At 64.2% G+C, this 57,671-nt stretch carries 51 protein-coding genes and 1 riboswitch (2 of these 52 cut by a window edge); of the genes, 26 read left to right on the forward strand and 25 right to left on the reverse strand.

The window, feature by feature from the left end:
• A protein-coding gene (locus MTX34_RS17465) for an ABC transporter ATP-binding protein (RefSeq protein WP_243596122.1) crosses the window boundary here: on the reverse strand, positions 1–1,402 show its 5' portion. Its footprint begins 299 nt before the window's first position; the window shows 1,402 of its 1,701 coding nt (coding positions 1–1,402); the start codon lies at positions 1,400–1,402; the stop codon falls past the left edge of the window.
• Positions 1,403–1,422: 20 nt separating this feature from the next.
• Positions 1,423–2,367: a methionyl-tRNA formyltransferase gene (locus tag MTX34_RS17470; RefSeq protein WP_243596123.1), complete on the reverse strand. Its 945-nt coding sequence runs from the start codon at positions 2,365–2,367 to the stop codon at positions 1,423–1,425.
• A 181-nt stretch (positions 2,368–2,548) separates the two neighbouring features.
• Between MTX34_RS17470 and MTX34_RS17475 the strand changes: the two genes are divergently transcribed.
• Entirely contained in the window at positions 2,549–3,013 is a 465-nt protein-coding gene (locus tag MTX34_RS17475; RefSeq protein ID WP_243596124.1) for an SRPBCC family protein, read from the forward strand.
• Positions 3,014–3,034: 21 nt separating this feature from the next.
• On the opposite strand, the gene MTX34_RS17480 is transcribed toward MTX34_RS17475, so the two are convergent.
• The 9 genes from MTX34_RS17480 to MTX34_RS17520 form a co-directional block, all read right to left on the reverse strand.
• The gene (locus MTX34_RS17480; protein ID WP_243596125.1) at positions 3,035–3,463 is read right to left on the reverse strand and encodes a hypothetical protein; all 429 of its coding nucleotides are present in this window, start codon (positions 3,461–3,463) and stop codon (positions 3,035–3,037) included.
• A 143-nt stretch (positions 3,464–3,606) separates the two neighbouring features.
• Complete coding sequence (locus MTX34_RS17485) at positions 3,607–5,454, reverse strand: DEAD/DEAH box helicase (RefSeq protein WP_243610238.1); 1,848 nt, start codon at positions 5,452–5,454, stop codon at positions 3,607–3,609.
• 155 nt (positions 5,455–5,609) lie between these two features.
• Positions 5,610–6,428: an Fpg/Nei family DNA glycosylase gene (locus tag MTX34_RS17490; protein ID WP_243596127.1), complete on the reverse strand. Its 819-nt coding sequence runs from the start codon at positions 6,426–6,428 to the stop codon at positions 5,610–5,612.
• A 245-nt stretch (positions 6,429–6,673) separates the two neighbouring features.
• Positions 6,674–6,901 carry a hypothetical protein gene (locus MTX34_RS17495; RefSeq protein WP_243596128.1) on the reverse strand — a complete coding sequence of 76 codons (228 nt, stop codon included), beginning with the start codon at positions 6,899–6,901 and terminating at the stop codon, positions 6,674–6,676.
• A 476-nt stretch (positions 6,902–7,377) separates the two neighbouring features.
• A complete protein-coding gene (locus tag MTX34_RS17500) occupies positions 7,378–9,441 on the reverse strand; it encodes an AMP-binding protein (protein ID WP_243596129.1) in 2,064 nt (687 codons plus the stop codon).
• 175 nt (positions 9,442–9,616) lie between these two features.
• The gene (locus tag MTX34_RS17505; protein WP_243596130.1) at positions 9,617–11,221 is read right to left on the reverse strand and encodes a DASS family sodium-coupled anion symporter; all 1,605 of its coding nucleotides are present in this window, start codon (positions 11,219–11,221) and stop codon (positions 9,617–9,619) included.
• 74 nt (positions 11,222–11,295) lie between these two features.
• On the reverse strand, positions 11,296–12,762 hold the full coding sequence (locus tag MTX34_RS17510) for a sodium:alanine symporter family protein (protein ID WP_243596131.1): 1,467 nt from the start codon (positions 12,760–12,762) through the stop codon (positions 11,296–11,298).
• A 110-nt stretch (positions 12,763–12,872) separates the two neighbouring features.
• Complete coding sequence (locus MTX34_RS17515; RefSeq protein ID WP_243596132.1) at positions 12,873–14,207, reverse strand: NAD(P)/FAD-dependent oxidoreductase; 1,335 nt, start codon at positions 14,205–14,207, stop codon at positions 12,873–12,875.
• A 30-nt stretch (positions 14,208–14,237) separates the two neighbouring features.
• The gene (locus tag MTX34_RS17520) at positions 14,238–15,566 is read right to left on the reverse strand and encodes a serine/threonine-protein kinase (RefSeq protein WP_243596133.1); all 1,329 of its coding nucleotides are present in this window, start codon (positions 15,564–15,566) and stop codon (positions 14,238–14,240) included.
• A 149-nt stretch (positions 15,567–15,715) separates the two neighbouring features.
• On the opposite strand from MTX34_RS17520, the gene MTX34_RS17525 reads away from it, so the two are divergent.
• Positions 15,716–16,969 carry an EAL domain-containing protein gene (locus MTX34_RS17525; RefSeq protein ID WP_243596134.1) on the forward strand — a complete coding sequence of 418 codons (1,254 nt, stop codon included), beginning with the start codon at positions 15,716–15,718 and terminating at the stop codon, positions 16,967–16,969.
• Between the two features lie 89 nt (positions 16,970–17,058).
• Positions 17,059–18,603 (forward strand): sodium:alanine symporter family protein, encoded by a 1,545-nt coding sequence (locus MTX34_RS17530; RefSeq protein WP_243596135.1) that lies wholly within the window; start codon positions 17,059–17,061, stop codon positions 18,601–18,603.
• A gap of 18 nt (positions 18,604–18,621) precedes the next feature.
• On the opposite strand, the gene MTX34_RS17535 is transcribed toward MTX34_RS17530, so the two are convergent.
• Entirely contained in the window at positions 18,622–20,139 is a 1,518-nt protein-coding gene (locus MTX34_RS17535; protein WP_243596136.1) for a PucR family transcriptional regulator, read from the reverse strand.
• Between the two features lie 119 nt (positions 20,140–20,258).
• Here MTX34_RS17535 and MTX34_RS17540 point away from each other — a divergent pair, with 119 nt between their 5' ends.
• The 4 genes from MTX34_RS17540 to MTX34_RS17555 all read left to right on the forward strand — a co-directional run bounded on the left by MTX34_RS17540 (position 20,259) and on the right by MTX34_RS17555 (position 25,261).
• Complete coding sequence (locus MTX34_RS17540) at positions 20,259–21,716, forward strand: cytosine permease (RefSeq protein WP_243610239.1); 1,458 nt, start codon at positions 20,259–20,261, stop codon at positions 21,714–21,716.
• Positions 21,717–21,756: 40 nt separating this feature from the next.
• Positions 21,757–23,277 (forward strand): amidohydrolase family protein, encoded by a 1,521-nt coding sequence (locus MTX34_RS17545; protein ID WP_243610240.1) that lies wholly within the window; start codon positions 21,757–21,759, stop codon positions 23,275–23,277.
• Positions 23,278–23,343: 66 nt separating this feature from the next.
• A complete protein-coding gene (locus MTX34_RS17550; RefSeq protein ID WP_243610241.1) occupies positions 23,344–23,976 on the forward strand; it encodes a GyrI-like domain-containing protein in 633 nt (210 codons plus the stop codon).
• A gap of 13 nt (positions 23,977–23,989) precedes the next feature.
• Entirely contained in the window at positions 23,990–25,261 is a 1,272-nt protein-coding gene (locus tag MTX34_RS17555; RefSeq protein ID WP_243610242.1) for an MFS transporter, read from the forward strand.
• A gap of 15 nt (positions 25,262–25,276) precedes the next feature.
• Here MTX34_RS17555 and MTX34_RS17560 read toward each other — a convergent pair whose 3' ends face one another.
• From MTX34_RS17560 to MTX34_RS17580, 5 genes are all read right to left on the reverse strand, one after another.
• Positions 25,277–25,696, reverse strand: coding sequence for a VOC family protein (locus tag MTX34_RS17560; RefSeq protein WP_243596141.1), 420 nt, complete (start codon positions 25,694–25,696; stop codon positions 25,277–25,279).
• 105 nt (positions 25,697–25,801) lie between these two features.
• Positions 25,802–26,098 (reverse strand): transcriptional regulator, encoded by a 297-nt coding sequence (locus tag MTX34_RS17565; protein WP_121869790.1) that lies wholly within the window; start codon positions 26,096–26,098, stop codon positions 25,802–25,804.
• Positions 26,095–26,514 carry a hypothetical protein gene (locus tag MTX34_RS17570; RefSeq protein ID WP_243610243.1) on the reverse strand — a complete coding sequence of 140 codons (420 nt, stop codon included), beginning with the start codon at positions 26,512–26,514 and terminating at the stop codon, positions 26,095–26,097. Before MTX34_RS17570 ends, MTX34_RS17565 begins: the two co-directional genes overlap by 4 nt.
• Before the next feature lie 50 nt (positions 26,515–26,564).
• Positions 26,565–26,855, reverse strand: a complete 291-nt coding sequence (locus MTX34_RS17575; protein ID WP_243596143.1) for a hypothetical protein — start codon at positions 26,853–26,855, stop codon at positions 26,565–26,567.
• 19 nt (positions 26,856–26,874) lie between these two features.
• A complete protein-coding gene (locus tag MTX34_RS17580; protein WP_243610244.1) occupies positions 26,875–28,026 on the reverse strand; it encodes an FAD-binding oxidoreductase in 1,152 nt (383 codons plus the stop codon).
• Positions 28,027–28,107: 81 nt separating this feature from the next.
• Here MTX34_RS17580 and MTX34_RS17585 point away from each other — a divergent pair, with 81 nt between their 5' ends.
• Positions 28,108–28,671, forward strand: coding sequence for a dihydrofolate reductase family protein (locus MTX34_RS17585; RefSeq protein ID WP_243610245.1), 564 nt, complete (start codon positions 28,108–28,110; stop codon positions 28,669–28,671).
• Between the two features lie 16 nt (positions 28,672–28,687).
• Here MTX34_RS17585 and MTX34_RS17590 read toward each other — a convergent pair whose 3' ends face one another.
• Entirely contained in the window at positions 28,688–28,984 is a 297-nt protein-coding gene (locus tag MTX34_RS17590; protein ID WP_243596146.1) for a DUF503 domain-containing protein, read from the reverse strand.
• Positions 28,985–29,088: 104 nt separating this feature from the next.
• On the opposite strand from MTX34_RS17590, the gene MTX34_RS17595 reads away from it, so the two are divergent.
• From MTX34_RS17595 to MTX34_RS17610, 4 genes are read left to right on the forward strand one after another with little or no spacing between them, the layout of a single operon-like run.
• Complete coding sequence (locus MTX34_RS17595) at positions 29,089–29,763, forward strand: GntR family transcriptional regulator (protein ID WP_243610246.1); 675 nt, start codon at positions 29,089–29,091, stop codon at positions 29,761–29,763.
• 57 nt (positions 29,764–29,820) lie between these two features.
• Positions 29,821–31,653 carry an allophanate hydrolase gene (atzF, locus tag MTX34_RS17600; RefSeq protein WP_243610247.1) on the forward strand — a complete coding sequence of 611 codons (1,833 nt, stop codon included), beginning with the start codon at positions 29,821–29,823 and terminating at the stop codon, positions 31,651–31,653.
• Between the two features lie 20 nt (positions 31,654–31,673).
• The gene (locus tag MTX34_RS17605) at positions 31,674–32,363 is read left to right on the forward strand and encodes a cysteine hydrolase family protein (protein WP_374639936.1); all 690 of its coding nucleotides are present in this window, start codon (positions 31,674–31,676) and stop codon (positions 32,361–32,363) included.
• A gap of 8 nt (positions 32,364–32,371) precedes the next feature.
• A complete protein-coding gene (locus MTX34_RS17610; RefSeq protein ID WP_243610249.1) occupies positions 32,372–33,952 on the forward strand; it encodes a regulator in 1,581 nt (526 codons plus the stop codon).
• A 42-nt stretch (positions 33,953–33,994) separates the two neighbouring features.
• On the opposite strand, the gene car is transcribed toward MTX34_RS17610, so the two are convergent.
• Entirely contained in the window at positions 33,995–37,522 is a 3,528-nt protein-coding gene (gene car / locus MTX34_RS17615) for a carboxylic acid reductase (protein ID WP_243596151.1), read from the reverse strand.
• 317 nt (positions 37,523–37,839) lie between these two features.
• Between car and MTX34_RS17620 the strand changes: the two genes are divergently transcribed.
• Both MTX34_RS17620 and MTX34_RS17625 read left to right on the forward strand, forming a co-directional pair.
• A complete protein-coding gene (locus MTX34_RS17620; protein WP_243596152.1) occupies positions 37,840–39,636 on the forward strand; it encodes an acyl-CoA dehydrogenase in 1,797 nt (598 codons plus the stop codon).
• Between the two features lie 25 nt (positions 39,637–39,661).
• Entirely contained in the window at positions 39,662–40,423 is a 762-nt protein-coding gene (locus MTX34_RS17625; RefSeq protein ID WP_243596153.1) for an SDR family NAD(P)-dependent oxidoreductase, read from the forward strand.
• Positions 40,424–40,426: 3 nt separating this feature from the next.
• Here MTX34_RS17625 and MTX34_RS17630 read toward each other — a convergent pair whose 3' ends face one another.
• The 3 genes from MTX34_RS17630 to MTX34_RS17640 form a co-directional block, all read right to left on the reverse strand.
• The gene (locus MTX34_RS17630; protein ID WP_243596212.1) at positions 40,427–41,683 is read right to left on the reverse strand and encodes a JmjC domain-containing protein; all 1,257 of its coding nucleotides are present in this window, start codon (positions 41,681–41,683) and stop codon (positions 40,427–40,429) included.
• 5 nt (positions 41,684–41,688) lie between these two features.
• A complete protein-coding gene (locus MTX34_RS17635; protein ID WP_243596154.1) occupies positions 41,689–41,946 on the reverse strand; it encodes a BatC protein in 258 nt (85 codons plus the stop codon).
• A gap of 103 nt (positions 41,947–42,049) precedes the next feature.
• Entirely contained in the window at positions 42,050–42,208 is a 159-nt protein-coding gene (locus MTX34_RS17640) for a hypothetical protein (protein WP_243596155.1), read from the reverse strand.
• Positions 42,209–42,252: 44 nt separating this feature from the next.
• On the opposite strand from MTX34_RS17640, the gene idi reads away from it, so the two are divergent.
• The 12 genes from idi to gcvP all read left to right on the forward strand — a co-directional run bounded on the left by idi (position 42,253) and on the right by gcvP (position 52,825).
• Entirely contained in the window at positions 42,253–42,861 is a 609-nt protein-coding gene (idi, locus tag MTX34_RS17645) for an isopentenyl-diphosphate Delta-isomerase (RefSeq protein WP_243596156.1), read from the forward strand.
• 33 nt (positions 42,862–42,894) lie between these two features.
• The gene (locus MTX34_RS17650) at positions 42,895–43,524 is read left to right on the forward strand and encodes a CoA pyrophosphatase (protein WP_374230322.1); all 630 of its coding nucleotides are present in this window, start codon (positions 42,895–42,897) and stop codon (positions 43,522–43,524) included.
• 70 nt (positions 43,525–43,594) lie between these two features.
• Positions 43,595–44,197 carry a CDP-alcohol phosphatidyltransferase family protein gene (locus MTX34_RS17655; RefSeq protein WP_243596158.1) on the forward strand — a complete coding sequence of 201 codons (603 nt, stop codon included), beginning with the start codon at positions 43,595–43,597 and terminating at the stop codon, positions 44,195–44,197.
• A 2-nt stretch (positions 44,198–44,199) separates the two neighbouring features.
• Positions 44,200–45,072: a DUF881 domain-containing protein gene (locus MTX34_RS17660; protein ID WP_243596159.1), complete on the forward strand. Its 873-nt coding sequence runs from the start codon at positions 44,200–44,202 to the stop codon at positions 45,070–45,072.
• Positions 45,069–45,497: a small basic family protein gene (locus MTX34_RS17665; RefSeq protein WP_243596160.1), complete on the forward strand. Its 429-nt coding sequence runs from the start codon at positions 45,069–45,071 to the stop codon at positions 45,495–45,497. The genes MTX34_RS17660 and MTX34_RS17665 overlap by 4 nt, the downstream gene beginning before the upstream one ends.
• Before the next feature lie 6 nt (positions 45,498–45,503).
• Complete coding sequence (locus MTX34_RS17670; RefSeq protein WP_243596161.1) at positions 45,504–46,250, forward strand: DUF881 domain-containing protein; 747 nt, start codon at positions 45,504–45,506, stop codon at positions 46,248–46,250.
• A 41-nt stretch (positions 46,251–46,291) separates the two neighbouring features.
• Positions 46,292–46,696, forward strand: coding sequence for a glycine cleavage system protein GcvH (gene gcvH / locus MTX34_RS17675; protein WP_243596162.1), 405 nt, complete (start codon positions 46,292–46,294; stop codon positions 46,694–46,696).
• Positions 46,697–46,909: 213 nt separating this feature from the next.
• The gene (locus MTX34_RS17680; RefSeq protein ID WP_057479400.1) at positions 46,910–47,407 is read left to right on the forward strand and encodes an FHA domain-containing protein; all 498 of its coding nucleotides are present in this window, start codon (positions 46,910–46,912) and stop codon (positions 47,405–47,407) included.
• Positions 47,404–48,141 carry a MerR family transcriptional regulator gene (locus MTX34_RS17685; protein WP_243610250.1) on the forward strand — a complete coding sequence of 246 codons (738 nt, stop codon included), beginning with the start codon at positions 47,404–47,406 and terminating at the stop codon, positions 48,139–48,141. The genes MTX34_RS17680 and MTX34_RS17685 overlap by 4 nt, the downstream gene beginning before the upstream one ends.
• A 100-nt stretch (positions 48,142–48,241) precedes the next feature.
• Positions 48,242–48,715: a bifunctional nuclease family protein gene (locus MTX34_RS17690; protein WP_243596164.1), complete on the forward strand. Its 474-nt coding sequence runs from the start codon at positions 48,242–48,244 to the stop codon at positions 48,713–48,715.
• Positions 48,716–49,130: 415 nt separating this feature from the next.
• Entirely contained in the window at positions 49,131–49,670 is a 540-nt protein-coding gene (locus tag MTX34_RS17695; RefSeq protein WP_157226114.1) for a MerR family transcriptional regulator, read from the forward strand.
• A gap of 11 nt (positions 49,671–49,681) precedes the next feature.
• A riboswitch (glycine riboswitch) is annotated at positions 49,682–49,779 on the forward strand.
• Between the two features lie 193 nt (positions 49,780–49,972).
• The gene (gene gcvP, locus MTX34_RS17700) at positions 49,973–52,825 is read left to right on the forward strand and encodes an aminomethyl-transferring glycine dehydrogenase (RefSeq protein ID WP_243596165.1); all 2,853 of its coding nucleotides are present in this window, start codon (positions 49,973–49,975) and stop codon (positions 52,823–52,825) included.
• Between the two features lie 61 nt (positions 52,826–52,886).
• On the opposite strand, the gene MTX34_RS17705 is transcribed toward gcvP, so the two are convergent.
• From MTX34_RS17705 to MTX34_RS17715, 3 genes are all read right to left on the reverse strand, one after another.
• Positions 52,887–54,026, reverse strand: coding sequence for a metallophosphoesterase (locus MTX34_RS17705; RefSeq protein WP_243596166.1), 1,140 nt, complete (start codon positions 54,024–54,026; stop codon positions 52,887–52,889).
• Positions 54,027–54,029: 3 nt separating this feature from the next.
• Complete coding sequence (locus MTX34_RS17710) at positions 54,030–55,694, reverse strand: substrate-binding and VWA domain-containing protein (protein ID WP_243596167.1); 1,665 nt, start codon at positions 55,692–55,694, stop codon at positions 54,030–54,032.
• A 66-nt stretch (positions 55,695–55,760) separates the two neighbouring features.
• Positions 55,761–57,671, reverse strand: the 3' portion of a protein-coding gene (locus tag MTX34_RS17715; RefSeq protein ID WP_243596168.1) for a malate synthase G. Its footprint extends 264 nt past the window's final position; the window shows 1,911 of its 2,175 coding nt (coding positions 265–2,175); the start codon falls outside the window, past its right edge; the stop codon is at positions 55,761–55,763.

Consider the following 57,671-nt stretch of genomic DNA (forward strand, 5'->3'; position numbering starts at 1 on the left):
GTTGCCCCCCGGACAGATTCGCGCCACGCTCGGTCAATCGCTGTTCGAGTCCGTCTGCATGGGTTGCGACTATCTGGTCTGCACCCGAGGCTCGGAGTGCTTCAGCGAGGCTGTGGTCCGTATGCCCACGTCCAGCGGTGATGTTGTTCTTCACGGTGTCTGCGAACAAGTCCGAGACGTGCGGCTCGACCACGATCGACCTCCGAACCTCGGAGAGCTCGATGTCCTGGGTGGGGGTGCCGGCGAGCAGAACGTCGCCGGCGATGTCCGCGGGCGATACTTGGCCGGACAGGACCGCCACGATCGACTCCGCATCCTCGGGCCCGTAGGCCAGAATTGCCACGATCTCCCCCGAAGCGATATGGAGGTCGAGCCCCTGCAGGGACCGGTGCGCAACACCGCGAAAGGCGAGATCGAGCCGCTGTCCAGTGACGCGCTCGGTGCCGTGGTTCAGAATTCGCTCTGCTCCGAGTACCAGGGCAACGCGATCGGCGGACGCCCGTGCGCGGGCGATGATCGCGGGGGTCGAGGACAGCACACCCAGCGGCTCGATGAGGAACTGCGCCAGACCAACGACGGCAATCAATTCGCCCACGGAAATTCGTCCGGTGAGAGCGAAGTAGCCGGCAAGCCCGGCGACGGTCGCCGCAACCACCGCGCTGACACCGGTGGTGATCCCCAGTTGTGTCGCCAGCGATCGCGCCGTGAGCAGTGCTGCCCGAAGGGCTTTCGTGCTCGCACGCCGGTAGCGCGTCGCCGCTTCGGTTTCCGCACCGATACCTTCGATCGATCGATGCCCACTGACCAGGTCGGTGGCGAGTGCGGTCGCCTCGGCGACCGTCCGCTGTTGTTCGGCCGCGCGCCGCGTCACGCGCGGTGCCACGAGCTGAAGAACGGCGACGAAGACCGGGGTGCCGACGAAGATGGCCAGCCCCAGCGGGACGTCGATGACCATCAGCGCAACGGCGGTGGCGATGACCGCTGTCGCTGCGGCGGCAATGCGCGGGAACAGATCCAGGAACCACGCCGACTGTTCGGCATCGGTACTGGAGATGGTCAGTAACTCACCACCCCGCAGAGTGGTGTCCAGGCCCCTCGGGTCGAGAATTCGACCGGTGACCTCCATTCGGATGCGATGTGCCTCATGCTGTAGGGCAACGTTCAGGAACCGCATTCCGAACTGGTAAGCCGTTGTCAGACAAACAAACAACGCTGCGAGTCCGAGGATGGACACGACGAACCATGGGACGTCGCCCGAGGTGATCGCCGAGTCGATGATCCACCCCAGGGTGATCGGAACTGCAGTCTCGGCCAGTTGGTGGATGCAGATCAGTACGGTTCCGATGCTCACTCGGCGCACGTTGCGCGTCAGTGTTCGACGGACGATGCGCACGCCGGTCATGGTGTCCTCCATGTCGGCTCTCATGCCGTGGGCGTGAGATAGCCACCGCCGGTCACGAAATGGTCCAGCGCATCGAGATCGTCCCCGCCGTCCGTGCGCACTCGGTCGATGACGAGTCCGTGGTTGGTACCGCGATGGGCGTCGGGACCACAGACGATCACCATCCCGGTGCCTTCCTTGATGAATATCCGGCCTGGCGTTCCGCCGTAGATGCCGTCCGAGACATGAGCGGCGATGATCCGAATCCGTTGGCCTTTGTGGAAGGTGTACGCGTTGGGGTATGGATCGGACATTGCCCGCACCAGCCTGTCCAGGTCCTCGGCGGACCAGGTCCAGTCGATGCAGCTGTCCGATTCGTGACGTTTGTGGAAGAAGGTTCTTTTCGACAGATCCTGCGGCGTCCACGTGGCCGTTCCGGTCTCGATGCGCTCGAGCGCATCCAGCAGCACCTCGGGAATCAGTTCGATCGTCGCCTCGACGAGGTCGGTGGAAGTGTCGGTCGGTCCGATCGGAACGGACCGCTGGGTGATGACGTCGCCGGTGTCGAGTTCTCCGTCCATTCGGTGTGCAGTCAGTCCGGTCTCGGCGGCGCCGCTGATCAATGCCCAGATGACAGGAGAGAACCCGGTGAACGCGGGCAGCAGCGAATCGTGCAGGTTCACCGTTCCGTGCCTGGGCATCGCGAAGATCTCCGGAGGCAGCCAGGTCCGCCAGTTGTTGGCGACGATGATGTCCGGTGCCCACTGTCGAAGTCGGTCCACCAATGCCTCGTCGGGCCGCTTCGCCACATGCACCTCGATGCCGTGATCCCGTGCGAGATCCTCGACGGAGTCAGACCAAATGCTCTCGTACGCTTGCCCACTGACTGGATGTGTCACCACCGCGACCACGTCGTGGTGTGACTTCACCAGCGTCTCCAAAGTCTTGTGACCCCAGGTCTGAAAACCGAACAGCACTACCCGCATTGGCTCATCTCCGTGTCTTTGCTCCGGCGAGTGACATCCTCACCTTGTTCCGGCCACCGAGGTCTTCCGTGCACAGCGAACCCCCGGCCAATGGTTAGGCTAACCTACCATCAACCGGCTCGGGTCGATCGTGTCGGCGGTGCCGTGATTGAAGGTGTCGAAGTCTGGGCACAGACAAGACATGACCGACAACGCAAAGCTCACAGTCGAACGGACCATCGAAGCTCCTGTCGACGCCGTATTCGATGTTCTCTCCAATCCCGAGCGGCACCAGGCGCTCGATGGGTCGGGCTTCGTACGCAGCGTGGATCACGCCGACCGGATTCAAAAGGTCGGCGAAAAATTCACGATGAACATGCAGGGCGATCACATGGGCGGCGAATACCAGACCGACAACCACGTCACCGGCTACATCAAGGACAAGCTGCTCGCCTGGAAGACCGCACCCGCCGGCAACGAGCCTCCCGGCTGGGAGTGGCTGTGGGAGTTGGAGTCTCAGGGCCCCAACGAGACGCTGGTTCGCCATACCTACGACTGGTCCAAGGTCACGGACAAGAAGCTGCTCGAGCAGATCAAGTTCCCCCTGGTCACCGAAGACCAACTGAACGACACACTCGCTCGACTGGCAGTCGAAGCGACGTCCTGATTTCGGGCCGCACTTCTATGGTCAGCCGAAGAACGCTGTGCAATCGAGACTTTCGATCGGCATCCAGCGTCGAGGAACGTCTTTCGATGTAGTCGCGGCCGACAGATCGACTCCACGGACGGCCAACGCCGACGTCGGCATCTGATCGACGATCAGACTGATGGCGTAGGTAGCGGCCGTCACGTGGAGGCAAGGGTCGATTCGGCCGGAGCACGTGCACGATGCTTCGGTGCTGTCTGGGACCGGCGGCAGCTTGTTCGCGACGAGTTCGGCGTGGACCTCGTCGGGCAGGTCACCGCTGGTTGCACTGCCGGGCGTGTGGCGGGCGAGGATGCGCAGCACGGACTTCCGTTCGATTGCCGTATATCGGGGGAGTGCAAGCACGGCAATCTCGCTCCTCTTGCCTGCGGACACGACGCAGCGAAACTCGCCGATGTTGTTGTGGTCCATGGACACTGCATCATTGCGCACCAGGCTGCGTGCTCGCGGGAGCATCGGATTCGGCCGGGTGACAGTAATGGGCTCGACTCGGCGGACCCATTCTCTACCCCACGGCGTCGATCCGAAGCCCGCAAGTTGCGGTGTGGTTACCATCAGCGCGACACCGCCCTCAGCGACAACGTCTCGCGCAGAGTCGCATCGTCGAGCGCGGCGAGAGCCACCTCGTTGTTGCTCTCGGTCAAACCAGCGATCGCCTCTTTCCTGGTATGGAGTGAAGCGATGTGCTCCTCCAGTGTTCCCTCCGTCGTGAGTGCCATGACCGTCACTCGCGACTTCTGCCCGATGCGATGAACCCGGTCGGTGGCCTGCGCTTCGACGGCGGGGTTCCACCATCGGTCGTAGTGAATCACCGTGCTGGCACGGGTGAGATTGAGGCCGTACCCCGCCGCCCTCAGACTGAGAACCATCACGGGGGATCGATCGCTGTTCTGAAATTCGTCGACCATCCGGTCGCGCTCGTCGACGTCGAGACCGCCGTGAAAGAACGGAATCGGGACCCCGGTGAGGCTTTCGAGATGCTCCGCCAGGATCTCCCCGGTCCGGCGGTACTGAGTGAACACGAGTGCAGCCTCCGAGGAATCGGCGAGTTCCTCGACGATGTCGGTGAGCCTGTCGAGTTTGCCGGAGCGATCGGCCAACCGAGACAGGTCACCGTTGACGAGCCCAGGGTGGTTGCAGATCAATTTGAGCGAGGTCAGCAGCGCCAGCACTGCCGACCCTCGGCCCCGGCTGGTGCCGAAGCCGGTATCGAATGCTTCCTCGACGGCCGAGTTGTACAGCGTCACTTGCTCGTTCGATATCGGGCACAGGACGTCCATGTGGTGTTTCGGTGGTAGGTCTGTCGCGACCTCGGCTTTCGTCCGGCGAAGGACGACCGGTGCGAGCGCGCTCGACAGCTGTGCGAGTGCGGCCGCCGAGCCTCCCTGCTCGACGGGTGCCGAGAATCGTCGGGTGAATCGAGCCCGGGTTCCGAGCAATCCGGGATTGGTGAGATCGAGCAGAGCCCATAGTTCGTCCATGCGGTTCTCGACGGGCGTGCCGGTCAGGGCGATGCGAGTGGTGGACTTCAGCCGACGCGCCGCTCTCGCTATTTTCGTCCGGGAGTTCTTCATGACGTGCGCCTCATCGAAGAACACTGTGTTCCAGGCTATTTCACTCAAACGGTCTGTGTCCGTGCGCAGGGTGGGGTACCCGGTGACGGTCACCGCGCCTGCGTGGGAGCACTGCTCGAGTGCTCGGGACGGTCCGCGGTACACGTTGACGATCAGTTCGCCGTCGGAGAAGTTCTCGATCTCTCGTCGCCAGTTGCTGATCAACGATGTCGGGCACACAATGAGATAGCTGCCCTCGCCTCGCCGTGCTCCGACGATCATGTGTGCAATGGCCTGGAGTGTCTTCCCCAGCCCCATGTCGTCGGCGAGAATTCCGCCGCCTCCGACCTCCTGAACGGTCGGCATCCAGGCCGCACCGTGCACCTGGTAGGGCCTCGGAGTGAAGGCCGACGCATGTTCGAGCAGACGGTTCTGCATGTGCAGACTGGCGCGGAGTGCGTCAACGGCACCATATGCCGTCACCACGCTCGACCCGCCGGGGTTGGGAACCGCGTGCGCCGCAGGCGGAAGTGCATCGACGAGCGCTCGCGGAACCCCACTCACGTCCGGGTTGTGCTCGAGGTGATCAAGGATTTCCAACCATCCGTGTGCCGACAGATCTTCCGCAGAGCCGGCTGCGGTTCGGAGCTCGCGACTATTCGCTCCCACGAGGTGCGCACCCACAGTGCGCACGGCGATGGTTCCGTCCGCGCCGGGAACCGCGAGCTCGATGGGAGTGGACTCTCCTGCAGGCGTCGCCCCCGGTGTGCTGTGCCAGACGGCGAAACAATGACGGTGCGGTAGATAGGTGACGTGCGGAGCTGGGTCTGTGTCGGCGGTCGAAAGCATGCACCCTCCGGCGAAGTTCGCTGCCTCGGCCAGGTCCGAGGCTGCCAACACCGTACGCCGTCCGGTTGCTTCTCGCCGCATCCGATCGCGTTTGACAATTCCGAAAATTGCTGTCCTGCAGTGCTATCGAGCGCCATCCCGCATGATGGATCGGATCAGGATTGCTCTCGAGAACACCACCACGTCGTCCGGCCACCCACCGTTCCGCGCGTCATCGGCGCACCACATCGAGGGCAGGCCGCATCCGTTTTCCGGAACGGAATGATCTCCCCGGTGTGTACACCACCCTTCTTGATCGCCGATCTGATCGCGCGGCGCAGAACAACGCGCAGTTCGTCGAGCTCGTCCGTGGTGAGCGTCTTGGCCCGCCTGGACGGGGATTGTTCGCTCTGCCAGAGCACCTCGTCGGCCAGTAGATTGCCCACGCCCGCAATCGCCGCTTGGTCGAGCAGACGTGCCTTGAGAGGCGCACCGCTGGAACCGATTCGGTGACGGAAGTCGTCGCGCGTGATCTCCGCCGCGTCCGGACCGAGAGCGTCGATGTCGGGTTCGAGTCGAACCCGGCCGAGGCGGCGCTTGTCGAACAGTCGAAGCTGCCCACCGTCGTCGAACGTCATGGAGAACCGTGTCCACTCCGGCTTGTCGGTCGGACGCTCACCGACATGAGGGTCGCCACCCCCGTACTGCGACGTCCGCTCCCCGTCGGGAGCGGTGACAATGACGCGTCCACCCATGCCGAGGTGAATGCCGAGGGTCGGACCGCTGGAGCCGTCGGCCGTGACGGTTTCGCACCACATCGCTTTGCCGCGCCGACGCGCCTCGGTGAGCTTCCCGCCCGTCAGTGCACGGGCGATATCACCCGGCATGTGCGGTCGGCACTCGAACGTGTCGGTGTCGTCGATGCTGACAATGACGCGACCGAGAGCTTTTTCGACGACCTGTCGGGCGTTTTCGACTTCGGGTAGTTCCGGCATGGCTCCGGAGTACCCAATTCGTCGGCACTATGCGCGGGTACCATTATCGGTCATTCGACTCGTTCGTCGTCTCTCTCAGGCACCGCCAGAGGCCCAAGTTCCGCGTCGAGCACCTTCTGCACGACGCGCATCGCCGCCAGTGCGGCAGGCGCACCGCAGTACCCCGCCGTGTGGATGACGGTTTCGGCGGTGTCGACAGATCGTGGCAGGGGTTTCGAGCGGAACGCAGGCGGAGGCGAACTCGGCTACGGATCGATCTGTTCGGTGTCCGAGCGCGGAGCATCGTGATCAGGTGGAGTGATCCCACGCTCGCGTGGTGAGCCCATGAAGGCCGATCCTCCGACAGCACTGTCGATTCCGTGAAAGCGACCGCGCCGCATCCGCGAGCGAAGTATGCGAGCAATGACGACGAAGAGTCCCAGAACGACGGCGAAGCCGGCGACTACGGCAATCAGCGCCAACGATGTGTGCATGACGGCCTCCGATCCTGATCTTCGGTAACCCTACGGGTCGCTGACAATTATCAGGCATGGGACCGGCTCGGGTGATGGAACCAGGACAGAGGTATCTGTCGATCTGCTCAGCGCAGAGAAACCGGCCCACCGTCACGGTCGTCGCGTGAAGGCTGTGTGTCGTCGGAGACTTGTTCTGTGCGAGTTGCTTCGAGGAACAATTGAAGAAAGGAAGAATGCGCGCCTCTTTCCTGGGCGGGCCGTCTCTCTCGGGGGTCTTCCGATGCCTTCGACATAGCGATTCGCGTTCCTCCCGTGTCGGCGAACAACAGTCTCAGATTCTGAATAGTTAAGCAACTGAGACTGTGAGTACAACGCGCGGCACAAAGTGGGCGACCCACGAGATGTGGCGTCGCCGAGGCATCTCGGGTTCGAGCAACGGCATCGATGGCGACGTGGGTCCGATCGCTGTTCGCAGTCGATTCGCGGCCCGTTGGCTACATTCCCGCGGCGGTGGGCGGTTCGATCAGCATCCTCTTGATCACCTTGCCGGTCGCGGTTCGGGGCAGTTCGTCCAGGAAGGTGATGTCGCGGGGAACGCAGAAGCGGCTCAACCGATTTCGAATGTAGGCACGCACCATGTCCGCATCGAGGCCGGCCGATCCGCGACCGACGACGAATGCGGCCAATCGCTGCCCGTATTCAGGGTCGGACACACCGACGACCGCGACCTCGCCGACCTGAGGAAGATTGGCGATGGCATCCTCGACGGGGCCGGGAAAGACGTTCTCGCCTCCGGAGATGATCATTTCGTCGTCCCTGCCGCAGACGAACAGCCGTCCGTTGCAATCGATGTAGCCGAGGTCGCCGGTATCCATCAGGGCAGCTCCGCGGGCGGACGCCGTGGGGGGCGGTTCGGCGTTGGTATAGCCGTCGAACAGCATGTCGTTGCCGACGAATATTCGGCCGAGGATTCCCACCGGAACGGCAGTGCCGTTCGCGTCGAGTACCGCGACCGTCGTACCAAGAGGAGGGCGTCCGGCGGTGGCGGGGGCTGCGCGCAGGTCGTCGGGGGTAGCGATCGTGGCCCACGAGACCTCGGTGGAACCGTAGAAGTTGTACAGCACGTCACCGAAGACCTCCATGAAGCGGCTGACGGTCGATCCGGTCAACGCGGACCCGCTGCACGCGACGACCCGCAGGCTCGAGGTGTCGTAGCGTGATCGAACCTCGTCGGGCAGGTCGAGAAGTCGCTGCAGCATGATCGGAACCGCGATCAACGAAGTGCAGCGGTGTGTTTCGATGGCGCGTAGGCATTCTTCGGGGTCGAATCGATCCTGGAGAACCACCGTCGCGCGGAGTGGTGTGCTGATCTGCAGCGCCGCCAATCCCCAGCTGTGGAACATCGGTGCCGCGATCAACATCCGCTCGTTCATCCGAAGTGGCATTCGAGACAGCATTGCCGCGACGGTTCCGAAGCCCTTCGGAGTGGGACGAACCGCCCCCTTCGGTGCCCCGCTGGTCCCCGAGGTCAACACGACCACCGAGCCGGGCCGATCCGGCCTGGTGAACGTGGCGGACGGCGCTGCGACGTAATGTTCGAGGGTGCGCCGACGCGGAACGGCGGTGTGAGACGACAGGCTGACGCGGGTGACGTCGTCCGGTAGGTAGCGCACCATCGGGTCGAACTCGTCGTCGACGAACAGTGCTCGGAGTTGGTGGCGGGCGGCGATGGTTTCGATCTGGCGCGCCGCGAGACCGGTATTGAGAAGGACCACCTCCACTCCGAGCATTCCGCATGCGACGGTGCACTCGATCATCGCGGAGTGATTGCGGGCCAGGATCCCCACGGTGCTTCCCGGACTGATTCCGGATGCGTCGAAACCTGCTGCGATGCGATGCGCTCGGTGGTGGATCTCGGCAAATGTGCGGGTTCCCCGGTCGTCGATCACGGCGATCTCGTTCGGTGACTTCGCAGCCGCGGCAGCGAAACCACCTCCCAGGGTGAAGCCCCACTTCGCCAGCGAGTTCAGCTGCCGATACGCGCGGTCGGGACGTGCGGCCCGGATGACGCCGGTCCCCACCATCGTCTTCATGATTGCCAGCGGTAGCGACCGGGAGTCTCCGGTGTTCGACACGAATGACGTCGGGGTACCGGACAGAGAATTGTCCAGTCTGGCCAGACCGCCCATCACCCACTCGATCACAGCGCGATTGTGTTCGGGTTGGGGTGAGTAGGACCCGGCCAGGCCCGCTCTGAACACCGTGACGTCGATCTTCGTCTCGCCGGCCGAGCGGGCAGTGAGGGTGAACCTGATGAATCCACCGGACTCGACATGCTCGATGGTGATGATCGGCCGGTTTCGTCTGTTCACCACCAGGTCGAGGGCGTGCTCGACACCGCCGACTCCGCATCGGTAGCCGTCCGTGGCCTCACGGAGAATGCAGTAGTCGAGCCCGGGGAAGTAGCGCGGGTACAACTCGACCGCGCTCAAGACCCCGCATACCTGCTCGATGTCGTGTGCGAAGACCGTGCTGCAGTCGATGACGTCCGAGACCATGCCCCAACCCCCGTGCCTTGCCGAGCCGACGGCAACGCCGACTCAGCACCGACCAGGGGATGGCGGCGCGCACCTGAAACGGGACATCCGCCTGGATGAAGTCGCCATCGTAAACCCAAATCACGGTTGTCGGGGCAAAATCAGCCGAACTCTTCCGGTCGGATGCGTGAAAGTTTCAGAGTTGAATGCCCAGCGACCACGCGAACACCGTGTAGGCGGCGAGAGTGATCAATGCGATGGCGATCAGATTGAGCCAGAAACCGCCCCGCATCATCTGACCGATCGTGATGTAGCCACTGGCGTAGGACACCGCATTCGGCGGAGTCGCCACAGGCAACATGAACGCACAGGTTGCTGCCAGTGCGACGGGGACGGTCAGGACCAGAATATCGATGTTCATGCCCATCGCGACGCCACCTGCGACCGGTAGGAAAGTCGCGGCCGTCGCGGTATTGCTGGTGATCTCGGTCAGGAAGATGATTGCGGCCGTGGCGATGACCACCAACATGACCAGCGGAATCGTGTCCAGACCGCCCGCAACGCTACCGATCCACTCCGTAAGGCCGCTGGACTCGAACTGGGCAGAAAGCGCGAGCCCGCCGCCGAACAGGAGCAACACGCCCCAGGGCAGCTTCACGGCGGTCTCCCAATCGATGAGGCGCACGCCCTTGTTGCTTCCGCTTGGGAGCAGGAACAGAAGCAGCGCCGCAGTCATGGCTATTCCGGTATCGGAAATCGGGGCATCTTCGAAGATCAGCGGAACACCCACCCAGGACGCGGCCGCAAGACAGAAGATGACCGCGACCCGGATTTCACCCTGGGACATTCTGCCGAGGCCGTCGAGTTCGCCTCTGATCAGCTGTTTGCCACCGGGTATGTCGTCGATCTCCGGCTTGAACATCACGTGGGTCAACAGGAACCAGGCGATCACGAGAAGGATCACGGCGAGCGGAACTCCGGCGATCATCCATTGCAGGAACCCGATGGTGATTCCCTGACCCTCGAGGTAGCCGACCAGCAAGGTGTTGGGCGGGGTGCCGATGATGGTTCCGAGGGAGCCGATCGACGCCGCGTAGGCAATACCGAGCATCAGTGCGGTGCCGAAATTGCTTTTGATGACGGCCTGAGTGATGGTCTCGGCGTCCGGGGTCGTTTCATCGTCGGAGCCGGGAACAGCTCCGGCCTTCTTGCCGATGTCGAGTACCAGTACGAGGACCGAGACACCGATCGGAATCATCATCACAGCGGTGGCCGTATTCGAAACCCACATCGACAGAAAGCCTGTTGCGATCATGAACCCGGCGATCACCATCGTGGGCTTCGTGCCCATGGCGTTGACCGTCAGCAGCGCGATGCGGCGATGCAGATTCCACCGTTGCATGGCCAGCGCCAACAGGAACCCGCCCATGAACAGAAAGATGATGTTGTTGCCGTACGAGGCACCGACATCGTTGACGGCGACGCCGGAATCGAACACCGGAAAGACCACGAGGGGTATCAGGGCGGTTGCAGGGATCGGAACGGCCTCGGTCATCCACCAGATGCCCATCAATACCGCAGTGCCCGCGGTCAACCGCGCCGGGTGAGCCACGTCCTCGGGAAGCACCAGATAGACGAGAACCGCCAGCGCGATACCGGCACCGAGCCCGACCCACTGGCGGGTGCGGCGACCGGGTTGCACCTCGGCTTCTCGTTCGCCGGCCGATCTCCGATCGACTTCGTCGAACTCGTGGCCTTCGGATGTGGGCCCGGCCTTCGCGTCGTCGCCGATCTGCGTCATGGGACCTCCTCGGTGTGGACGTCTCATCACCCTAACCAATGAATTGTCCAGAAAGTCCGAATCGGCGCGCGGCGCTACCGGGCGATGTCGGGCTTGTTCACCGCCGCATCGTTGTCCAGGACCGGATCCCACACGTCGCCGGGAAGATCGCCCGGCAGGTGACTGTTGCCGCGTCCGACGAACTTGTCGTCCCGACCTTCACGCCGCATGGCTTCGAAGTCCGCCAAGGCACCGAAGGCCCATTTGCCCAGCAGCGCAATGGCTACCAGATTCACGGTGGCCATCGCGGCCATGGCGACGTCCGCCAGCGCCCACACCGTCGTCAGCGCGGACAGTGAGCCGAAGCCGATGGCCGCAAGCACAATGGTGCGCAACAGATTGAGGAGCTTGCCCTCGACGCCGAGAAAGTTGAGGTTCACTTCCGCGTACGAGTAGTTCCCCAGGATCGACGAGAATGCGAATGTGAAGATCAGCAGCGTCATCGGAATCGTCGTCCACGTTCCCAGTTGAGCGGAGATCGAATCCTGGGTCAGGACCGCGCCGGCCACGCCACTCGGGTTGCCGATGTCGTAGACGCCCGAGACCAGAATGATGAATGCCGTTGCGCTACAGATGACGATGGTGTCGAAGAAAACTCCGAGCGACTGGATCAATCCCTGCTTCACCGGATGCGACACCGTCGCGGTCGCTGCGGCGTTGGGTGCACTTCCCATACCTGCCTCGTTGGAGAACAGTCCGCGCTTGACTCCGTTGAGCATGGCCGCCAAGATTCCGCCGGTAGTGCCACCGATCGCTTCGTTCAGGCCGAATGCGCTGGAGACGATCTGACCGAACACCGTCGGAATCTCACCGAGGTTCATCGCAACGATCACGAGCGCGAGAAGTACGTAGACCACGGCCATGACAGGCAGCACGTACTCGGCCACCCGCGCGATTCGCCGGACACCACCGAAGAGGATCGGAGCGGACAGCACCACCAGGAACACTGCGATCCACCCCGCGTCGATGTTCATCGTGGACGAGAACGACTCGGTGATGGTGTTCGCCTGCACCATGTTGAATGCGAAGCCGAACGCGAAGATGAGCAGGCACGCGAAGACGATTCCCCAGCGACGCGAACCCAGGCCCAGTTGGATGTAGTAGGCGGGGCCTCCTCGGAAGCTGCCATCGGGATTACGCACCTTGTACATCTGCGCCAGAGTCGCCTCGATGAACGCCGTCGCCATACCGACCACCGCGACGAGCCACATCCAGAAGATTGCGCCGGGTCCACCGAGGGTGATCGCGATGGCAACACCGGCAATGTTTCCCGTACCCACCCGGGAAGCGAGACCGACGCAGAATGCCTGGAAAGCGGAGATGCCGCCTTCCGCGTCCGAACGAGATCCGCCGATTGCCTTGAACATCGACGGCAGCAGTCGAACCTGAACGAACTTGGTGCGGACGGTGAAATACAGTCCGACACCGATCAACAAGTAGATGAGAAATACGCTGTACAGACGATCTGCCAAGAAGTCGATTACTGAACTGACGGTATCCACGGTGCCATCCTGTAGTGCTCGGTGTGTGGGTGCGTCGACAGCACATTACTCGCAGATGGACGTAAGTTTTCACCGAACAGAGCCGCACGGTGTCGAGTTCGACGGTCGACTCAGTGCTCCGCAGGAGCCCAGATGTCGCCGAACGGAATCGAACGCGCCAGAATGCGTTCTGCCGCACGATGTCCCGACCTCAATGCGGCGGTAACGGTTGCAGGATCGTCGCTCCAGGTCGCCTCACCGGCGAGGTGAAGCACATCTCCTATCGGCGTCGCCATATCGTCGTGATCGCGTGAACGCGAACCCACCGTCATGTACGAGTACGAGCCGTGCGAGAACGGATCGTCCTGCCAGCGCGTGACATACACGCGGTCCGGCGTGACGACACGCTCGCCGTACAGGCCGCGCAGCGCCTCGAGAACCGAGTCCGCGATGCGCGCGTCCGACCAGTGCCGAGTCTGCTGTGCGCACGGTCCCGCCGCGAAAGTGAGCAAAGTGGGGTGCCCGTGCGGAAGAGTGACGTCGTACCAGGAGTGCCACCAGTGTCCGGCCTCGCCCTGCTGCCGTACGGCATAGACGTTTTCGTCCCAGAACGCGGTCGGGAATTGTAGAAACACTTTCTCGAAGGAATTCATGGCGAGACGACTCAACGCACCCGAAACAGGCTCGGGTAGAGGAGGTTCCACAACGAACGACGACGACTGAAGTACTCCGATCGGCACTGTCACCACGGCGCGTTCGGCCGAGAACATCCCGGCCCCGGTCTCGACGAGAACCCCGTCTCGGCCCCAACGGACGTGCGTCACCACGTGTTCGAGACGGACGTCGAGTCCTTCGGCCAGCCGAACAGCGAGTTCGTCGTAGCCGTCGGGAAACACGACTTCGTCGCCCTCGATGGCGTCGTCGTCCAAACCGTGCGCGTCGAGGAGATCTCGGTCCACCCCCAATTGTTCTTCGGCTCGATGCCCGAGGAACTCGCGCACGCGATCGACTCGTTCGTCGTTCCAATCAAGTTGTCTCAGAGTCGTTTCCACCGCGTCGCCGAACGACGTCCCCGGGGACGACTGTGCAATCGTCGTGGCGAACCGTTCGTCGAAGTGACGAACGTCGTCGGCGAACCGTGCGACGGCCTCCTCGCTCAACCTGGTCCCGGTGGGGGAGTAGTACGCGATAGGTCTGCCGTCCGGTTGGTAGCTGCCGACGGTGAATTCGGATGTTCGTATCCCGAAAGCGTGAACGGCATCGGCGAGCGGATTGTTGTCCGTCCCGTGAATCCAGGACGCACCCACGTCGAGAATGTCGTCGTCCGTACGTACCGTCCACACTCGACCACCGACGCGGTCTCGTGCCTCGAGGACGATTACACGCTGACCGGCGCGATGCAGAAGTGACGCAGCGACCAAGCCGGAAATCCCTGCGCCGACCACGAGAGTATCGACGTGTGTCACCGTCACTCCTGTCTACCGAAGGCCATGGGCTCAGTTCCCTCGTCCGGAATTGCCGTTCCCGTTCCCGGAGTTTCCGTTACCGCCGTTACCGCCGTTGCCGGAGTTTCCGTTACCGCCGTTGCCGTTGCTCGGCGGTAGCGGGGCAGGCACCGCAGGCTCGATCGGAACCGGATCGGCCGTGGGCACGGGTGCAGGCGCGGGTGGGTTCGAGAAGACCGGAATCGAGGTCGCAGGTGCAGATGCAGGAGTCGTGGGTTCGACGGTGGTCGACTGCACGAGTGTCGGTGTCGGTGCCGGTGTCACCGGCGACATGGGCTCCGGCTCCTCTACGGTGCCCACCGCGACCCAGATGATCGCCGCTCCCAGCGTGACGAACAGCGCCGCCGCCGCGGGAATCATCCACCGACGGCGCGGAGACTCAGGAGCGGTCGACGCTGTGACATCCGAGGGCCCAACCACGTCGGTGAGTTCGACGGGCATGACGGTTGTCCGGGGAGGGGGTGTCGTGCTTCGCGCGAGTGCGCGCAATCGGTGTGCGACGGCCGCTGCATCCGGTCGATCCTCGGGGCTCCGGGATGTCATCTCCGTCAACAGCGTGTGCCACTCGGGCCCGAGTCCCCCGGGTACGGCCGGATCGCGGTGCAGGCGCGCCACCGCTGCCGAGACGGCGCTCCCCTCGAACGCCATTGTGCCGGTGAGGCATTCGATCAGAACAAGACCGAGCGTATAGATATCGGTTGGTGGGCCCGCGCATGTACCCGTCGCCTGCTCCGGGCTGAGATAGTGCGCAGTGCCGACAGTGGTGCCGTGCTCGGTGAGCCGTTCGGCGTCGACGATGCGGGCGATGCCGAAGTCCGCGAGTTTTGTGCACGGTCCGCCCCCGGCGTCCGGAGTCCGAGCAACGAGAATGTTGGCCGGTTTGATGTCGCGGTGCACCACACCTCTGGCGTGGATGTAGGCGAGCGCCTCCGCGATCTCGCATCCGATCTGCGCAACGTGGGACACCTGCATTCGTCGGCCCTCGCGATGAGCGCCGAGAGTCGAACCGTCGATCAGTTCCATCACCAGGTACGGCACCATAACCCCGGTCGCATCGAGTGCGGTGCCCGCGTCGTACAGCGTCACCAGGCCCGGGTGTGAGAGCGATGCCAGAGTCCGAATTTCGGCATCGATGCGCTGGGCAGTATCCGGCGGCTCACCGCTGCGGAAGATCTTCACTGCTACGGATCTGCCGAGGACCTGGTCCTCGGCGTGGACGACGTCGGCCATTCCACCCCGCCCCAACACGGTGCCGAGTCGGTAGCGGCCCGCGAAGAGGTGATCGTGAGGAGTGCGAGGACGAGAGTCCGGTCCCACCATGATTCACCGCCGTTCGTCGACTCTTTCGAGCACCTTATAGCGAACGAATCGACGGGCGGACTGCAGTCCGGTGCCGCAATCACGGTCGGGTCGGGCATGATGTCCCCCGGGTGGGGACATATCGAGCAATATCGAGAGAGGGTCCACCCATGCGTCCACGTTCGTCGAACGCGGAGCTGTCGCCGATGTCGATCGCCATCACATCGGCTTACCAGCCGATCGTCACTCTGGACGGGCGCGCCGTGGTCGGATTCGAAGCGCTGGTGCGCACGTGTGGGGACGGTCCACCGATCGCTCCGACGGAGCTGTTGAGTGCCGCACGTGAGCAGGGATCCACCGCGGATTTCGATTGGCGGTGCAGACTCAGCGCCCTGGGAGGTGCCGTCGCGGCAGGCTATCCCGACGGGCTGGCGCTGTTCGTCAATGCCGAACCCAGCGCCCTCGATGCGGCACCTCCTCCGGACTGTCTACCGACCCTTGCCGCCGCGTCGCATCTGTCGATCATCGTAGAAATAACCGAGCGCGACCTGATGGGCGATCCGGCCGGGCTGCTCAGGGCGGCCGAGCACGCCCGAAACCTGGGGTGGCGTGTTGCCGTCGACGACGTGGGGGCAGATTCGTCCAGCCTGGCACTGATCCCGTTGCTGCGTCCCGACGTCATCAAGCTCGATATGGCACTCGTGCAGGGCCGTTCGAGCAACGAGACCGCCGCCATCGTCGCGGCCGTGGCCGCCGAGGCCGAGCGCACCGGGGCTCTGGTGCTGGCCGAAGGAATCGAAACCGAACTCCACGAGAGCTATGCCCGCGCGATGGGTGCGGTTCTGGGACAGGGCTATCTGTACGGCGCACCGGAAGCTCTGCCGGAATTCGGTGCAGTGTCCGAGCCTGGCCGATCGCTCGACCTGGACGCGACGGTCACCGTGCGCGCTCCCGTGGCAGTGACACCGTACGGCCTCACCCATTCGCTCGGTGCTCGCAGGCATGCCGATTCGACTCTGCTCGACGCGATCGAGAACAGTCTGCTGCACAGTGCGTACGGAACCGGTTCGTCGACAGTGGTGTTGGCGACGGTGAGTGCGTCGACCGGACTGACGGCCGCGCGTGCTGCGATCTTCGACGACCTTTCCGCGCGCACGGCCCTCACGGCGGTCTTCGGCTCGCATCCCGCACCGTCACCGCACGACTTTCGGACGGTGGTCGTGGGCACGGACGAACCGTTGGCGCTGGAACGTTCGATCGTGATCCTTGCTCCGATGTCGAGCGTGGCGCTCATCGCGGTCGAGCGAGGCGTGGCGGCGGATGGCACCGCCCTGTACGACTATTGCCTCACCTACGACCGCCATGTCGTACTCGATGCTGCAACAGTCCTTTTGAGACGAATACCGGCCAGATCTTCGATGTGACCCTCCGGCTCGGTCAAGATCACGTAAATTATCGCGCGAAATTCAGTAAATCGCGTCGCCTGCGGTCCGCGTGCTGTTGACTCGAAGTCATGAGCTCTCACTCCCTCGCAACCGATTTTCTGGCCGCGGACGGAGGCACACTCAAGTCGATCGAAACGGCGATCAACAACGCATTCGATCCGATCTCTGCCGCGGTGTCGAACTTCGTCTTCTTCACCGTGGACATCGGTGGTGCTGCCGTGCCCTTGATCGTTCTGTGGCTGATCCTCGGCGCCGTCATCTTCACTGTCACCTTCAAGTTCATTCAGTTTCGCGGAATCAAGAGGTCCTTGATCCTGGTGAGCGGCAAGGAAGACGAGGCCGACGCTCCCGGAGAAGTAAGCCACTTCAGAGCCCTCACTGCCGCGGTGTCCGGGACCGTCGGTCTCGGTAACATCGCGGGCGTCGCGGTTGCAGTGACGCTGGGCGGACCCGGTGCCACCCTGTGGATGATTCTTGCTGGCCTGCTGGGCATGGCATCGAAGTTCGTCGAGTGCACCCTGGGTGTGAAATACCGGGACATCAACGAGGACGGCACCGTCTCCGGTGGACCGATGAAGTACCTCACGAAGGGACTCGCGGAGCGGGGTCTTGCGAAGGTCGGCAAGGTCATGGCCGTCTTCTACGCCATCATCATCACCTTCTTCGCCATCAGTGGCGGCAACATGTTCCAAGCCAATCAGACGTACGCACAGGTCCGATCCGTCACCGGCGGCGAGGACGGGTTCCTCGGGTCCGACGGTGCCAAGGCCGTGTTCGGTATCGCCATCGCGCTCATCATCGGGCTGGTCATCATCGGCGGTATGAAGTCGATCTCGGCGGTCACCGCCAAGCTGGTCCCGACCATGGCGCTGGTCTACATCGTCGCGTGTGGCGTCGTCATCGCCGTCAACTTCCGCTCGGTTCCCACCGCGTTCACTGCGATCTTCGACGGTGCATTCTCGCCGGAGGGTGTGGCCGGCGGTGTACTCGGTGTGATGATCATCGGGTTCCAGCGCGCCGCGTTCTCCAACGAAGCAGGACTGGGTTCCGCGGCCATCGCGCACTCGGCCGTCAAGACCCGCCACCCGGTCACCGAGGGCTTCGTGGCCATGCTCGAGCCCTTCATCGACACGGTCGTCATCTGTACTGCGACCGCACTGACCATCGTGATCGCCAACACCGTCACCTGGCAGGATCAGCGCGCGATCGTCGCGGAGACGGGCGAGCTGCCCGCCGGCGGTGTCACCCTCACGTCCGACGCCTTCGAGACGGTGCTGCCGTGGTTCCCGTACGTCCTGACGATCGCGGTCGCGTTGTTCGCACTCTCGACCGCAATCACCTGGGCCTACTACGGACTGCAGGCATGGACCTCGTTGTTCGGGCGCAGCCGCCTCTCGCGGACCTTCTTCAACGTCATGTTCTGCGTGTTCACGGTCATCGGAACGGTGCTGTCGCTCGGCTCGGTGTTGGACTTCGCCGACGCGACGCTGTTCCTGCTGGCTTTGGTCAACATCACTGGCCTGTACCTGCTGTTGCCGGTGGTCAAGCGTGAACTCTCCGAGTACATGGCGATGCGTCGAGGCGAGCCGAACAAGGTCGATGCCGAGGCGTGACATGGATCGGTCGACAGGTCAGCCGCCGGGGCCGGTACAGCCTTGGCGGCGGGCCTGTTCGATGAACACCGCAGTCGCGATCCCCGGGAATCGAGGGGAGCCTGCCGGCAGTGGACCGAGAACGTCGAACAGCCTATCGAGCCGTTGATAGAGTGTCTGCCTCTGTATCCGAAGGCTTTTCGCGGTCTCGGTCTTGCTACCCCAATGGGTGATGTACGCCAGCAGCGTCGCGTACAACTCTCCGTGCCGCTCCCGATCGTGTGCGAGCAATGGTCCGATCTGATCGTGCACAAACTTCTCGATTGCGGATTTCCCCGACATCGACTCCACCAGTAGGGCAAGTGCGAAATTGCGCGCATCGCGGATGCGGTCGTGGGGGCCGAGGTCCAGCGCGAGTACTCCTGTGGCGGTGTTGAAACATCGGCGCAGACCGCGCCGATCGGAGGCTCCCGGACCGACGGCGGCTCGCCGAATACGCAACTGCGGCGCCTGCAACATCGACAGCAGAACCGGCCGTCGGGCGTCGAGCACATCCTGGCTGGCGAAACCGAGAACCGCGACGTGTCGGTCGCCGATCTTCTCGCACCAGTTGTTCGGCGACACCGATCCCACTGTGCGCTGCCACGTGCCGGCGGCCGGGTCGTGGTCGAATTCCACCGACACCGTCAGGTAGGCGTCGTGTTCGGGCATACCCATGCGCTCGGCGACGCCGTCGAGGTGGCCGATGACATCGGAGGCGGGGTAATCCATCGCTGACAACAGTGAGAAGAAGCGGGTGCGCAGTCGGTCTTCCACCCTCGCCGGGCGCGCGCTGAGCAACGCGATCGACAGGATTTCCGGAGCTCTCTCCAGTCCGGCGTTGATCGAATAGATGTCGGCGTCGGGTCCTGGAGCCACGGTCAACACCGCGACGTCGCGACCGCCACTGGTGACGGGCACCTCGAACGAGGTGAAATCGGATGGCTCGCTGACGAGTCCGGATTGCCCGATCAGATCTCCCGACGCCGAATGCAGCGTCACCGACGACCGAGTCTCGACACCGAGCACATCGAGAACGGCGTCCACCGCCCCGTCCGTTTCGATCGAGGCCGACAACAACCGCGACATACGGTTTGCCAACTGCAGCCGACGCAGAGCGGAGTCGGCAAGTTGACTGTTGATGCTCTCGCATACTTGTACGAACGGCACACGGCGTCGGAGATGCACCACTGGAAAGCCGATCCGTTCGGCATGCTCGACCAGAAGTGGAGGAATGACGTCGAGGATTCCCCCCGTCTCCACCGCGATTCCGACGACTCCTGCGGCATCCATCGACTCGAGGTACGTCACCAGATCGGCGTCGGAACACGCGCCGAAGTGCACACCCTCCATCAGAATCAGCTCCCCGCCACGCAAGAGCGGTGCGATGTCGAGTTGCTCGCTGGCATGAACCCACCGCAGAGACCGCGTCGAAGAACGCCTTCCCGCGACGAGTTCGGGTCGCGCCGCGGAAAAATAGACGTCATGGAAGGCGTCGATCACATTCACAGGTGACATTCTGTCCACCCGCTGTTACGAGTGGCTTACATTGCGTAAGGGTTCGGGAAACACACGGGCACGAGGCTTCTCACCAGGCCGACCGAACCGCCGGTCGACCGCATCCCGAGGAGCTCACGGTGACCACACATTCCCACGACGTCGAGGATTCGCTGCAACCGATTCCCGAGAGCCAGAGAACCACCGTGCTGTCCGGTCAGTTCTGGATATGGGCTGGTGCGAACATCGCACCGATCAACTGGGTGCTGGGCGCGCTCGGCATCAGCATGGGCCTCGGCCTGGCCGACACGCTGACAGTGCTCGTCCTCGGAAACGTCATCGGAATGGCGATCTTCGGATTCTTCGTTCTGCTCGGGCAACGAACGGGAACGACCGGAATGCTGTTGGGTCGGTCGGTCTTCGGCCGTCGAGGCAACTATGTCCCGTCCGCAGTCCAGGCCGTGGTGGTCGTCGGCTGGTGCGCGGTGAACACATGGATCGTCCTCGACCTGGTGATGGCTCTGTTCGGCGAACTCGGATGGGTCGACCCGGATGCCGCGAACGTCGGATGGAAGGTAGCGGTGGCCACAGCCATCATGGCGGTCCAGGTCGGTATCTCCATGGCCGGATACCGGGCGATCGCGGCTTTCGAGCGCTGGACGGTTCCGCCCACCGTCGTGGTGCTGGTTCTGATGTCGATCGTGGCCTGGTTCCACCTCGACATCGACTGGAGTTACTCCGGTCCGGACGGCGTCGCGTTGGCTGGCACCGAGCGCATCGTCGCCATGTCGGCCGTGATGACGGCCATCGGAATCGGCTGGGGCCTGACGTGGCTGACCTACGCCGCCGACTACTCCCGCTTCGTCAGTACGCGTGTTCCGCGACGCAAGCTGTACCTGGTCAGTGCATTGGGACAGTTGATCCCCGTCGTGTGGCTCGGTGTGCTCGGAGCGACGTTGGCCACCACCAACGGCTCCGTCGATCCGGGCAAGCTCATCGTCGAGAACTTCGGTGCGCTCGCCATCCCGGTGCTGCTGTTGGTTCTGCACGGCCCCATCGCCACGAACGTCCTCAACGTTTACAGCTTCGGTGTGACGGCGCAGGCCCTCGACATCAAGTTGAGTCGGCGGACGCTGAACCTCGTGGTCGGCGTTCTCGCACTGGCCGCGAGCGTGTTCTTCGTCTTCCAGGAAGATGCGGCGCAGACCCTCGACGCCTGGCTCGTCGGGGTGGTGGGGTGGGTGGCGACATGGGGCGCGATCATGCTGGTGCACTACTACGTCTTCGAGCGCGCCAGCACCCGCTACGGCCATCTGTTCGACGAGGTGGGCTCGACGAGGATGCAGGACGTCAACTGGCGTGCACTAGCGGCGTTCGCCGTGGGAATCTTCGGCACCTGGATGTTTCTCAACGGCATGGTCCCGGCATTGCAGGGGTTCGGTTCGCAGGCGCTCGGCGGTCTCGACATCTCGTGGCTCGTCGGCGGTAGTGCTGCAGCGTTGACCTACTACCTTCTCGCACGAAAGTCGCATCGACAGTGGATGATTCGTCAGCAACAGTCCGAGGAGCAGGCTCCGACACCACAGCCGGTCGACTAGCTACTCGCCGTCATCGCACCGCACAGTCAAGGAAGGAAACATGGGAATCTTCATCAGGAACGCGCACGTCATCACCATGGACTCGTCCACCGGTTCCGAACCGATCGTTCGCAGCATCCGGATCGAGAACGACGTCGTCACTGCAGTCGCCGGTGATCTCGTGCCCGCCGACGGCGATACGATCATCGACGGCCGCGACAGGCTGGTGACACCGGGTTTCGTCAACGCACATACACATTCCTGGGAGACGTTCTACAAGGGCAGATACGACAACTTGCCCCTCGAGATGTGGATGGCCATGGCCTATCCGATCCTCGGCGACAGTCGCGTCGAGCCCGATCTGGTTCGTCTGCGCAGCACGTTGTTCGCAATCGAGTCGCTCGAAGCGGGCGTGACGACGATCGTCGACGACGTTCTCGAAAACCCGACTCAGGATTGGGCGCAACTGTCGGCGGTGTTCGACGCCTACGAAGAGATCGGCATCCGAGCGAACATTTCCGGACACGTCATCAGCAAACCGTTCGTCGATACCGTGCCGTTCATCGCCGGCTACCTGTCGCCCGAGGTCACGTCCGAGATTCGGTCGCATCCGGTTCCCACCACGCAGGAGTACCTCGCATTCAGCAGGAGAGCATTCGAGCAGTATCACGGTCGAGGCAACGGTCGTCTGCGATACATGGTCGCGCCGTCCGCACCGCAGCGGTGCGGTGCGGACCTTCTGGTCGGTGCCACGCAGTTGGCGACCGAATTCGACGCCGAATGCCACATCCATGTCCTCGAGACCAAGACCCAGTTGGTCACGGGAACGGAGATGTACGGCGGCTCGCTGGTGGAATACATGGATCGGATCGGCGCACTGTCGCCCAATACCACCCTGGCGCATGGCATTTGGCTGACCGAAGACGATTTGTCGATGATTGCCTCGGCGGGTACGTCGATTTCGCACAATCCGATCTCGAACCTCAAGCTCGGATCGGGAATCGCCCCGTGGCACGCCCTGCGTACCGCGGGCGTGAACCTCGGATTGGGAACCGACGGATGCTCGAGCAGTGATTCTCCCCGGATGCTCGACGTCGTGAAAGCTGCTGCGCTGCTGCACAAGGTGACGAATCCGGACTTCACCACCTGGCCCACGGTGGACGAGGTATTGCACGCAGGCACCGTCGGCGGGGCCCGCAGTGCGCTCCTTCAGGACACCGTGGGCACCGTGGAGGTGGGGATGCAGGCCGACCTGGTGATCTTCGACCTCGACACCATGGCTTTCACGCCTCGGCAGAAGCTCGACCGGCAACTGGTGTACTCCGAGAACGGCTCCTCGATCGATACCGTGATCGTGGCGGGCCGGATCGTCGTCGAGGGCGGACGCGTCACCACAGTCGACCGTTCGGCGGTGCTGGCCGAACTCGCCGAGCGGCTCGACGAGATCGTGGCACGCCAGAATGCACTCGATTCGTTGAACAGGCCCCTGCTGGATGTGCTGGCGACCATGTACGACAGGGCGATTGCGACCCGCGGCACCGTCAACCGATTCAGCGACGACGAACGCGCGTGGCTCGTCTGAACGGCGGTGCCGGAAAGCGCTGAACGTTCGGTACGCTGATCCCACGGTCGAATCGGAGCGGGTGTCATGAAGGTCGATTTCAAGAAGACGCTCGACGCATATTCGTCACGGCACAACACCTTTCGTACCCTCGTCGTTCCGCCGCTGACCTACCTGATGATCGACGGACACGGCGATCCGAACACTGCGCCGGAGTATGCCGAAGCAATCGGGGCGCTCTACCCCGTGGCCTATGCTCTCAAGTTCGCGAGCAAGAACAATCTCGAACGGGACTACGTCGTCCCGCCGCTCGAGGCTCTGTGGTGGGCCGAGAACATGACGTCGTTCACCACCGAGAGGGACAAGAGCGAGTGGAACTGGACCGCCATGATCATGGTGCCCGACTGGATCGACCGTCCGATGTTCGAGGCGGCGATGGCGACCGCCGCCTCGAAGAGCAACTCGGATGCGTCCAGCAGGGTTCGGTTGGAGACTCTCGACGAGGGTCTGTGCGTGCAGACGCTGCACATCGGGTCCTACGACGACGAGGCATCGGTACTCGACGAGCTCCATCATCGATTCATTCCCAGTTCTGGATTGACGATGACGGGTAGACATCACGAGATCTACCTGAGCGATCCTCGCCGCGTCGAGCCTGCGAAGCTGCGCACCATCCTTCGCCAGCCGGTACGGCATTCGGCGGAGTCGGCGTCGCTCTGACACCATGACCGTCATGACCAACGCGGTGCGCCCGGCCTCGTTCACCGCCGGGACTCTCACTCTCCTCGGGGCGCTCTACTTCGCGCAGGGAGTGCCGTTCGGATTCTTCACCCAGGCCTTGCCGGTGGTGCTCCGGGAATCTGGGTTCTCCTTGGTGAAGATCAGTGCGACCGGTGTGCTGTTCCTACCATGGGCGCTCAAGTTTCTGTGGGCACCGTACGTCGATCGCTACGGGTCCAGGCGGCGGTGGCTGCTGTCGTTGCAGGTTTCGGCCGCGGCGGTGGCCCTGGCGTTGTCCTTCCTCGATCTGTCCTCGACGCTGCGCTGGCTGTTCGTCGGCATCTTCGTCATGAATGCTCTCTCGGCAACGCAGGACATCGCGACCGACGGCATAGCGGTGCGCACGCTCACCGCGGCGCAGCGGGGGCTGGGCAACGGCTTACAGGTCGGTGCGTACCGGATCGGAATGGTGTGCGGTGGTGGACTGCTGTTGTGGCTGTTCACCTTTGCCGGATGGCGCGTGCTGTTCGTCGCGATGGCCCTGCTGATCGTGCTGACGACGGTCCCCGTGTGGTGGATGCGCAGACAACTCGATGCAGCCGACGAAGACTCCGACCCGCATGCCGAGCGCCCGACGCCGGGGAAGCTTGCCGGTGCTTGGTGGTCACGGCTTCGTAGACCCGGCATGGTCGCATTCATTCTGCTGATCATCGGGTTCAAGTTCGGAAACTCGATGGGATCGGCGCTCGTGGGTCCGTTTCTGTCGGACAGTGGACTGTCACTACCGCAGATTGCTCTGGTCGAAGGCGGTCTGTCGTCGGTGGCCGCGCTCGGTGGAGCCGCTCTGGGGGCATGGTTGTCGTTCCGACACGGACGTCGCCGGGCCCTGCTGGTGGGCGGCGTGAGCCAAACGCTGAGCCTTGCCCTTTATGTCGTTGCGTCCCTGGGCATCGGCGGCTTTCCGCTTCTGGTCACCGCCAACATCACCGAGCACGTGCTCGGTGGAGCGGCCACCGTGGCGGTGTTCGCCCTGATGATGGACGCCTCCGAGAAGCGCTTCGCAGGAAGCGATTACACGCTGATGGCGTGTGCGATCGTCTTTGCACAGGGCGCGGCCGGGATTGCCGCCGGTGTGGTCGGCGACCTGCTCGGCTACACGGCGATGTTCGGTTCCGCGCTCGTCCTGTCCGGTATCGGCTGTGCACTGTTGCTGGTGGCAATGGATCGGGGCTGGGGGCCCGAAGGCCTTCGGCAGGTGGTCCCGCCGAAGATCATCGTGAAGTAGAGGCCGGAGCGGTGCTCAGCTCCCGCTGGAGGATCCGGCGATGTTGACCATCCACTGCGTGCCGAACTTGTCGGTCAACATACCGAAGGTGTCGCCCCACGGAGCCTTCTCGAGACCCATCGTGAACTGCGCGTCGACGGCCAACGCGTTCCAGTAGCCCGTCAGCTCGTCCTCCTCGTCGCCGCTGAGCGAGACGCTCATGGTGTTGCCGGGGGTGTGTTCCATCGACGACGGAGTGTCTGCTCCCATCAGAGTGAACCCATTCGGGGTGGTCAGCTGGCCGTGCATGATCTTGTCCTGATCGGCGGGATCCTCGCTGGCTTGTGCCTCACCGAGTGTGGTGACGGTGAGCTCGCCACCGAAGACCGAGCGATAGAACTCCATTGCCTCGCGGGCGTTGTCTCGGAACGACAGATAGGGATTGAGAATGGACATGAGCACGGTCTCCTTCTTCGCTGGACGAGCTACTTCGTTGAACTGCATCGACGACAACCGTCGAAACAATAGACACGCCCCACGACGGAAAGTCACCGCAGACGACTAGATGGAGGCGTCGGTGTCGGCCAGAATCGCGCGCAGTGCCGCCACGTGACGTCGATACGCCGTTCTGCCGTCCTTGGTCAACGACAACCACAATCGACGCGAGTCCGTGCGCGATCGCTGCTGCTCGACGTATCCCGCATCGACCAGAGCGGCGACCTGTTTGCTCAGCGCCGATGCGCTCAACCCGCTGTGCTCCTTGACGATCGCGAGTTCCACCGTCGTCGCCGCGGCCAGAAGGGCGCAGATTCGCAGTCGGTGGGCGGGGTGAATGATCGGATCGAGATCGCTCGTCATCGACGTGTGCTGCGGTAGTGCAGGATCGAGCCGATCGAGTAGATCGACGCGGCCGCGGCCGCGACCAGAACCACCGGCCATGCCGGTCCGCTGGGATTTCCGACAGCCTGCGCCAGTGCGACGCAGAGCGCCGAGAGCGCCACGCAGGTGAGGAAGCCTCGGTTGGTGGGTAGGGCCCACGGCGTCCCCATCCGATATCCGGTGATGACGTTGACCGCGATGATCACCGCGGCGAGTCCGAGCAGCGAGGCAGGGCTGTCGAGCAGCGCGGTCAGTGCGGATGCTGCGAGCAGTACGGCATTGACCGGATACAGCCACACCGGCCAGGGAGTGTCTCGTACCGCGCGTTGAACTCGGTCGATGTCGTCGAGAGCTGTTCGTGCTTCGGCAGGCGTGGGTTCTCCAATGCTTTCCATAGTGGAAACTGTATTGGATGGTTTCCACTATGGCAACAATCTGCCGAGGATCAAGTCTCGGCCGGCCTCGACACTTCCGCTTCCCATCGCGCCCGTCGCTCGTCGTCGGACTGCTCCCACCACGGTGTTCCCCGCTCGCCGAGAGCGACTTTGGCGGCCTGTACCCCCGCGCGAGATTCCGGTGCCCCCGACGTGCGTTTGACCTCCCTGCGCCACGCCATGAGGATCGACCTCAACTCGGCATTGCGATCCTCCGGTATGTCAGGATCCGTTGCGCGCCAGCGTCGACCCTTGATGACGAGGTAGCGACCGTCCTCGGTGCGTTCGGGTTCTTCGGCCATCGGTCCACCCTGCCATGAGTCAACTGCTCAGATACTGCGGCACGGCAATTGCGTCGAGTCCGAGCGCCACGGCGGCGCGAGCGGTGACCGGGCCGACCAGATTTCCCGTTCCGTTGTAGCCGCCGAACGCGACCACGCCGTCGTCGACGAACGTGCACAGCGGGCGTCCGTCGGCGGTGAACCCGACGGATGCGGCCCATCGTGCATCTACCGAGACGGGCTCTCCGGCAAACGATGTCGCGACAGATTCGATGTAGTTCTGCACCTGCGCGGTCGGTTCACCGGACGGTGTCCACTCGTCCTCGGCAAAGAGGTCACGACCGCCCCCGACATACAGCCGTCCCGACGCGTCCTGCTGCGCGTAGTCGTAGCCCCATCGTCCGTACACGGGGCACGGCAGTCGTCCCGGCGTGATGGGCGAGGTGGCGAGCATCTGCAGACGTGCGGTCCTGACCCGGCCGTCGAGCTGGGGGAGTACCTGTTCGAGTCGGCCGTCGACGGCAACGAGAACCAGGCCGCACCGAACCACTCCGTTCGGCGTCGTGACCGCTCCAGGCTCGATGGCGGTTGCAGGCGTGTGCTCGTACAGTCGGGCGCGGCCCGAGAACAGGGACGCCAACCCGAGCGCGCGACGCGCGGGATTCATCACCGCGTCGTCCGGCAGAAAGATGCCGTGCCCCAGATCGCCCGAGTACTGCTCGACGGCAATGTCGTTCTCGCGCAAACACTGTGCCAGCGCGTCGCAGTCCTCCGAATCGGCGAGTTCGATCGGCGCACCGGGGACTCCCGCGAGTCTGATGGATCCGGTGCGGCGGACGACGTCCGATCCGAGAAGCCCTTCCAGCGAGTCGATCTCGGCCAGAGTCGCTCGATACAGATCCAACGCGCAGGGACCCCATGCTGCGAGCGCAGTGTGCAGAAAGGTCGCAGGACCACCGAGCAGGAAGCCACCGTTCCTTCCCGCGGCGCCGGCAGCGATTCGTCCTGCGTCGATTCCGACGACATCGACACCACGGTCGAGGAGGTCGGTGACAGCGGCCAGACCCGAGCCACCCAACCCGACGACACACACGTCGGCGTTAACGTCATGCTCGATAGCGGGCACGCCCGGCCAGTTGGACACGACCGGGTCGTCGTCCCATGCCGGGCGGGACATCGCGCTGGCCTTCATCCCTCGATCGTATCGACGGATTCGGCGCGCGGATGGTTTACGATTCCGGCACCCGCATCCCAGCACCGGTAAGGACCGTCCATGCGCACTGTGATCGTGACCGCGTTCGTTTCGCTCGACGGCGTGATGGAAGGACCGGGCGGCGAGGTGGGCTATCGCAACTCCGGTTGGACGTTTCAGGGCATCGAATTCGACCCGGCAGCCTACGAGATCAAGGGGCGCGAGCAAGAAGAAGCCACTGCGCTGCTGTTGGGCCGCACCTCGTACGAGGCATTTGCGCCGATCTGGCCGACGATGGACGATTTCGCCGGGTACAACACGATGCCGAGGTACGTGGTGTCGTCGACGCTCCAGCAGGACGACTCACGTTGGCCGGCAACCATTCTGCGCGGTGTCGACGACGTCGCCGAGCTCAGGAACTCCGATGGTGGGCCGATCTCGATACACGGCAGCGCCACCCTGGGACGAAGTCTCGCCGACGCCGGCCTCGTCGATCGATACCACCTGCTCGTATTTCCACTCCTGCTCGGGGCGGGAAAGCGACTGTTCAGTGCGGCCGACAAGGACACCACGCATCTCGAACTGGTCGAACACGAGGTCTACGGCAACGGAATTCAGAAGCAGGTGTTCGACGTACGTCGATGACCCGGTGGGGCGGGTCTCAGACGTCGTCGCTTCGGATGGTGCGCCGCCGAACGGAGACGAGTTGCAGCTCGGGACGTGAGGCCGCCACACGCTCGATTCGATCGAGGACATCGGTGACGTGGTCGCGATCGCCTGCTACGACGGACGCGCCGATGCCTGCTCGTCTGTGCAACTCGCGGTGGTCGGTCTCCGCGACCGACACCGCGAACTTGCGTTGCATTTCGGAGATCACCGGTCGGATCACGGAGCGCTTCTCTTTGAGTGAGTGAACATCTCCGAGAAGGAAGTCGAATTCTATCCATCCAATCCACATATGCCGTCCATTCTACCGCCGGAGGGATCCCCGAGCGCTCCGAATTCGACTGGGCGATGCATCGGGTGCGCACCAATCGCCGAACATGTTCGTACACTGGCGTCATGGCAGCACCGGCGGAACACGGTTCCTTGCCGCAGAGTCTTGTCGAAATGGCGACGCGCCAGGTCCGATCCGAGGTGCTCAGCGGCGCGCTCGAACCCGGATCCCGCGTTGTCGAGGAGACCCTGTGCGCGCGCCTCGGGATCAGCCGAGCACCGGTACGTGAGGCGTTGCGACTGCTGGCCGAGCAGGGTCTGGTCGAGCATCTCCCACGTCGCGGGTTCCGAGTGACGGTGTGGTCGGCAGAGGACATTCTCGAACTCTTCGAGTTGCGTCAGGTTCTCGAACGGCATGCGCTCGAGCGTGCGCTCCCGCTCGCGTCGTCGCGCGGCGGTGCGTTCGCGCCGGTACGAAAGGCGCTCGACGAGATGCGTGACGCCGATGCGCGGGGCGACACCCTGGAGAAGGACGATGCCCACCGGCGTTTCCACGAGGCCATCGTGGCGTTGGCCGGCAGTCGCCAACTCGATCTGGCGTATGCACCGATCCTGCTGAAGTTGCAGCTACCGATGGCCCGCAATCTCCGAGAAGAAGCCCGAGTCGCCAACCCGGTCGACGGGATCCGGCGTCACGAGTGGTTGCTCGACGCCATCGAATCGAACGACGTGTCGGTGGCGCTCGCTGCGTTGAAGCAGCATGGCGAATTGACCTACCTGCATCTCGAGAGTATTTCCTAACAGACTCGAAACACAGCAACAACCTGCAGTAACAGGAAACTGTCGACAATCGACGGTATGAATTCAGACCTGGGACCGGCACTCGGCTCGACCGTTGCCGAGATGCTCGCGGCGTACCGATCCCGCACGTCGACTCCCACGGCAACGGTGGAGGCGTTCTCGACCGCTGTGGCAGCACGCGGTGACGACGGAACGTGGATCACCGTCGTGGGCCGTGCGGACTTGCTCGCGGCCGCCGCGGCGCTCGAAGCACGAACGGACGCAGTGTCGCTGCCCCTGTACGGAATTCCGTTCGGCGTCAAGGACAGCATCGACGTGGCCGGATACCCGACCACCCTCGCCTGTCCCGACTACGCCTACACACCGGATTCGACGGCCCCGGCAGTGCAGGCGTTGGTCGACGCCGGAGCCATTTTCGTCGGCAAGACCAGCCTCGACCAGTTTGCGACCGGGCTGAACGGAACTCGTACGCCGCACCCCATTCCGCGGAGCGTCTACGGCAACGACATGATCTCGGGTGGCTCGAGTTCCGGTTCGGCCCTGGCCGTGGCCCTCGGGCAGGTGCCGTTCTGTGTGGCCACCGACACCGCAGGATCGGGTCGAGTGCCTGCTGCGCTCAACGGCATCGTCGGCTACAAGCCGTCGCGCGGCCTGATCAGCACCGTCGGACTCGTCCCCGCCTGCAAGTCGCTGGACTGCATCACCCTGATGGCATCCACCGTCGAGGACCTCGACCTCGTGTTCGACGTCATGTGCGCCGAGGATCCAGCGGACGGTTGGGCACGTCCGCGCGGAGAGAAGTACGACGGGTGTGAGATCACCGTCGGACTGCCGGACCTGCAGCAGCTGGACTTCTTCGGCGACGCGGCCATGTTCGCCGCCCATTCGGTCGCGCGCCGGTCGCTCCCCGAGCACGGATTGCGCACCTTCACAGTCGATCTCGCACCGTTCCTCGATGCCGGTTCGCTACTGTATCAAGGGCCGTGGGTCGCCGAGCGATTGGTCGAGTTCGACCAATTCCTCAGCGAGAAGCCCGATTCGATCGTTCCCGTGGTCCGCGAGATATTTCTGGGAGGGCGGAAGTACAGCGCCGCCGATGCCTTCCGTGCGCTGCAGACACTGCAAGATCTTCGCGCTCGCGTCGCCCAGCTCTGGACGTCGATGGACGTGATGATCGTGCCGACCATCGGCACCACCTTCACCGTGCCGGAGGTTCTCGCAGACCCCATTGCGTGCAACACGAAACTCGGTCACTACACCCACTTCGGGAACCTTCTCGACCTGACGGCCGTGGCAGTTCCCGTAGGGCTCACCGAGGACGCTCGACCGGTCAGTCTCATGGTGATCGGGCCTGCGTTGGCCGACGATACTGTTCTCGCGGTCGCGGCCCGGTTGCTCGGAGAAGCGCGCGCCGTCTCACCGCCTGCCGCAGTCGAAGGGTCGGCAGTCGAGACAATCGACATCGTCGTTGCCGGGCACCACCTGTCGGGGGAGCGGGCCAACCCGCAGTTGCTCGAACTCGGCGGGTCCCTGGTCGAGGCCACCTCCACCGCGCCCACGTACACACTGCTTCGGATCGGATCCGCCGATCCGACACCCGGTCTGCTTCGAGTTCCATTCGGCGGCAGCGCAATCGACGTGGAGAGGTGGCGTCTGCCCGCCACTTCTCTTGCGGTACTCGCGGGCAGAATGCCGGCGGTACTCGCTCTGGGACGAGTCCTGCTGGCCGACGGTTCCGACGTTCTCGGCTACGTCTGCGACGCCACTGTGCAGACCGGTGCGGAGGGGCACACCGTCGACGACATCAGCGAGTTCGGTGGCTGGCGGGCATATTCCCGGACGATCAGTTCTGCTCACGACACTTCCATTGCAGCACAGGAGATCTCATGACTTCAGTACCCACGCCGGTGATGTCGATACCGTCGGCGTCACCATCGGAGTTCACCGTCGATGCCGCAACGACGGCACTGCTGGTCATCGACATGCAGAGGGACTTTCTGCTCCCCGGGGGATTCGGTGAGAGCCTCGGCAACGATGTCGGCTTGCTCCGGACCGTGATCGAACCCCTCGCAGCTCTCATCGCTGTCGCACGAGAAGCCGGCATACCCGTGATCCATACCAGGGAGGGGCATCGACCGGATCTGTCGGACTGCCCGCCGGCGAAGTTGCGCCGCGGCACGCCATCCCAGCGCATCGGTGATCCAGGGGCGTTCGGCCGCATCCTCGTTCGCGGTGAGTACGGTCACGACATCGTCGACGAGCTGGCACCGCTCGAGGGCGAGGCCGTCATCGACAAGCCCGGCAAAGGGGCGTTCTACGCCACCGAACTCTCCGAGGTTCTCACGAGCGCCGGAATCACGACGCTGCTCGTCACCGGTGTGACGACCGAGGTGTGCGTGCACACGACGGTGCGGGAAGCCAACGATCGGGGCTACGAGTGCCTCGTGGTGACGGACTGCGTCGGTTCGTACTTCCCGGAGTTCCAACGAGTGGGCCTCGAGATGATCTCGGCGCAGGGTGGAATCTTCGGTTGGACCGCGGCGTCGGAGGACGTCATGACTGCATTGGCTGCATTCGTCCCCACGTCGACGAGTCGATAGGACCGAACATGAGCATGGATGTCAAGGACTCACCCGCTGCAGGCTCCTCGTCCTCGTTCACTCTTTCGTGGTGGACGAAGGGCGACACCAACGCATTCTTCGGACTCGGCTTCAACATTTTGGTCAATGTGCTCACTCTGACGACGTTGAGCATCGCGGTGGTCGGAATTCCAGGAAGTGACGTCCTCGGGACGCTGCTGCCTGCCCTCGGGATCGCCCTGATCCTGGGGAACCTGTACTACATGGTTCTCGCTCGTCGACTTGCCAAGCGCGAGAATCGAACCGACGTGACGGCGCTACCGTACGGTCCGAGCGTTCCGCACATGTTCATCGTCGTGTTCGTGGTCATGCTCCCGGTCTACCTGTCTACGGGCGACGCGCTTCAGGCGTGGGCGGCGGGGCTCGCGTGGGCCTTCATGATCGGCATCATCGTCATGATCGGAGCGTTCGTCGGGCCCTACATTCGCAGGATCACCCCGCGCGCGGCGATGCTCGGCACGTTGGCCGGCATCTCGATCACGTTCATCGCGATGCGCCCGGCCGCACAGATGTGGGAGGCCGCCTGGATCGGGTTGCCCGTTCTCGCAATCATTCTCATCGGCTTCTTCACGGATGTGAAGTTGCCCGGCAACATCCCGGTCGGGCTCGCCGCGCTCCTGGTGGGCACGGCGATCGGCTGGATCGGCGGATACATGTCCGTGCCGGACGTGACCGAGGCGGCGAGCAACATCGCCCTCGGCCTCCCCGATCTACGCCTCGACCTGCTCCTCGACGGTCTCGGCAATCTGGCACCGCTGCTCGCGACCGCAATTCCTCTTGGCGTCTACAACTTCACCGAGGCGATGAGCAACGTCGAGAGTGCATCTGCTGCCGGAGACAACTACAACCTGCGCAGTGTGCTGCTCGCCGACGGCTTCGGTGCAGTCGTCGGCTCGGCCTTCGGATCGCCGTTCCCGCCCGCGGTCTACATCGGCCATCCCGGCTGGAAGGACGCGGGTGGCCGAACCGGATACAGCGTCGCGTCGGGCGTCGCGATCGGGCTCATGTGCTTTCTCGGATTGTTCGGATTGCTGGCAACGTTGCTGCCGATTCCCGCGATCGTGCCGATTCTGCTGTATATCGGGCTGCTGATCGGTGCCCAGGCATTCCAGTCGGTGCCGAAGCTGCACGCCATCGCGGTGGTGGTGGCACTGCTACCCAACCTTGCGGAGTGGGCGGTGGGCCTGATCGACAACGCACTCAGCGCGGCAGGCACATCGGCCACGGAAGTGGGAAGCGAGGCACTGGGTCAGGCGGGTGTCGTGTACGACGGTCTGAAGACGTTCGGCTCGGGAGCCGTACTCGCCGGACTGATGCTGGGCACCATCGTCACGTTCGTTCTCGACAAACGGTTTCTTGCCGCCGCCGCGGCGGGTGGGGTGGCCGCAGCACTGTCGTGGGTCGGTCTGATCCATTCGCACCAGGTGGGGTGGGCAGCCAATCCCCAGGTCGCCCTGGGCTACTTGTTCTTCGGGCTGGTGTGTCTGGCGTACTCCCGGCTGAACCCCGCCCCTAAGCCGACGGGCGAGCCACAACCGGTCGGAGAGTAGGGCTTCCCGATGCGGGCCGCGCGGCCCGCATCGGGAACTTCTCTAGCGTGTGCCGACGAGGTCGAGCGCCACGAGATCCGACAGGTACTTCTCGATCAGTTCGCGTCCGAGGTGCGGAATATCCCCGACGGCCGAGGCGAACTCGTCGGCAGGCAGGATCGCCCCGGACGACGGGTGTTGCGGTTGTGCGTACGAGTGGATCAGGGGGAGCAGCGAGTGCGAACGCTGCTTCTCCGGGAGCTCCTCCACCGCAGCACTGAATCTCGCGAACCAGTCGTCGTAGTTCTCGACGATCTCGATGTGGCGACCGGCCTCTTGAAGCCAATCAACGAACGTGTCCAACGAGATGTTGTCGTCGTGCGGGTTGAGGATGTCGAAGGTTCGGTAGCCCGGCAGATCATCGCCCGCGATCGACGTGATGGCCGACGCACTGAAATCGGCCGGCAGTCCGTCGTAGTGAGCCAGTGGTCGCCCCTTCTCGTCGGTCGGTGCCCCGGTGTCGGTGGCGTAGAACGTGTGCGGAGCCAGACCGGTTGCGACGACCGACAAGATCAGACGCGTGAACACGTCCGGCACGTTGAGCTGGCCAGTCCACGTGCTGTGCGCCAGGATCATGTCCGAGCGAAAGACCGAGACGGGTAGGCCGAACTGGTCGAACGCGTTGTGCAACAGCACTTCACCGGCCCACTTGGAGTTGCCGTAGCCGTTGGCGTACGAATCGTCCACGGCCCGCGACGGACTGTCGACGCGGATGTCGCCGTTCTCCCGGAAATTCTCGACGCCCGCTGCGACGGCCACCGTCGACAGGTAGGTCACCGGCTTGACATGGTCGGTCAGCGCCAGCCGAATCACCTCGGCCGTTCCGACGACGTTGGGTCCGAAGAGGTGCTCGTACGGAAGTGCGTGGTTGACCAGCGCTGCGGGGTGGACGATGCGATCCACCCGTTCGGCCAGCGCCTCGAATACCTCGTGGTCCACGCCGAAGTGGGGTGTCCCCAGATCGCCTGCCACGACCTCGAGCGCAGTGTCGGCCAAGGTTCGAAAACGCTCCGACAGTTCTGCGTCTCCACTGTCGAAGGCTGCGTCGAGTCGAGCCCGCGCGTCGGAATCGGAGCGTCCGCGCACCAGGCAGACCACCTTTCCGCCGACCTCGGCCATGCGCTCCAGCCATTCCAAGCAGAGGAAGCGACCGAGATAACCGTTGGCACCGGTCAGCAAGACCGTGCTGGTCTGTTCTCGTGGGCCAGGAACATGGTGTGCGGCGTCCAGGAGAGCGTCGTCGAGAAATGCCGACAGACGCAGATCGGAGGCGCGTGCAACGACGGCGCCGCGTCCGTGCACCGAGGCGAATGTGGCCGTGTCGGAATCGTTGTCGCGAGCCGAGGAAATGTACTCGGCCAGCGCTGCCAGGTCCATGGCGGGCCCGGTGATCACTCCGACCGGAACATCGACATCGTAGATCTCACGCAGGAGCGTCGAGAACGTCAACGCCGACAACGAATCTCCGCCCAAGTCGCTGAAGTGTGCGTCGGGACGCACATCGGATCCGGCGCATCCCAGCAGGGCCTGTGCGGCATCACCGACGGTGGTCAGCACCGGGGCGTCGGCACCGCTGCGTCGAAGCTCGCGCAGGCGTTCGTTCTGACCCGACTCGAGTTCCGCGTAGCGACGCTCGAGTTCGTCACCGTAACGCTCTACGAGTTTGGGCCGCAGTTGCTTGCCTGCACCGGACAGCAATCCGTTGTCCTGTGTGAACGGTACGTCTTCCAGCACGACCTCGCGCGGAATCTCGTACGAATTCAGCGCTTCCGCGCGGGCGATGTGCTGAAACGATTCGATGATCGAACCCGCAGTCGTATCCGGTTGGGCCGGTACGACAACTGCCAGGAGATACGCCCGTTGGCCGTTGCCGTACAGAAAGATCTGATCGACCAGCTCGCTGGTACCGAACAAGGCTTCGAGGCGCGCCAGTGCCACGAATTCGCCCTGAGCCAGTTTCAGAACGTTCTTGCGGCGGTCGACGTAGACGAGTCGGTCCGGCTCGATCTCGGCGACGACGTCACCGGTGCGATAGAAGCCCTCGGAGTCGAAGACGTCGGCCGTGACGTCCGGGCGCTTGTAGTAGCCGGGAATGATCGACGCCGTCTTGAGGAGGAGCTCACCGCGCGGATGCGGGGTGTCGGTGGAGAAATAGCCGAGTTCGGGCACATCGTCGAGCTTGTATTCGATCACCGGCGGGCGTTGAACGACGCCGTCGTGCAACACCATTCCGGCTTCGGTGGAGCCGTAGTTGTCGCGGACCTCGATATCGAGCAGCTCCGTGACGAAGTCCTTGACCTCATCGGCGATCGGTGCGGTGCCGACCATTGCTGCAAGGACACGGCCGCCGAATTGTTCGATCCTGTTGCGCTCGAGGACCTCTCGACGCGTCCTGTCGGCATCGCCACCGGCAGAGCGTTCGACCTCCCGGTCGATCTCGGCGAGGACGTTGTGCCGAATCATCTCGCATACCCGGGGGATCAACAGTGCCATCGTGGGCCGAGCGATCGCGAAATCCTCGAACAGGGTGGACAGGTCGCTCGCCCCTGCGAAGTGGACTGTTCCGCCGGCCGCCAGCGTGGAAAAGACGAGGCCACGGCCAGCGAGGTGACTCATCGGAAGATAGTCGAGAGTGATGACCGGGAAGGCCGGCCGGTCCGTGGACTCGGAGGACGCTCCGGTGTGGTGCCAGGCCCCGGTCCAGGCTCCGCACACGATCCGTTCTGTGTGCATCGCCCCCTTGGGGGTTCCGGTGCTGCCGGAGGTGTAGATCAGCGTCGCGAGTCGGTCGGGATCCTCGGCATCGGGTATCGGAACCTCCGGTAGTTGCGCGCCGTCGCGAACCAGCTCGGTGAGCGGCCTGACGACGATTCCCGCCTGTTCGGCATCGCTGCGTGCGGACTTCATGATCCGTGTGTGCGCGTCGATCGCGTCGTCGTAGTCGAGAACGACGATGCGCCGAATGGACCGACAATGCTTGGCGACCTGGACCGCGACGGACAGGTTGTCGACATCGGCTGCGAGGACGACGGGTTCGACCTCGTCGGCGATGGCCGAGAGCTGGCCCGCGGTGGCACCGGCCTGCAAGGGAACGGCAATCGCGCCGAGGCGGATCGTGGCCAATTCCGCGATGACATAGTCGGCACTCGCGAATCCCAGGGTTGCGAAGAAGTCTCCTGGAGCGATACCGAGTGCGTCGTGGCTCAGCGCCGAGGCCAGTGCACCGGCGTCGTGCCACGCTCGGCCATAGGTGACGGTGTCGAAACGCGGGAGCAGGCGAACGGCGTTCTTGTCGTCGATTCGGGCGATCTCGCGAGCCCGGCGGCCGAGGGCCGGTCGATCGGAGTAACGCGTCATGATCTCGGCAACCACGCGGGCCAGGTTGGGCGACAACTCCTGGGCGGCGTCGGCCACCGCACTGTCCGGTTCGGCAGCTCGAAACTCCTGGTCGGACTCGTGCAGCTCCTGGAAACGACCGCGTTGCCTGCTCCGACGATCCTGTCGGCTGTCGACGGCCAGTGTGTGCGTCATGCTCGACTCCCTCCGACGAAGCGCACCCAGCGTTCGGGGCACCTCGCGATTGTCCGCTCAATATCGTTATCAAAGGTAAGTATATGCCGCCGAGTACTGCTGCAATCGTGACGCTCCTCATAGTCCGATAAGTCGTAAAAGTCTGGCTGCCTGCGCTTTTGGAGCCCTGATTGCGAATGTGGACCGGTGGCCGCGGCTCACGTGGGTACTCGATGAGAGCGGAAGGCCCCGACTTGTATGGTGAATCCACAGTCATGTGCGTCACAGTGCTCGTCACCATCGTGCGCACGTGTCACCCCTCGCGATCGGAGAAGTGAATGTCGGACGTCCTCTCGCGGCGCGACCTGGATTTTCTGCTGTACGAATGGTTGGACGTGGCGGCACTGACTGCTCGACCTCGCTTCGCGGACCACTCGAAGGAGACCTTCGACGCGGTCCTCGACCTCAGTGCCGACATCGCCCGCAAGCATTTCGCGCCGCACAACAAGAAGGCGGACGCGCAGGAACCGACGATGAACGCGGACGGTTCGGTCGAGCTGATACCGGAAATCAAGGAAGCGCTCGATGTCTATGCGTCGGCGGGACTGATCGCCGGGCAGTTCGACGAGGCGATCGGCGGCATGCAACTGCCCGCGACCGTCTCCAGAGCGGCGATGGCGTTCTTCCAGGCCGCCAACGCCGGGACCTCGTCGTACCCGTTCCTCACGATGGCGAACGCCAACCTGATCGCGACGTACGGCACGCCGGATCAGGTGCGAGATTACGTCCGGCCCATGCTGGAGGGCCGCTGGTTCGGAACCATGTGTCTGTCGGAACCGCAGGCCGGATCGTCACTGGCGGACATCACGACCAAGGCGGTGCCGCAGGACGACGGTAGCTTCCGTATCACCGGTACCAAGATGTGGATTTCGGGTGGAGATCACGAACTCACCGAGAACATCGTCCACCTGGTGCTCGCCAAGACGCCGGGCGGACCGGCGGGGGTGAAGGGGATCTCTCTGTTCATCGTCCCCAAATTCCTTCCGAACGGCGACGGCGGCACAGGCGAGCGCAACGACATCGTGTTGACCGGCCTCAATCACAAGATGGGCAACCGCGGCACCACCAACACCCTGCTGGCGTTCGGCGACGGAACCCACTCGCCCGGTGGGCAGCCCGGCGCAGTCGGCTTCCTCGTCGCCGAGGAGAACCGCGGTTTGTCGTACATGTTCCACATGATGAACGAGGCCCGGATCGGTGTCGGATTCCTCGCTATCGCCCTCGGCTACGTCGGCTACCTGAAGTCGGTGGAGTATGCGAAGACCCGTACTCAGGGCCGACCGCTCGGTGCCAAGGATCCGGCCGCACCTCCGGTCGCGCTGATCGAGCACGCCGACGTCCGTCGAATGTTGTTGGCGCAGAAGTCCTACGTCGAAGGGGCGCTGGCGCTCGGGCTCTACTGTTCGCGTCTGGTCGATCATCAGGACTCGGCGTCCGACGAAGCCGAAGCAGCGCAATCGACTCTGCTGCTCGACGTACTGACGCCCATCGCCAAGAGCTGGCCGTCGCAGTGGTGCCTCGAAGCCAACAGTCTGGCCATTCAGGTGCACGGCGGCTACGGATACACCCGCGACTACGACGTCGAGCAGCACTATCGCGACAATCGCCTCAACCCGATTCACGAAGGTACTCACGGTATTCAAGGTTTGGATCTGCTCGGGCGCAAGGTGATCATGCAGGGCGGTGCGGGATTGGCTCTGCTGGCCGAACACATCGGGGAGACGGTCGAGCGGGCGCACGCAGCGGGCGGTGATGCTGCACGGTACGCGGCCGAACTGCACGCACGCGTCGGCAGAATCGTCGAGGTGACCGCGGCAGTGTGGGGGACCGGCGATGCCGCCGTGGCGCTGGCCAACTCCACGGCCTACCTCGAGGCGATGGGTCACACGGTCATCGCCTGGATGTGGCTGGAGCAGTTGCTGGCCGTCGGCACGAAAGCCGGAGACTTCTACGACGGAAAGCGTTCTGCAGCACAATACTTCTACGTCTACGAATTGCCGAAGGTGGACGTTCAGCTCGATCTGTTGGCGAGACTGGACCGCACCACCCTCGATATGTCACCCGCTTGGTTCTGAGTCGAGTACAAGGAGATTCATCAACATGTCGATCTTGGACAAATTTCGCCTGGACGGTCGCGTCGTCATCGTCACCGGTGCATCCTCCGGACTGGGCGTGGCATTCGCGAAAGCGGCCGCCGAGGCGGGAGCGGACGTGGTGCTCGCCGCACGCCGAGTGGACAAGTTGGCGCAGACCGCCGAGTTGATCGACAGCGTCGGAGGTCGTTCGATCACGGTCGCCACGGACGTGGTCGACCCGGATCAGTGCACCGCAATGGTCGAGGCCGCGGTGACGGAGTTCGGAAAGGTCGACATTCTGATCAACAATGCCGGAGTCGGCACAGCCTTCCCGGCGACCCGAGAAACACCCGAACAGTTTCGCTCGGTGATCGATATCAACTTGAACGGGTCGTACTGGGCAGCGCAGGCCTGTGGGCGGGTGATGGCACCCGGCAGTTCGATCGTGAACATCTCGAGCATTCTCGGGCTGACCACCGCAGGCCTCCCGCAGGCGGCCTACAGCGCGAGCAAGGCAGCGATCATCGGCCTCACCCGCGATCTCGCACAGCAGTGGGGCGCGCGAAAAGGCATCAGGGTCAACGCTATTGCGCCAGGGTTCTTCCAGAGCGAGATGACGGACTCGTACCAGCCGGGATACCTCGACTCGATGGCTCCGCGAATGATCCTCGGACGCAAGGGCGATCCCGAAGAACTGGCCGCCACCGCGATCTGGCTCGCCTCGGACGCCGGGGGATACGTGACGGGTCAGACCATCGCGGTCGACGGCGGGATCACGATCACCTGACGGTCATCCTTCGACGGCAGGCACGGCAATTCCCTCGCGGATCAGTCTGCGCGCAACCACCACTGCGTCGTCGGTGTCGAGTCCGGGCAGCGCATCCAGGCGGCACGAAGCGCCCTTCGTCAGGGTCTCGATCGCGTCGGCGCACTGAGACGGCAGCGTGACCGTCTTGTTCCGAAGCACCATCGAGACGCCGTTCTTCGTGTGCATGATCCGCGCGAAGATGCCGGGCCGCAATCGAATCGAATCCTCACCCCGCAGCGCGCCCATCGCGGCGACGCTCGCCAGTGGGCGCACCGGTTCCGGTCGGACGAGGTCGTCGTGACGATCTGCGAGGCGTTCGGCTAGTCGACGTACCGCGTCGGGGTCTCGGTCGATCTCGTCGAGCGCGGCGCGCATGGCGTCCACGACTCGGTGTACGTGCGGAACCAGGGACTCCGGGTCGGAGTGGTCGAGGCCGGCAGGGAGGGGAGCACGCAGACTCTCGACGTCGCCGAGCGACTTCAGTACGTGGTGGGCCAGGTCGTAGTCGTTGTACGACGCGACGCCGATGGTGAGGTGCACCGTGGTGTCGCCGAGCGCTTGCGCCGAGTGGATCCACCCGCGCGGCAGGTAGAGCACATCGCCGGGCTCGAGAACGATGTCCAGTTCGGGAGTGTTCGATGCGTGGTCTTCGACGGCCGACCGCCGATCCGACCACGGTTGATTGTTGAGCGGATGCACGTGCACCGGCGAGTGAATGCTCCACCGCTTGGTCCCCGCGATCTGCACGACGAACACATCGTGCACGTCGTAGTGCGGTGAAAAGCCCTGCGACGCAGCCGGTGTGACATACGAATTCACCTGCACGGGATGGCCCAGCTCGCGAACGAGATCACCGACGAAGTGAATCAGCGGGGGCCACAGTCGATGCAGGCCCTGAAGTACCAGCGTATTTCCGGCCGCGAAGGCTGCCAGCACCGCTGCGGAGTCGACCTGGTCCGTCACCTCGGCACCGAACCCGCCGGACGACGTGAACTGCGACTTGTCCAGCAACCGACCGTCTTTGGCCATCCGCACGAACGGAGTGCGGACTCCGCGTTCGGAGATCAGCTCGTCGACCGCGTCGAGCGTCATCAGATCGTCGAACGAGTCCGAGAGATCAGCTGATCGGGTCAGCTTGGGAGCAACGCCCCAGAACCGATCTGCGAAAGTCCCGAGATCGATACCGGTGAGACGACGGAGCGCGGACCGGTTACCCGATCCGCGCTCGCCGCTCGACACAGTGCTCAAGCGGTGCCGTCCGCACCGCCGTCGTGCCCGTTGGGGTTGGAACCGCCGTCGGCCGGGCCTTCGCCTGCGCCGGCCGGGCCGTCTGCTCCGCCGTCATGTCCGTCGGGGTTCGATCCGCCGTCGGCCGGGCCTTCGCCTGCGCCGGCTGAGCCGTCTGCTCCGCCGTCGTGACCGCCGGGGTTCGATCCGCCGTCAGCGGGTCCTTCGCCTGCGGCTCCGCCCGTGGTGGTGATGTCGTCGTCGTTGATGCTCATCGAGGTCCTTCCGATTGTGGAGGTTCGTGTGTCCTTGCGGCGCGAGAACACCGGAGGTATTGACGCAAACTCAGCTTCTCAAACAGCGGTGGCGTCGTGAATCTCAGGCAGAATCGTCAGCGATCTCGGGTGCGTTCTCCCGCGTTGCCATCCCGCCACCGCCTCCACCGTCGACCGGTCCTGGGCGGCCACCCTTCGGTGTGTCCGACGCCTTCTCGGAGTCTTTCGGGTTCTCGTTCTCGGTGTTCTCGTCGCGTCCCATGGTTCGACAGTAGACCGCCGAGCAGGCCGTGGGACGATGGAACAATGGATCGATCCCCAGCGCAGCACGTGGTGCTGCTCGACGACGAAGGCCGCGCTGTCGGTTCACAGGACAAGACGACCGTGCACACGCTGAACACACCACTGCACTTGGCTTTTTCCAGCTACGTGGTCAGATCGGACGGCGCGGTACTTCTCACGCGCAGAGCGTCGAGCAAGAAGACGTGGCCAGGGGTGCTGACCAATACGTGCTGCGGGCACCCCGCCCCCGGTGAGCGGCTCGACGATGCCGTGGTGCGCAGGATCGGTGAAGAACTGGGACTGCGGGTCGATTCGGCGGAGTTGGTTCTGCCGCACTTTCGGTACCGAGCCGTCATGGACAACGGAATCGTGGAGAACGAGATCTGCCCCGTGTATCGTGTGCTGGTGGACGAGCAGGCGACACTCGACCCGGATCCACTCGAGGTGGACGAGACTCGGTGGGTGACGTGGCGTGAATTCTCCGAAGGGGTACTCGGCGGCAGTATCGACGTATCACCCTGGTGTCGAACGCAAGTGGAGCAATTGACCGCGCTTGCCGAAGAGCCACTGGCCTGGCCGGTGTCGCCGGAAAGTCTCCTTCCTCCCGCCGCCCGTCCTACCGATACCCGCTGATCTCGCCTGGCCTCTAGGGTTCGTGTTGTGAGTATCGTCGCTTTCGGTCAGCCGAACCAGGACCTTCTCGATCGGGATTCCGTCGCGCGCGAACTCGCACGCTTCTCCTCTCGCACTGTCGAATCCGCCGGACTGCGCGCCGCTGCGGTGGCCGTTGCGATCGGCGGAGCGCCAGGGGACCGGCGCATGCTCCTGACGAGGAGGCCGGACCGATTGCGAGCACATCCGGGCCAGTACGCCCTACCGGGCGGCGGTGTGGATTCCGGTGAATCCGCACTGCAGGCATGTCTGCGGGAATTGGCAGAGGAGTTGGGGATTCGCGCCGAGGAAACAGACGTGCTCGGCAGGTTGGACGACTACGTCACCAGGTCCGGGTATGTCATCACCCCGTTCGTGGTGTGGGTCGGTGATTACTCGTCCACGTTGCTGCCCAGCGAGGACGAGGTTGCCGAGGTGTTCGAGGTGACCGTCGACGAGCTCGACGTGGACGCCCAATTCGTGTCGATTCCCGAATCGACGCGGCCGGTGATTCGGTGGCCGTACCGGACCGGGGCAATTCACGCTCCGACCGGCGCGATCGTCCATCAATTTCGCGAAGTGGCACTGCACGGTCGACACACCCGAGTCGCGGACTTCGAGCAGCCCGTGTTCGCGTGGCGCTAACGTGACCGAACGACCCGAGTCCGGAGAACGGCCGACCGCGACGAGCAGGACGAGAAGAAGGTGATCGCCGATGACCGACAATCGTGAGCTCGAGGTGACGGACCGCATCGCGACCGTCCCCAATCTGCTCAGCGCCATCCGGCTACTGGGCGTTCCCCTGTTCCTGTACCTCCTGCTCGGCCCTGGAGCCGATGGATGGGCGCTGGTGATTCTGCTCGTCAGCGGTGGAACCGATTGGTTGGACGGCAAACTCGCTCGCATGCTCGGTCAGGCATCGAAACTGGGTGCCGTTCTGGATCCGCTGGTCGACCGGCTCTACGTCGTCAGCACTCTGGTGGCCTTCGTTCTTCGCGACATCATTCCGTGGTGGGTCGCCGCGATATTGATCGGACGCGATGTCGTCCTGGGATTGACGATGTTCGTCTACCGCCGCAGGTCCTTGCCACCTCCGGACGTCATCTACCTCGGTAAGGCCGCCACCTTCGTGGTGATGATCGCGCTGCCGGTGTTACTGGTGTCCGCCGGTAGCAGTGCGGTGGCCGACGCCGCAGGTCCACTCGGCTACGCATTGCTGATCTGGGGCACGGTGCTGTACACCTGGACCGGCCTGTTGTACCTCGGCAAAGCGATCGCTGTCGCCAGGGCCGTCGATCCGACCGTGGCCGGCACCTGACGGTGGAGCCTGCAGAACGACCGGAGGCCAGACCGGTACCGAAGAGAAATCCCGTTCCGTCACTGCTGACGTCCTTGCTGACCGACCATCTCGACCCGGGGTACGGCGCCGCGACCGCCGAACGAACTGCGCAGCACACCCGTAAGCCGCGGGTACCTGCGGCGGCCTGGCTGCTGACCGGTGCCGTCGTCGTGGGGGTGATCTTCGGCGTCGCGTTCTCCCAGCTGGCGTCCGGTGCGGACGTGGATCGCGCAGGTGCCGACGCCTCGGCTGCGGTCCGTGCTGCACAGAACCGCAGCGCTGAATTGGGGGCCACGCGAGAGGAACTTGCCGAGCAGGTGTCCTCGGAGCGAGACAGAGCTCTGCAGTCCGACGCCTCGGGCAGTGCCTTGTCGGACAGGCTGAGCGCCGTCGAATCCGCCGCGGGCATCGACACGGTCTCGGGCCCGGGGCTCTCGGTCGTCGTCACCGAACCGGTGGCCGACGACGACACGACGGATGGCTCGGTTCGCCGTGGTTCGGGCGCGGCCGTGCTCGATCGAGACATCGCTGCGATCGTCAACTCGTTGTGGGCGAGCGGCGCAGAGGCGGTCTCGGTGGACGGAATCAGAGTCGGACCCAACGTGACCATCAGGCAGGCAGGCGGGGCCATGCTGCTGGACAATCGCCCGATCGGCTCGCCCTACGAGATCGACGCGATCGGCCCGCCGCAGCGCATTCAGGTGCAGTTCGTCGTCAGCGATGCGTATCTGCGGATGAGCACGGTGGCGCAGTTGTACGGTGTCGGGTTCGCGGTGCGAGCGGCCGACGATCTCGAACTCGGTCCCGCGGTTGTGAGAGAGTCGTTCGAGGCAGAGGAGGCAGGCCCACGATGACGGAGCACGACCCACCGAGCGCCCCACCGGCAGAGTCCGGCGTTCCGGCATCTGCAGACGCGCCGATCACCCCTTCCCACGGCTTCTACGCCCTTGCCGCGCTCGCCGCGTTGATCGTGGGGGTCGTGATCGGCACGGTCGCGGGGCCGCAGGTTCCCGCAGTGGTCGCGCCCTACCTGCCGATCGCTGTCGTAGCGGCGATAGACGCGGTGTTCGGCGGTGTACGAGCCTTTCTCGACGGCATTTTCGACGCCAAGGTGTTCGTCGTCTCGTTCGTTTTCAACGTCCTCGTCGCAGCCTTGATCGTGTGGCTCGGCGACCAGCTCGGGGTGGGCACTCAGCTGTCCACCGCAATCGTCGTGGTACTCGGTATCCGGATATTCGGCAACGCGGCCGCAGTGCGTCGCCGACTGTTCGGTGCCTAGGCCGTGATGGCAGGCAACGGACGACACGGCTGGCGCGCTCGACGTCCCCGTGCAGACGATCGAAGGCGCGGAACGGCGTTCGGCGTTCTCGCTCTTGCGCTGCTCTGCGTCCTGGGAGTCGGCATCGCCACGCAGGTACGAGAGACGAGCACGTCGGACAATCTGGAGAATTCGCGGCCCGAGGACCTTCTTGTCGTGTTGGACACCCTGACCCGACGTGAAGCGTCGATCCGCGACGAGATCAGCACTCTGCAGGCCACTCTGGCCACTTTGCGCCAGTCCGGGTCGGGATCGGAGGCGGCCGTGGCGGAGGCGCAGGAACGATTGTCCGCGTTGTCGATTCAAGTCGGCACCGTCGCCGCCGAGGGGCCGGGCGTCGCGTTGGTGATCGAGGACCCGAACTCGGGCGTCGGATCCGAGGTGCTGCTCGACGCCATGCAGGAGTTGCGTGCAGCCGGTGCCGAAGCCCTCCAGATAGAGGGCGGCGATGCTGCCGTCCGTATCGGTGTCGATTCGTGGATCGCGGGACCTGCCGGTCGAGTGGTGGTGGACGGTCGAGAGCTACGAGCTCCGTACACCTTCACGGCCATCGGTGATCCACCGACGCTCGCGTCGGCGCTGAACATTCCCGGCGGTGTCGTCGACACGGTCACCCGCAACGGAGCGACATCGAATGTCACTCGGTCGGACCAGGTCACGGTGTCCGCCTTGCGGGATCCGCGCCCGCGTCAATACGCTCAGCCCGGTAATTGAACGCCCGATCGCCCCGGGCCACGATCGAAGGGAATGCCGCGTTGAGCGACATCGATGCACCAGCTGATCTGTACTACACGCCCGAGCACGAGTGGGTGCAGCGCACGGGGCCCGCGACGGTGCGCATCGGCATCACCGATTACGCGCAGGCTCAGTTGGGCGACGTGGTGTTCGTTCAGCTTCCCGCGGTCGGCGACACCGTCACCGCGGGCGAGTCCCTCGGCGAGGTGGAATCGACCAAGAGCGTGTCCGACGTGTTCAGCCCTCTGACTGCGAAAGTGATTGCCGTGAACCAGGATCTGGACGGCGAACCGGAGAAGGTGAACTCGGGTCCGTACACCGCGGGCTGGTTGATCGACCTCGAGGTTTCGACACCGGAGGAGTTGGACGCGGCAGTGGCACAGATGCTCGATGCCGCCGGATATGCTCTCATCACGACCGAGTGATCGGCCGGCCGTCGACACCAGCCAACCGGCCACACGGTCCCCACTGCGCAGGGTACGGTCGACACCGAGCGAATACCCTGTCGGGGCGAAGGTCCAGGATGCTGTACGACAGCTACGCAACACCGAACGCCATGCAACACCTGATGTGAAGACCATGTACTGCGTTACCCGCGGCGTTCGCTGCCCGGGTGAACGGACTGAGAAGGAGTAACGGTGAGCCAGAACGACAACGACAGCAACTACGGGGAGTCGCCGGCAGAGACCACCTCGGTCTTCCGTGCTGATTTCCTCCAGGAGCTGGACAACTCCGCGGCCGCCCAGAGCACCGAAGCTCCGGTATCGGGTGTCGAGGGATTGCCTGTCGGTGCTGCTCTGCTCGTCGTCAAGCGCGGACCCAACGCCGGATCGCGGTTCCTGCTCGATCAGCCCACCACCTCGGCCGGTCGGCACCCCGACAGCGACATCTTCCTGGACGACGTGACCGTCAGCCGTCGGCACGCCGAGTTCCGGCAGGACGAGGACGACTTCCAGGTCGTCGACGTCGGCAGCCTCAACGGCACCTACGTGAATCGGGAGCCGGTCGACTCCGCAGTTCTGGCCAACGGCGACGAGGTGCAGATCGGTAAGTTCCGGTTGGTGTTCCTGACGGGACCGCGGGGCGGCAACGGATCTCAGGTCGGCGACACGTCTGCGGGTGCAGGAAGCCAGTGACCGCCGTCGGGCAGCAGTCCAACGGGGGGATGTCGATTGGCTCCGTCCTCGATCGACTTCGGCCCGACTTTCCCGATGTCACCATTTCGAAGATCAGATTCCTCGAGGCGGAGGGCCTGATTTCTCCGGAGCGTACGCCGTCGGGCTACCGGCGGTTCTCGATCGCGGACTGTGAACGTCTGCGATTCGTGCTGACCGCCCAGCGGGATCAGTACCTTCCGCTCAAGGTGATCAAGGAGCAACTCGAAGCGATCGATCACGGGGTCGCCACGGTGGAACGGGCGGACGCTTCGGTGAAACGTCCGCGGTCGTTGACGGTGGCCGCGGGCGAAGTGTCTCCCGAGGAGTTCCTGCGGGATCGGGAGGTTCGGATCAGCAAGGCCGATCTTCTCGCTCAGGCCGGTATCGACGACGGATTCCTGACCGAGCTGTTGCGGGCCGGTCTGATCACTCCCGGACAAGCCGGTTTCTACGACGACGGTGCAGTGACGCTCGCGCGAACGGCACACGCGATGTTGCAGTTCGGTCTCGAAGTTCGCCACCTGCGCGCATTCAAACTCGCGGCGGATCGCGAAGCGGGGCTGGTGGCGCAGATTGCCGGGCCGGTCGCGAAGGGCCGAGACGCCGGTGCGCGTGATCGCGCCGAGGAAATGATTCGTGAATTGGCCGCGTTGTCGTTGACCTTGCACACCTGTCTTGTCAAAGCAGCCGTGCGCGGTGCCCTCGACCGGTGACGCGCCCTCGTGTCCTTTCGAATTCCAATAGACTCGGCTGCGACGGGCCGAGCCAGTAGTCGATGCAGCCCGGAATTTCTCGAAGTGAGAGGCAGACACGATGAGTGAGATGCGTGTGGTCGGTATCCGTGTCGAACAGCCGCAGAATCAGCCCGTGCTCTTGTTGCGCGAGGCCGACGGTGACCGGTACCTCCCGATCTGGATCGGTCAAACCGAAGCTGCCGCAATCGCTTTGGAGCAGCAGGGTGTGCAGCCCGCTCGTCCGCTCACCCATGATCTCGTCAAGAACCTGATTTCGGCTCTGGGTCATCAGCTCAAGGAAGTGCGGATCGTGGACCTTCAGGAGGGCACGTTCTACGCCGATCTCGTGTTCGACAAGGACATCAGAGTCTCGGCTCGGCCGTCGGATTCGGTCGCGATCGCACTTCGGGCCGGGGTGCCGATCTTCGCGGACGAGCCCGTGCTCGCCGAAGCCGGCTTGATCATGCCCGACGAGCGTGAAGACGAGGTCGAGAAGTTCAAGGAGTTCCTCGAATCGGTGTCACCGGACGACTTCAAAGCCACCGACGGGTAACAGAAGAGTCTCAACCTCAACTTTAGGTTCAGGTTTACGGCGCGTTGCGTTGAATCTGCCCGATCGTCCCCATAACGTTCGTGCCAGTGAAGTTCATCGCCGCTGCTGGTCGGATCCGGCGCAGTTCACGCCTCGTCGGTACCTGCCGGGGCGTACTCTGGCCTGGTACACGGTATGACTTCACGCGAGTACACCGGGACATAGTCGGTGTCTCGGACGGATCGCAGTACTGACTCGATCCGAACGCAGTGAGACATCCGAGAGGGAGCAGTCAGTGGGAGATCAGCCGCAGCAGCATCACGGCAGTCGAGAGTCCGAAGCCGCAGGCCGGACCGAGGACACGCCTGTCGGTGCCGATGCTCGGGTCGACACCCCCGACCAGCCGTCGAACGCCCGAGTCGATTCGCCCCAGGACATCCAACCCGGATTGTTCCCGGACGACTCCGTCCCCGACGAACTCGTGGGCTATCGCGTGCCGAGTGCCTGCCAGATCGCCGGCATCACCTACCGCCAACTCGATTACTGGGCCCGCACCGGGCTCGTCGTGCCGTCCATTCGCGGCGCGGCCGGGTCGGGAAGCCAGCGGCTGTATTCGTTCAAGGACATGCTGGTCCTCAAGATCGTCAAGCGGTTGCTCGATACCGGTATCTCCTTGCAGAACATTCGCGTCGCAGTCGATCACCTGCGCCAGCGCGGTGTGGGCGATCTCGCCAACATCACGCTGTTCTCCGACGGCACCACCGTCTACGAGTGCACCTCGGCAGAAGAAGTGGTCGACTTGCTTCAGGGCGGTCAAGGTGTGTTCGGCATTGCCGTGAACGGCGCAATGCGCGAGCTCACCGGCACCATCGCAGACTTTCCGGCCGAACGAGCGGACGGCGGCGAGAGTCAGCCGAGTCCCGAGGACGAGCTCGCGTCGCGCCGCAAGAATCGCGCGAGCCGCAAGACCGGCTAGACTTTCACCGTCGCGCCCACGCGGGAGAGTTCCGAGGCATCCAGTCTCGGACGCCGAAGGAGCAATACCTCCCCGTCAATCTCTCAGGCACACGGACCGTGTGGACTTCGACAACTCTGGAAAGTGGTGGGAGCACCCATCCGCCCAAGGGGAAAGGTGCCGACGAGCCGCACTGGCGCGTCGTGTCCGACCGAATCTCTCAGGCGCACGCGTCAGCGGGCACACGACAGAGGGGGAGGAGCGGCCGTCGCCCATGCCTCGGTCGTCCGACGCCTCGTCTTTCCGGCACCTGGGAGCTCAACGTGACCGATCGAACCACCTCGCCCGCATACACTTTCGTCGATCGACACATCGGTCCCGACGCAACCGAGTTGGTCCGCATCCTCGACTCCATCGGCGTCGACAGTCTCGACGAGTTGGCCCGCAAGGCAGTTCCCTCGTCGATCCTCGACACCGTGGTCGACGGCGTGCCCGACGGCTTGGCGGCGCTTCCGCCTGCCCTGAGTGAACACGAGGTGCTTGCCGCACTGGCCGACCTCGCCGGGCAGAACACCGTGGCGACGTCCATGATCGGGCTCGGCTACTACGACACCCTGACCCCGCCGGTGCTGACGCGCGGGATTCTCGAGAACCCGGCCTGGTACACCGCCTACACGCCCTATCAGCCCGAAATCAGCCAGGGTCGACTCGAAGCGTTGCTGAACTTCCAGACCATGGTCGCCGATCTCACCGGCATGGACGTGGCGAATGCGTCGATGCTCGACGAGTCGACCGCGGCGGCCGAATCCATGACCTTGATGCGCCGCGCCAACAGAGCGTCGAAGTCGCCTCGGCTACTGGTCGATTCCGACATCTTCCCGCAAACCGAGGCCGTACTGGCCACTCGCGCCGAGCCGCTGGGGATCGAACTGGTCTACGCCGATCTGACGGAGGGCCTGCCCGATGGGGAGTTCTTCGGAGTGTTGGCGCAGGTGCCGGGAGCGTCGGGGCGGCTCGTCGACCTGACCGCGACCATCGAGGCCGCGCACGAGCGCGGCGCGCTGGTCGCCGTGGGCGTGGACCTGCTCGCCGCCACCGTGGTGACTCCGCCCGGCGAGATCGGCGCGGACGTCTGCTTCGGAACCACGCAGCGATTCGGCGTCCCGATGGGATACGGCGGACCGCATGCCGGGTATCTCGCAGTGAGGTCCGGTCATTCCCGTCAGCTACCCGGCCGTCTCGTCGGAGTGTCGCTCGATGCGGACGGCCAGCGCGCCTACCGATTGGCGCTGCAGACACGCGAGCAGCACATTCGCCGCGAGAAGGCGACCTCGAACATCTGTACCGCTCAGGTTCTGCTGGCCATCGTCGCCGCGATGTACGCCAGCTACCACGGTGCAGACGGACTGCGCGCCATCGCAACTCGAGTGAACGCGCAGGCTCGGACCGTCGCGGCAGGTCTGCGGGAGGCAGGCATCGAGGTGATGCACACCGAGTTCTTCGACACCGTCCTCGCAGCGGTCCCGGGTAAGGCTCAGGCGGTTGTCGACGATGCCAAGCAGCGCGGCATCAATGTGCGACTGGTCGATGCCGGCCACGTGGCCATCGCATGCGACGAGGCTACGACGCCAGAGCACATCGTGAGCGTGCTCTCCGCATTCGGTGCAGAACTCGCGGGTATCGGGGCAGAGTCGCTGCCGGCGACCATGACCCGCACCTCGGAGTACCTCACCCACCCGGCATTCACCCGGTACCGCACCGAGACGGCCATGCTTCGTTACCTGCGTGCGCTGTCCGACAAGGACATCGCGCTCGATCGAAGCATGATTCCGTTGGGTTCGTGCACGATGAAGCTGAACGCCACCGCGGAGATGGAGTCCATCACCTGGCCGCAGTTCGCCCGTCAGCACCCCTTCGCTCCGTCCTCGGACGTGCCCGGTCTGCTGCGGGTGATCGCCGACCTGGAACGGTGGCTCGTCGACATCACCGGTTACGACGCTGTCAGCCTGCAGCCGAACGCGGGAAGCCAGGGTGAGTACGCGGGACTTCTCGCCATTCGTCGTTACCACGTCGGCAACGGCGATACCGAACGCACCGTGTGCCTGATCCCGTCGAGCGCGCACGGCACCAACGCGGCCTCGGCCGTGATGGTGGGCATGCGCGTCGTGGTCGTGGCCTGCCGCCCCAACGGTGACGTCGATGTCGACGACCTGCGCGCCAAGATCGCCGAGCACGCCGACACCCTCGCCGCGATCATGATCACCTACCCCTCCACCCACGGCGTCTACGAGCACGAGATCTCCGAGATCTGTGCAGCGGTTCACGACGCAGGTGGTCAGGTGTACGTCGACGGTGCCAACCTCAACGCTCTCGTCGGACTGGCGCGTCCGGGCCGGTTCGGTGGCGACGTCAGCCATCTCAATCTGCACAAGACGTTCTGCATCCCACACGGCGGCGGCGGACCAGGCGTGGGGCCCATCGGTGTTCGGTCGCACCTGCAGCCCTACCTGCCCGGTCACCCACTGGCCCCGCAACTTGGTTCGGGACCGACCGTGTCCGGAGCCCCGTACGGCAGCGCGTCGATCCTGACGATCACCTGGGCGTACATCGCCATGATGGGCGCGACGGGACTCCGGCAGGCGACGCTGACGGCGATCGCGTCGGCCAACTACATCGCCCGCCGCCTCGACGAGTACTTCCCGGTGCTGTACACCGGCGACAACGGCATGGTTGCCCACGAGTGCATTCTCGATCTGCGAGGTTTGACCAAGGACACCGGAGTCACCGTCGACGACGTTGCGAAACGGTTGGCGGACTACGGCTTCCACGCGCCGACGATGAGCTTTCCGGTGCCGGGAACTCTGATGGTCGAGCCGACCGAGAGCGAGAACCTCGAGGAGATCGACGCGTTCTGCGATGCGATGATCGCCATCAGGCGAGAGATCGATCGCGTCGGATCGGGCGAATGGACGGCCGAAGACAATCCACTGCGCGGGGCGCCCCACACGGCGCGATGCCTGGTTGCCGAGTGGGATCACCCGTATTCACGGGAACTCGCTGCCTACCCGGCGGGCTACGATCGTCCGAAGGTATGGCCCGCGGTGCGACGCATCGACGGTGCGCACGGTGATCGCAATCTGGTGTGCTCGTGCCCGCCGATCGAGGCGTTCGCCTGAGCCGAGAACAGAGCCCGCCACGTCGACGTGGCGGGCTCTGTCGGACTCGCGTCGGAGGCTTCTAGCCCCGGGTGAGTTCGAGCATCGCGATCTCGGGCGGAGCAGCGACGCGGACCGGTGGACCCCACGCGCCCGCACCCCTGGTGGTGTACAGAGTGGTGTTGCCGATCGTGTCCAGCCCTTCGACACTGGGCTGTTGTAGCGGCACCAGATAACGGATCGGCCAGATCTGACCCCCATGCGTGTGCCCGGACACCTGCATGTCGACTCCGAGGTCCGATGCCTCCACCGCCTGCAACGGCTGATGTGCCATCAACAGCACGAATCGATCGGGGTCGATCCCGTCCAATGCCGCGGCGAGATCGGGTTCGTACGGTGCCGGTGCCGTGGCGTCGTTGATGCCGGCGATATCGATGGCAGCGTCGCCACGAGTGATCGTCGTGCGTTCGTCGCGCAGCACATCGATGCCGAGCGTCGACCAGAAGTCGAGCCATTCGCCGCCGTCGCCCGCATAGAACTCGTGGTTGCCGCTGACGGCGAACACACCGAGCGGGGCGTCGAGGTCGCGGAGCGGCTCGAGGTCTTCGCCCACCAGAGCAACCGTGCCGTCGATGAGATCGCCGTCGAGCAGCACGACATCCGGATTCTGGGCGTTGATCGAATCGACGACCTTCCGCACGAACCCCGCACCGCGGGAAGGGCCGGCGTGAAGGTCGGACACCAATGCCACTCGGACGCCGTCGAATTCGGTCGGTAACCGGTCGAGTGCGACGTCGGTGTTCGTCGCACGCGGAGTTGCCGCCTCGACGAGTCCGTACCCCACTGCGATCACGCTGACCAGTGCCACCACAGCGGAGCCGATCCTCGACACACGCAGACGGACCGCAGACGAATCGCGGTGCCTCGCAGCGAAGACCACTCTCACGACGGTGCAGATCACGGCCACCAGCAGAGTTCCCAGGAACAGGTAGAGCACTACGGCGAGCCAACTGAGTCCGACGAACGCCGGACCTCGTGCCCAGGACGGATCGAACTCCGAGCCGCTGCCGAAGCCGATCACCGCGCCCAGCCAGAGGAGCACCAGCACGGCATCGACAGCCAGTTTGGGACGTGTCGGCATCCTGGTGACGGACAGAAATCGCCAGTGGAGAAACAGAGTGACGAGGAGTAAGAAGACGCCGACAAAAAGTACACGAGACATGTTCTAGTACAGCAACTTTCCGAGTCGATCGATGAGGTCTGGCGAATCCGATGTCGATACTGCTTCCACAGTGCCGCCGGTTCGGGCGGCGATGTCGTCGAACGCGGAGGCATCGGAGTTGTCCCCGATCCGCACGATGTTCACCGCGACCGGACGCGCCGGATCGGCCGCGGCGGTCAGGTCGGTGAGCAGATCCTGCGTGGACAGGGGCGAGTCGTCCGGGCCGTCGGTTATCAGCACGACGGAATTGACGCGGCCGGGAACGTATCCGGCCACGGCGTCGAGATACGCGACCAGTACGGACGCGTAGGTGAACGACCCGGTTGCCGGCGTCAACGTCGCCGCGGTGGTGGAGAGTGCAGCGCGTCTGGGAGTAGTTCCTACCGGAACCGTCATCGGACCGGTCGAGACATCCACTCGGAAAGGCAGCGAGTTGCCCAGGTCCTCGCTGAAGCTCCACAGACCCAGCTCGGTGGCGTCGGGCACTCGCTGGAACTGCTCGTCGAGGGCGCGAACGGTGTTCTGCAGCCGAGTCGCACTACCTTCGGTCGTGCCCATCGACTCGGATACGTCGAGCAGTACCGTGGCGCGGCGCGGCAGGACCGGATTTCGCAGCACGGCCAGCAGTGCGTCGGCAACCGGTCCGGAAGGGGCAGCGACGACGTCCGGGTTCACCGTCTCGCCGACGCCGAAGCCCGTATCCGTGAGCAATTGCGCGCCGTCCGGCTGCCGGACGAAATCGACGAACGCGGCGGCAGCCCGGGTCGATGTCTCGTCACCGGAGAGGACAGCCGCGGGATGATCGGCAACGGGGGTGGGACCCTGAGGCTCGACGGCGGTCAACGTCGACGAATCGGTCGATGCCAGCTGCTGCTGGGTGACCGGAACCGCGTGGATGGGGGCGTCGGGGCCGGACGCGTTCTCCAGGGCCGCGAGTGCGTCGTAGGTGGTGGCCGCAGAGGTTGCCGATGCCCCGGTATCGGTGAGAGCCAGCTCCGATACCGCCGAGATCAGTTCTCTCGACGAGACCTGATCGACGGTCAGAGCGGTGGCCGGATCACCGCGTACCCCGGCAGCGATCGCTGCTACCGCGAGTGTGGTTGCGCCGGTATCGGATCCGGTCGGCAGCGCGAGGCGGAGTGCGCCCCATTCTCCGAGTCCGAGGGCCTGCGGGTCACGTTGCAGTCGGACCAGATCCGCCCAGCTCGCTCCGGCAGCGGTCAGAGCGTCGGCCACGGCGGGCGGTGTCGCGAGTACGACCGGACTCGACGCGAGTGGCCGCGGGGTGCCGTCGATGGTTCCGCGGTCTGTCACGGCTTCGACGTCGCCCGACGACTGAGGTATCCAGAGTCCTGGCCGAGCACCGAGTGCTCCGACGTCCCAGTTGTCGATACCGGCATTCAAGGCCGTCCGCACGGCATCGGAGGCGGTGGCTCGAACCTGCACTGTCACACAGTGATCCCGCACGACCGGTGCGGTGTCGTTGAACCGAGCAGCCAGCTGTTCGACAGGTCCGGAGATGTCGGGATCGGCGGCGACAGTGAGCACCGCCGATCCCTCCACACATGTGTCGGCAGCTTCGATCCCCTGATCGGAAATGCGATCACGCAGTTGGAACCACCCGAACACGGCCGCAACGACGACCGCGATCGCGATAACGACGATCACGGGTCCGGCGGCTATCGAACGCCCGCGCCCTGTGTTCCGATGTTCACCCACGTGATCGCAAGACCGTCAGGCGTTGACGGACTTGTACTCCCGTCGGCGACGATGCAGGATCGGCTCGGTGTAGCCGTTGGGCTGGCTGGTGCCCTGGAAGATCAGGTCGCTTGCAGCCTGGAAGGCGATGTTGGTGTCGAAGTCGGGAGCCAACGGCTTGTACGTCGGGTCGGATTCGTTCTGTCGGTCCACCACCGGGGCCATCCGCTTCAGCGACTCGCGCACCTGGTCTTCGGTGACGATGCCGTGGCGCAGCCAGTTCGCGATGAACTGACTCGAAATGCGTAGCGTCGCACGGTCTTCCATCAATGCGATGTCGTTGATGTCGGGAACCTTCGAGCACCCGACGCCGTGGTCGATCCAGCGCACCACGTAGCCCAGAATCGATTGCGAGTTGTTGTCGAGCTCGTTCTGCTTCTCCTCGTCGGTCCAGTCCGTGGACGGCGCGAGAGGGATTTCGAGGATGTCGTCGACGGTGGCGCGCTTGGCCTGTGCGATCTCGTGCTGACGGGCGAACACATCGACCTTGTGATAGTGCAAGGCGTGCAAGGTCGCTGCGGTGGGCGAGGGAACCCATGCGGTGTTGGCACCGGCCTTGGGGTGGCCGATCTTCTGCTCGAGCATGTCGTGCATCAGGTCCGGCATGGCCCACATGCCCTTACCGATCTGCGCCTTGCCCTCGAGGCCTGCGGCGAGGCCGGTGTCGACGTTGAAGTCCTCGTAGGCAGCGATCCACTTCTCGCCCTTCATCGCTCCCTTACGGACGACGGGACCAGCCTCCATCGAGGTGTGGATCTCGTCGCCGGTGCGGTCGAGGAAGCCGGTGTTGATGAACACGACCCGCTCCGAGGCGGCCTGGATGCACGCCTTGAGGTTGACCGTCGTGCGGCGTTCCTCGTCCATGATGCCGACCTTGAGCGTGTTGGCCGGCAGTGAGAGAACCTGTTCGACTCGGCCGAACAGCTCTGCGGTGAAGGCGACCTCGTCCGGTCCGTGCATCTTGGGCTTGACGATGTACAGCGAACCGGTGCGCGAGTTGGACAGCACGTTGTCGGAGGTCAGCGAGTGCATGCCGGCCAACGAGGTGAACAGAGCGTCGAGAATCCCCTCCGGCACCTCGTTTCCGTCGGCGTCGAGAATCGCGTCGGACGTCATCAGATGGCCGACGTTGCGGACGAACAGCAGCGAGCGTCCGTGCAGCGTCAGTTCCGAACCGTCGACCGAGGTGTAGGTGCGGTCCTTGTTCATCGCGCGAGTGAAGGTCTTGCCGCCCTTGGCGACTTCCTCGGTGAGATCGCCCTTCATCAGACCGAGCCAGTTGCGGTAACCCAGCACTTTGTCGTCCGCATCGACTGCGGCGACGGAGTCCTCGAAGTCCATGATGGTGGTGACAGCCGACTCGAGCAGGACGTCCTTGACACCTGCGCCGTCGGTCTTGCCGATCGGGCTCTCGGGATCGATCTGGATCTCGAAGTGCAAGCCGTTGTGCACGAACAGGATCGCCGACGGCGCGTCCGGGGTGCCCTGGTAACCGAGCAGTTGCGACGGTTCCTTCAGGCCGACCGTGTTCCCGTCGGCCAAGGTCACCGTCAACGACGCCGCGTCGACGACATATCCGGTGGTACCGACGTGTGAGCCGGAACTCAGGGGCAGCGCCTCGTCCAGGAAGTCACGTGCGAAGGCGATGACCTTGTCGCCGCGGACCCTGTTGTAACTCGAGCCTTTCTCGGCTCCGTCGGTCTCGGGAATGGCGTCGGTTCCGTAGAGCGCGTCGTACAGCGAGCCCCACCGGGCGTTGGAGGCGTTGATGGCGAACCGAGCGTTGAGCACCGGCACCACGAGCTGCGGGCCGGCCGTCGTGGTGATCTCGGTGTCGACACCGGAGGTGCTGATCTGGAAGTCGGCCGGCTCGTCGAGCAGGTAGCC

Source organism: Rhodococcus sp. ARC_M5 (assembly GCF_022810405.1).
GTDB lineage: Bacteria > Actinomycetota > Actinomycetes > Mycobacteriales > Mycobacteriaceae > Rhodococcoides > Rhodococcoides navarretei.

Excerpts from the sequence above, each read along its gene's own strand:
- MTX34_RS17470 (WP_243596123.1), bottom strand. The coding sequence starts at position 2,367 with ATGCGGGTAGTGCTGTTCGGTTTTCAGACCTGGGGTCACAAGACTTTG.
- MTX34_RS17475 (WP_243596124.1), top strand. The coding sequence starts at position 2,549 with ATGACCGACAACGCAAAGCTCACAGTCGAACGGACCATCGAAGCTCCT.
- MTX34_RS17480 (WP_243596125.1), bottom strand. The coding sequence starts at position 3,463 with ATGGACCACAACAACATCGGCGAGTTTCGCTGCGTCGTGTCCGCAGGC.
- MTX34_RS17485 (WP_243610238.1), bottom strand. The coding sequence starts at position 5,454 with ATGCTTTCGACCGCCGACACAGACCCAGCTCCGCACGTCACCTATCTA.
- MTX34_RS17490 (WP_243596127.1), bottom strand. The coding sequence starts at position 6,428 with ATGCCGGAACTACCCGAAGTCGAAAACGCCCGACAGGTCGTCGAAAAA.
- MTX34_RS17495 (WP_243596128.1), bottom strand. The coding sequence starts at position 6,901 with ATGCACACATCGTTGGCGCTGATTGCCGTAGTCGCCGGCTTCGCCGTC.
- MTX34_RS17500 (WP_243596129.1), bottom strand. The coding sequence starts at position 9,441 with ATGGTCTCGGACGTCATCGACTGCAGCACGGTCTTCGCACACGACATC.
- MTX34_RS17505 (WP_243596130.1), bottom strand. The coding sequence starts at position 11,221 with ATGACGCAGATCGGCGACGACGCGAAGGCCGGGCCCACATCCGAAGGC.
- MTX34_RS17520 (WP_243596133.1), bottom strand. The coding sequence starts at position 15,566 with ATGGTGGGACCGGACTCTCGTCCTCGCACTCCTCACGATCACCTCTTC.
- MTX34_RS17525 (WP_243596134.1), top strand. The coding sequence starts at position 15,716 with ATGCGTCCACGTTCGTCGAACGCGGAGCTGTCGCCGATGTCGATCGCC.
- MTX34_RS17530 (WP_243596135.1), top strand. The coding sequence starts at position 17,059 with ATGAGCTCTCACTCCCTCGCAACCGATTTTCTGGCCGCGGACGGAGGC.
- MTX34_RS17535 (WP_243596136.1), bottom strand. The coding sequence starts at position 20,139 with ATGTCACCTGTGAATGTGATCGACGCCTTCCATGACGTCTATTTTTCC.
- MTX34_RS17545 (WP_243610240.1), top strand. The coding sequence starts at position 21,757 with ATGGGAATCTTCATCAGGAACGCGCACGTCATCACCATGGACTCGTCC.
- MTX34_RS17550 (WP_243610241.1), top strand. The coding sequence starts at position 23,344 with ATGAAGGTCGATTTCAAGAAGACGCTCGACGCATATTCGTCACGGCAC.
- MTX34_RS17555 (WP_243610242.1), top strand. The coding sequence starts at position 23,990 with ATGACCAACGCGGTGCGCCCGGCCTCGTTCACCGCCGGGACTCTCACT.
- MTX34_RS17560 (WP_243596141.1), bottom strand. The coding sequence starts at position 25,696 with ATGTCCATTCTCAATCCCTATCTGTCGTTCCGAGACAACGCCCGCGAG.
- MTX34_RS17565 (WP_121869790.1), bottom strand. The coding sequence starts at position 26,098 with ATGACGAGCGATCTCGATCCGATCATTCACCCCGCCCACCGACTGCGA.
- MTX34_RS17570 (WP_243610243.1), bottom strand. The coding sequence starts at position 26,514 with ATGGAAAGCATTGGAGAACCCACGCCTGCCGAAGCACGAACAGCTCTC.
- MTX34_RS17575 (WP_243596143.1), bottom strand. The coding sequence starts at position 26,855 with ATGGCCGAAGAACCCGAACGCACCGAGGACGGTCGCTACCTCGTCATC.
- MTX34_RS17580 (WP_243610244.1), bottom strand. The coding sequence starts at position 28,026 with ATGAAGGCCAGCGCGATGTCCCGCCCGGCATGGGACGACGACCCGGTC.
- MTX34_RS17585 (WP_243610245.1), top strand. The coding sequence starts at position 28,108 with ATGCGCACTGTGATCGTGACCGCGTTCGTTTCGCTCGACGGCGTGATG.
- MTX34_RS17590 (WP_243596146.1), bottom strand. The coding sequence starts at position 28,984 with ATGTGGATTGGATGGATAGAATTCGACTTCCTTCTCGGAGATGTTCAC.
- MTX34_RS17595 (WP_243610246.1), top strand. The coding sequence starts at position 29,089 with ATGGCAGCACCGGCGGAACACGGTTCCTTGCCGCAGAGTCTTGTCGAA.
- atzF (WP_243610247.1), top strand. The coding sequence starts at position 29,821 with ATGAATTCAGACCTGGGACCGGCACTCGGCTCGACCGTTGCCGAGATG.
- MTX34_RS17605 (WP_374639936.1), top strand. The coding sequence starts at position 31,674 with ATGTCGATACCGTCGGCGTCACCATCGGAGTTCACCGTCGATGCCGCA.
- MTX34_RS17610 (WP_243610249.1), top strand. The coding sequence starts at position 32,372 with ATGAGCATGGATGTCAAGGACTCACCCGCTGCAGGCTCCTCGTCCTCG.
- car (WP_243596151.1), bottom strand. The coding sequence starts at position 37,522 with ATGACGCACACACTGGCCGTCGACAGCCGACAGGATCGTCGGAGCAGG.
- MTX34_RS17620 (WP_243596152.1), top strand. The coding sequence starts at position 37,840 with ATGTCGGACGTCCTCTCGCGGCGCGACCTGGATTTTCTGCTGTACGAA.
- MTX34_RS17625 (WP_243596153.1), top strand. The coding sequence starts at position 39,662 with ATGTCGATCTTGGACAAATTTCGCCTGGACGGTCGCGTCGTCATCGTC.
- MTX34_RS17635 (WP_243596154.1), bottom strand. The coding sequence starts at position 41,946 with ATGAGCATCAACGACGACGACATCACCACCACGGGCGGAGCCGCAGGC.
- MTX34_RS17640 (WP_243596155.1), bottom strand. The coding sequence starts at position 42,208 with ATGGGACGCGACGAGAACACCGAGAACGAGAACCCGAAAGACTCCGAG.
- idi (WP_243596156.1), top strand. The coding sequence starts at position 42,253 with ATGGATCGATCCCCAGCGCAGCACGTGGTGCTGCTCGACGACGAAGGC.
- MTX34_RS17655 (WP_243596158.1), top strand. The coding sequence starts at position 43,595 with ATGACCGACAATCGTGAGCTCGAGGTGACGGACCGCATCGCGACCGTC.
- MTX34_RS17665 (WP_243596160.1), top strand. The coding sequence starts at position 45,069 with ATGACGGAGCACGACCCACCGAGCGCCCCACCGGCAGAGTCCGGCGTT.
- MTX34_RS17670 (WP_243596161.1), top strand. The coding sequence starts at position 45,504 with ATGGCAGGCAACGGACGACACGGCTGGCGCGCTCGACGTCCCCGTGCA.
- MTX34_RS17690 (WP_243596164.1), top strand. The coding sequence starts at position 48,242 with ATGAGTGAGATGCGTGTGGTCGGTATCCGTGTCGAACAGCCGCAGAAT.
- MTX34_RS17705 (WP_243596166.1), bottom strand. The coding sequence starts at position 54,026 with ATGTCTCGTGTACTTTTTGTCGGCGTCTTCTTACTCCTCGTCACTCTG.